At 33.9% G+C, this 54,015-nt stretch carries 34 protein-coding genes and 2 pseudogenes; 10 read left to right on the top strand and 26 right to left on the bottom strand.

Annotated elements, in window-relative coordinates:
• Nucleotides 1–404 precede the first annotated feature (404 nt).
• Entirely contained in the window at nt 405–7,751 is a 7,347-nt protein-coding gene (locus CN946_RS06200) for an Ig-like domain-containing protein (RefSeq protein WP_098860347.1), read from the bottom strand.
• 329 nt (nt 7,752–8,080) lie between these two features.
• Here CN946_RS06200 and CN946_RS06205 point away from each other — a divergent pair, with 329 nt between their 5' ends.
• The 6 genes from CN946_RS06205 to CN946_RS06230 all read left to right on the top strand — a co-directional run bounded on the left by CN946_RS06205 (nt 8,081) and on the right by CN946_RS06230 (nt 15,232).
• The gene (locus tag CN946_RS06205; RefSeq protein WP_098860348.1) at nt 8,081–9,301 is read left to right on the top strand and encodes a HupE/UreJ family protein; all 1,221 of its coding nucleotides are present in this window, start codon (nt 8,081–8,083) and stop codon (nt 9,299–9,301) included.
• Nucleotides 9,302–9,319: 18 nt separating this feature from the next.
• A complete protein-coding gene (locus CN946_RS06210) occupies nt 9,320–10,351 on the top strand; it encodes a permease (RefSeq protein WP_286133839.1) in 1,032 nt (343 codons plus the stop codon).
• A 16-nt stretch (nt 10,352–10,367) separates the two neighbouring features.
• Nucleotides 10,368–11,300, top strand: a complete 933-nt coding sequence (locus tag CN946_RS06215; RefSeq protein WP_098860349.1) for a TIGR03943 family putative permease subunit — start codon at nt 10,368–10,370, stop codon at nt 11,298–11,300.
• A gap of 27 nt (nt 11,301–11,327) precedes the next feature.
• Complete coding sequence (locus tag CN946_RS06220; protein WP_098860350.1) at nt 11,328–12,179, top strand: hypothetical protein; 852 nt, start codon at nt 11,328–11,330, stop codon at nt 12,177–12,179.
• A gap of 758 nt (nt 12,180–12,937) precedes the next feature.
• Nucleotides 12,938–14,578: a copper resistance protein CopC gene (locus tag CN946_RS06225; RefSeq protein ID WP_098860351.1), complete on the top strand. Its 1,641-nt coding sequence runs from the start codon at nt 12,938–12,940 to the stop codon at nt 14,576–14,578.
• Between the two features lie 30 nt (nt 14,579–14,608).
• Complete coding sequence (locus CN946_RS06230; RefSeq protein ID WP_098860352.1) at nt 14,609–15,232, top strand: YcnI family copper-binding membrane protein; 624 nt, start codon at nt 14,609–14,611, stop codon at nt 15,230–15,232.
• A gap of 533 nt (nt 15,233–15,765) precedes the next feature.
• Here the strand turns inward: CN946_RS06230 and CN946_RS06235 are convergent.
• The 20 genes from CN946_RS06235 to CN946_RS06330 form a co-directional block, all read right to left on the bottom strand.
• Nucleotides 15,766–16,335 carry a manganese catalase family protein gene (locus tag CN946_RS06235; RefSeq protein ID WP_098860353.1) on the bottom strand — a complete coding sequence of 190 codons (570 nt, stop codon included), beginning with the start codon at nt 16,333–16,335 and terminating at the stop codon, nt 15,766–15,768.
• Between the two features lie 15 nt (nt 16,336–16,350).
• Nucleotides 16,351–16,614 (bottom strand): spore coat protein CotJB, encoded by a 264-nt coding sequence (locus CN946_RS06240; protein ID WP_025569246.1) that lies wholly within the window; start codon nt 16,612–16,614, stop codon nt 16,351–16,353.
• Between the two features lie 2 nt (nt 16,615–16,616).
• A complete protein-coding gene (locus CN946_RS06245; RefSeq protein ID WP_098428670.1) occupies nt 16,617–16,823 on the bottom strand; it encodes a spore coat associated protein CotJA in 207 nt (68 codons plus the stop codon).
• Nucleotides 16,824–16,931: 108 nt separating this feature from the next.
• A complete protein-coding gene (locus CN946_RS06250; protein ID WP_098860355.1) occupies nt 16,932–18,413 on the bottom strand; it encodes a flavin monoamine oxidase family protein in 1,482 nt (493 codons plus the stop codon).
• 836 nt (nt 18,414–19,249) lie between these two features.
• Nucleotides 19,250–20,227, bottom strand: coding sequence for a ring-cleaving dioxygenase (locus CN946_RS06255; protein ID WP_098860356.1), 978 nt, complete (start codon nt 20,225–20,227; stop codon nt 19,250–19,252).
• A gap of 213 nt (nt 20,228–20,440) precedes the next feature.
• Nucleotides 20,441–22,174 (bottom strand): thiol reductant ABC exporter subunit CydC, encoded by a 1,734-nt coding sequence (cydC, locus tag CN946_RS06260; RefSeq protein WP_286133842.1) that lies wholly within the window; start codon nt 22,172–22,174, stop codon nt 20,441–20,443.
• A gap of 14 nt (nt 22,175–22,188) precedes the next feature.
• A complete protein-coding gene (gene cydD / locus CN946_RS06265; protein ID WP_098860358.1) occupies nt 22,189–23,892 on the bottom strand; it encodes a thiol reductant ABC exporter subunit CydD in 1,704 nt (567 codons plus the stop codon).
• Complete coding sequence (gene cydB, locus CN946_RS06270) at nt 23,892–24,905, bottom strand: cytochrome d ubiquinol oxidase subunit II (protein WP_098860359.1); 1,014 nt, start codon at nt 24,903–24,905, stop codon at nt 23,892–23,894. Before cydB (CN946_RS06270) ends, cydD begins: the two co-directional genes overlap by 1 nt.
• Nucleotides 24,902–26,296, bottom strand: a complete 1,395-nt coding sequence (locus CN946_RS06275) for a cytochrome ubiquinol oxidase subunit I (protein WP_098860360.1) — start codon at nt 26,294–26,296, stop codon at nt 24,902–24,904. Before CN946_RS06275 ends, cydB (CN946_RS06270) begins: the two co-directional genes overlap by 4 nt.
• A 373-nt stretch (nt 26,297–26,669) precedes the next feature.
• On the bottom strand, nt 26,670–27,200 hold the full coding sequence (locus CN946_RS06280) for a chromate transporter (protein ID WP_069034898.1): 531 nt from the start codon (nt 27,198–27,200) through the stop codon (nt 26,670–26,672).
• The gene (locus CN946_RS06285) at nt 27,197–27,760 is read right to left on the bottom strand and encodes a chromate transporter (RefSeq protein WP_098860376.1); all 564 of its coding nucleotides are present in this window, start codon (nt 27,758–27,760) and stop codon (nt 27,197–27,199) included. Before CN946_RS06285 ends, CN946_RS06280 begins: the two co-directional genes overlap by 4 nt.
• 15 nt (nt 27,761–27,775) lie before the next feature.
• On the bottom strand, nt 27,776–29,386 hold the full coding sequence (gene ggt, locus CN946_RS06290; RefSeq protein ID WP_098860361.1) for a gamma-glutamyltransferase: 1,611 nt from the start codon (nt 29,384–29,386) through the stop codon (nt 27,776–27,778).
• Between the two features lie 14 nt (nt 29,387–29,400).
• Nucleotides 29,401–30,387, bottom strand: a complete 987-nt coding sequence (locus CN946_RS06295) for an ABC transporter ATP-binding protein (protein WP_098860362.1) — start codon at nt 30,385–30,387, stop codon at nt 29,401–29,403.
• On the bottom strand, nt 30,384–31,361 hold the full coding sequence (locus CN946_RS06300) for an ABC transporter ATP-binding protein (RefSeq protein ID WP_098860363.1): 978 nt from the start codon (nt 31,359–31,361) through the stop codon (nt 30,384–30,386). The genes CN946_RS06295 and CN946_RS06300 overlap by 4 nt, the downstream gene beginning before the upstream one ends.
• Nucleotides 31,362–31,369: 8 nt before the next feature.
• Complete coding sequence (locus CN946_RS06305) at nt 31,370–32,890, bottom strand: glutathione ABC transporter substrate-binding protein (protein WP_098860364.1); 1,521 nt, start codon at nt 32,888–32,890, stop codon at nt 31,370–31,372.
• Between the two features lie 12 nt (nt 32,891–32,902).
• The gene (locus CN946_RS06310; protein WP_098860377.1) at nt 32,903–33,790 is read right to left on the bottom strand and encodes an ABC transporter permease; all 888 of its coding nucleotides are present in this window, start codon (nt 33,788–33,790) and stop codon (nt 32,903–32,905) included.
• A gap of 41 nt (nt 33,791–33,831) precedes the next feature.
• Nucleotides 33,832–34,773 (bottom strand): nickel ABC transporter permease, encoded by a 942-nt coding sequence (gene nikB, locus CN946_RS06315; protein ID WP_098860365.1) that lies wholly within the window; start codon nt 34,771–34,773, stop codon nt 33,832–33,834.
• A gap of 198 nt (nt 34,774–34,971) precedes the next feature.
• The gene (locus CN946_RS06320; RefSeq protein ID WP_056468974.1) at nt 34,972–35,421 is read right to left on the bottom strand and encodes an Lrp/AsnC family transcriptional regulator; all 450 of its coding nucleotides are present in this window, start codon (nt 35,419–35,421) and stop codon (nt 34,972–34,974) included.
• 301 nt (nt 35,422–35,722) lie between these two features.
• Entirely contained in the window at nt 35,723–37,903 is a 2,181-nt protein-coding gene (locus CN946_RS06325) for a YhgE/Pip domain-containing protein (protein ID WP_098860366.1), read from the bottom strand.
• A gap of 138 nt (nt 37,904–38,041) precedes the next feature.
• A complete protein-coding gene (locus tag CN946_RS06330) occupies nt 38,042–38,632 on the bottom strand; it encodes a TetR/AcrR family transcriptional regulator (protein ID WP_098860367.1) in 591 nt (196 codons plus the stop codon).
• Nucleotides 38,633–38,920: 288 nt separating this feature from the next.
• Between CN946_RS06330 and CN946_RS06335 the strand changes: the two genes are divergently transcribed.
• Nucleotides 38,921–40,351: an alanine/glycine:cation symporter family protein gene (locus CN946_RS06335; protein WP_098860368.1), complete on the top strand. Its 1,431-nt coding sequence runs from the start codon at nt 38,921–38,923 to the stop codon at nt 40,349–40,351.
• 133 nt (nt 40,352–40,484) lie between these two features.
• On the opposite strand, the gene CN946_RS06340 is transcribed toward CN946_RS06335, so the two are convergent.
• Both CN946_RS06340 and CN946_RS06345 read right to left on the bottom strand, forming a co-directional pair.
• A complete protein-coding gene (locus tag CN946_RS06340; protein WP_098860369.1) occupies nt 40,485–41,126 on the bottom strand; it encodes a VanZ family protein in 642 nt (213 codons plus the stop codon).
• A gap of 554 nt (nt 41,127–41,680) precedes the next feature.
• Nucleotides 41,681–42,136: pseudogene (locus CN946_RS06345) on the bottom strand (SDR family oxidoreductase); the annotation flags it as partial.
• Nucleotides 42,137–42,207: 71 nt separating this feature from the next.
• Between CN946_RS06345 and CN946_RS06350 the strand changes: the two are divergent.
• Both CN946_RS06350 and CN946_RS06355 read left to right on the top strand, forming a co-directional pair.
• Nucleotides 42,208–42,357: pseudogene (locus CN946_RS06350) on the top strand (TetR-like C-terminal domain-containing protein); the annotation flags it as partial.
• Nucleotides 42,358–42,719: 362 nt separating this feature from the next.
• On the top strand, nt 42,720–43,940 hold the full coding sequence (locus tag CN946_RS06355; RefSeq protein WP_098860370.1) for a helix-turn-helix domain-containing protein: 1,221 nt from the start codon (nt 42,720–42,722) through the stop codon (nt 43,938–43,940).
• 1,185 nt (nt 43,941–45,125) lie between these two features.
• Here the strand turns inward: CN946_RS06355 and cydB (CN946_RS06360) are convergent.
• The 3 genes from cydB (CN946_RS06360) to CN946_RS06370 form a co-directional block, all read right to left on the bottom strand.
• On the bottom strand, nt 45,126–46,136 hold the full coding sequence (gene cydB, locus CN946_RS06360; protein ID WP_098860371.1) for a cytochrome d ubiquinol oxidase subunit II: 1,011 nt from the start codon (nt 46,134–46,136) through the stop codon (nt 45,126–45,128).
• A 33-nt stretch (nt 46,137–46,169) separates the two neighbouring features.
• Nucleotides 46,170–47,546, bottom strand: coding sequence for a cytochrome ubiquinol oxidase subunit I (locus CN946_RS06365; protein ID WP_098860372.1), 1,377 nt, complete (start codon nt 47,544–47,546; stop codon nt 46,170–46,172).
• A 1,090-nt stretch (nt 47,547–48,636) separates the two neighbouring features.
• Nucleotides 48,637–52,746 (bottom strand): S8 family serine peptidase, encoded by a 4,110-nt coding sequence (locus CN946_RS06370; RefSeq protein ID WP_176547230.1) that lies wholly within the window; start codon nt 52,744–52,746, stop codon nt 48,637–48,639.
• Between the two features lie 620 nt (nt 52,747–53,366).
• Between CN946_RS06370 and CN946_RS06375 the strand changes: the two genes are divergently transcribed.
• Nucleotides 53,367–53,552, top strand: a complete 186-nt coding sequence (locus tag CN946_RS06375; RefSeq protein ID WP_098860374.1) for a DUF7660 family protein — start codon at nt 53,367–53,369, stop codon at nt 53,550–53,552.
• Nucleotides 53,553–54,015 lie beyond the last annotated feature (463 nt).

Here is a 54,015-nt window from a genome sequence, read left to right on the forward strand (position 1 = left end):
ATGGGCACAACCTTAAAATTGTCAAAACTGCAATTAAAATTAGAGAATCGCAATTAAAAACACCGAAACTTCAATTAAATTCCAAAGAAACGCAATTAAAATGAAATATTACCCATACCAGTTAAGGTATAAGAGCTAAAAATGATAAAATGGTAGCTAATTTTAAATGGAAAACTTGCTAATATGTTCCAACTCTTACTAAATCGAAAAAAAGTCTGTTATTTTCCAATAAAAAGGGCAATCATTTTAACTACAATTGATCATCTCAGCTGGATACCTCCCACTAACCGAGGCATCCACATTATTTTTTGAATTAAAAAGGGGGCCGCCCTCATGTCAGTTATCCTGACTTATGAGACAGCCCCAATCTATTCCAGTACATTTTACCGATGAATATTATCTTTTTAAACTTTATTGAATTTGACAACAGTTATAGTAGTCGTAGGACTCACATTTCCACTCTTATCCGTAGATGTTATTGTTAAAATCGTTCCAGCTTTTAAGTTAGAATTAATTGTAATCGTAAATTTACCACTACTACTAGCAGTAGTAGTTACTTCCCCAAATTTAGTAGAATCACTCTTAACAACTACTACAGATCCTGGTTCAGCTGTTCCTGTAATAACCTCAGTTTTATTCGTTACCGTATTAACAGTTGGTGCTGCTGGAGGTGTTTTGTCTATTACTGTTACTTCAACTTTTGCACTACTATTTCCTGCCGAATCAGTAGAAACAATTGTTAATACTGTTCCAGCTAATTGTTTTGGAATTAATACGTCAAAACTTCCATTACTATTTGTCTTTGCTGAACCAATAGCTTTATTTCCTACAGAAACGATAATTGTCGATCCTGCTTCGGCCGCCCCAGTTACATGTATGTCAGAATCACCCACTACATTAACAACTGGTTTGATAGGAGCTGTTTTATCTACTACAATTACTTCAGTTATTGAACTATTATTACCTGCGTTGTCTGTTGAAAAAACTGATAATATTGTTCCTGCACTTTGTTTTGAAGATAATAAAACAGTGAAGTCACCATCTTGATTTGTTACTGCTTGACCTAGAATGACAATCCCTTTTGAAACTGTGATTGTTGTTCCCGGCTCTGCTTTTCCTGTTACATAAGTACTATTGTCTTGTACTTCATTTACGACAGGAGCATTCGGTGCTGTTTTATCTACTACAATTACTTCAGTTATTGAACTATTATTACCTGCGTTGTCTGTTGAAACAACTGATAATATTGTTCCTGCACTTTGTTTTGTATCTAATAAAACGCTGAAGTTACCATCTTGATTTGTCACTGTTTGACCTAGAATTACGATGCCCTTTGAAACTGTGATTGTTGATCCCGGCTCTGCTTTCCCTGTTACATACGTACTATTATCTTGTACTTCATTTACAACAGGTGCGTTTGGCGCAGTCTTATCACTTACAATTACTTCTACTCCATCACTTTCATTATTTGCTGAGCCAAGTGCTGTTACTACAATTTTCGTACCAGCTGCTTGTTTTGTAATTTTCATTTCAAAGTTTCCAGTTTGATCCGCCATTGCATTAGCAATTTCATTACCATTTACTTTTGCAATTACTTTTGCACCTGCTTCAGATGTACCGGTAATTTTCTCATCTTGATCAGAAATAGCATTCACTACAGGAGCTTTTGGAGCAGCAGTTTGAGTTCCTACTAATTCTTTCGTATCCCTTACTCGTATACGATTTCCTTCTGAGAATTTACCTGCTAGACCTGTTGCTTCTAATGTATCCCCAATATTCAGGTTTGGTACAGGTCCACTTTGGTTCACTACGTATCCATCTGTAAATACTAATGTTGGTCCTGAACCATCATCAATTATATAAGAGTTATCGTCATACTTAGAAACAACTTTACCAGTTACTTTAATTAATTGGCCTTGATTCTCTTCATTAGTTGAATCCTTTGTACTAACAACCTTCGCTTCGATTGGCGTTCCTTTACCTAGATTTACAACACTCTCTGTAAAACTACCAAACTCTAATTCGAAGTTATTTTCAAATATTTTTATATGGCCATATATGCGTACCTTATCGCCAACTTGTAAACTTCCTGCTGGCACATCATTAAAGGCCATAATTCCACCAGTTTCATCTTGAATGTAAGCAGCATCAAAGAATGAAGTAGCTGTTACAGTTCCCTCAACAACAGTGTTCGTTCCTTCTGCAAGCTTACGGGCATCACCAATCGACTTTACTTCGGGATCAAGATGAGACAACCAGTTCACAACGTTTACTGCAAAAGGGTCATTACCTTTTGGATTATATGTTTGATCCATTTGTTTATCATTAAAGATATTCATACCTGAAACGAATACTCTACCATTTCCAACTTGTTCAGAAGCAATGATCGGAATACTAGAGCCTCCAGTGACTTGCTCTAATGCTGGACCATTTTTTCCATTCGAAGTTTGAACATTGTATTTTACAGTATCCGATTTAATAGTAGTTGTATCTTGGAATGTTGATTCATTTCCTTGAACTAGAACTTTTACAGTATGACTGTCTGTTAATGGAACTTTATTCCCTGAACCATCATTTTTAGCAAGACTTGATCCACTATAAAACTCAATCGGTTGAATGAAATCCGTTAACGTTGTTTTTTGATTCGGCGTTGGGTGTAATCTAACCGCATAATTAGCAGTCAGTGGTGTTCCCCAGAAGTTACCGTCATGTGTTTCATCAAAAATCCCATCATTGTTCACTAAAATACTTGAACCTACACCTGATAAAATACTATTTATATTTTGATTTGTAGCACCAAAGTTACTCTTTTCTGTCAGTAATAAAGAACCACCATTTTTCACGAAATTATTAATCTCTGAAATTTCACTAGCAGAATATGCTGTAGCCGGGTGTGTAACGACTAATACATTAACATTCTTTAATACTTGTTCTGTAAGTGGTGAAGAATTTTCTGCTACAGTATAACCTTGTTGCTTCATTAACGTTGTAAATAATTTAAAGTTATCTTTATATGTGCCAGTGTCTTGTTTCGAATTCTCATTATTGTGAGATCCATCAATCATTACAACTTTGTTTAATGGAGCTTTAATTGTAAATGATTGCTCGTATTTATTATTACCGAGATCGTGCCCATCAGCTGCTGATAAAACAACAATGATTTTATGTGTACCTGGAACTGGATCCGTCCATGTAACACTAGCACTTGCTGATGAATTAGATGGAAGCGAATCGATTGAAGCATCTGCAATAAAATGATTAGCATCTATACTATCATAATAGAAATGAGCAGTTACTTGTTTAACATCTAAAGATCCTTGGTTACTTATTCCCGCTGTTAAATTAGCTGAAAGTCCACCAATAATCGCGCCATCCTTCGTCGTAACATCACTAACTTTTACTGCTAAGTCTTTTTGTTGTGACCAAATTGGTGCAGAGTAAATTTGGTCTCCATCCTTTTGTGTAACTTTAACAACGAACCATTGTTGTCCGCCAACTACAGTAAAGCTTGGCTTCCAATTAAATGAAGTCGCATCACTTGTCGGAACATACTTGTCTACCACTGTTCCATGATTTGTAATTAATTCTACTTTTGCGATTGCATCGTTAGAAGCAGTTTTAATATAGCTATAATCAGGATCACTAGCTTGCTCTAAAACTGGGTCTTTACCTGAAATATTAAAATCTAACGTATCAGTATCTACTGTTGATCCCATATAAAAACCACTTGCGGATACATCTAATGAAAAGTTTGGATCCTCTGACATATAAACACGTCTATTTTTCATTGCATCAAGAAGAGCATCTTGACTTAAATCTTTTGCTACGATTACAGTACGCTTTTTCGTTTGACCCCATGTTGCATCATGGTTATCTTCACCATAAGTTGGAGCAACGTGCCAGCCGATATCAAGAGCACCATAGTAGCTATCTTCTGTATTCGCATATGAATACTTACCTGATCCATTCCCTACTTCAAGCATTGTGAATAGCTTGTCTAAATTTTTGTTATAAGGGATGAAGTTATCAAATGCATTTGCAGACATTTTTGGATGGTTGAATTGTGCTACGATATTGTCATATGTTAGTACCCATCCATAATACTTTTGTAAATTTTGATAAGCGCCACCATCGACAACACGATCAATGAAATTTTCAGTTCCGAATACATTTGAGTGACCCCATGTAGTTGATGTCATTTCAAACGCAGGGAAAACTACGAATTGACCATCCTTCGTATATTGTTTTGCTAAATCTTTTGTTAACTGCCAATCAGTCCCACCTGTTCTCTCTTTAAAACCTTTATGATCAACAGTATCTTTATTAACAAGATCTGCATCGATATCGTGAGAGTGGTCTGAGAAGGCAAAGAAATCATAATGATACTTTTCAGCAGCTTTTAATGCTTCTTCAGGACTACCTGCAGCATCATGTGAAATATTCGTATGGTTATGTGTCGTTCCACGGTAATGATTTCCACCAGTAAATCTTTCTGTAACTGTGAATTTCCATGTAAAGGTAGAAGGATTATTTAATTTATCCTTTGCAGATACCGTTATTGTATGGTCACCTTCAGTTAATTCATTAGCAATTGTAAGATTTAATTTAATTTCTGTATCATTAATTGTTGCGTTTGAAGTTTTATCTTGACCATCGATTGAAATAGTCGCTGATGAAAGATTGATTCCACTTGGATCATCCATTTTTACAACGAGTTCAGGATGTCTTGAATCAGTTTTATCACCATTTGCAGGTAACTCATTAAAAAATTTAGGACCATCTTGATCATCTACTACATTCACTTCAAATGGTTTTGAAGAACTACCTACAGCTTGTTTGCCTTCTGCATTTTCCGCTTCAATATAATAGTAGAATTTTACTTTTGGAACATCCGCTTCTAAAATTTTCCCATTGTAATTAATATGGTCTGCAGTGTCCATGATCACTGAATGATAAGAAGTCTCGTTTTCTCCTTTATAATAAAGCGTAACTGAATCTGCGTTCTTTGCAATCGCATTAAACGAAGCATCCATTCCTGTATAAGCTTTTGTAATCGGAGTATGAGTTAAAACTAATTGACCTTTTACATCACTTGCATTTCTAGGTATAAGTAGATATCCACTAGTAAAAGGTGCAGCTTTTTTATATTGATTGACAATACCTGTAAAAGTGTAAGTTTGACCTTGTTCAATATTCCCTAAGGGTCCTTGAATACGTACGATCGCTAAATTATCGCCTGATTCGTCGCTTACTGTAATATCATAATTTGGACCATCTGATGGAATATTTGTTACCTTTCCAGTAAATGATACTAATTTGCCTTCAGTTGCCTCATTTAACCCACCAACAGAAATATTTGTAGTTGCCGGTAAATGATCATTTCCAACGAAACGAATGGCTGTTGGAATAAATTGAGTCATCCCCGCCGTAAATACTACTCGTCCTTCAATGCTATATTTGTTTCCTGCTTGAATCGTTGTAGAAGGATTCAAATGATTAATAACATTGATTGCACCTGTTGAATCTTGAATAAAGAAATTTGTATTCACATCGCCATTAGGCAGATTATCTGTAGTCGCTACTCCCTCAATTGTAGTTGAATAACCATTATTGATTGGGAATCCTTTTTCATCATTTTTTCTTAAATCACCAATTGAAGTAACTGTTTTTGAATTACCAGCTGCATCTACTCTCGTATAGTAGCTTTCCTTTGGAGTAGGTTGTGAAGAATCAGTTTCCGTTAAGTAGATGGATGTCTGATCACTAGAGTCTTCAAAACTTAATGTAAAAGAACCATCTGCCGCTACTGTTACTTGTTGCTGACTTGTTAATTTACCGCCATTCTCAATGTAAGCCTTTACAGCAGATGAAGCAGGTACTGATTCAACTTGCCCTGTAACAGTTGCTGTACCACCAGATTTTGTATAAGTTATTTTAGAACCATCTGGAGAAGACATAAATTTCGAGTTATGAACAGCCATCTCATCAGAATAGTTCGCACTTGATGGTTTATTCAGAACGAAATCTTTTGAAGGATCTTTTGTAAACCAGCCGTTTCCAATCCCATATGCTGAACGTGGGTCTGTCCCAATATTTGTTTTACGTTGAATTGTTCCTCCACCAATTGTAGAGTCTGAAATTGGACTTCCCCAATATAAAGGATTTTTATAAACTGCTGTACCATTCGTAAATGCTAATAAATCAATTGCATCTTGATCATCAACACCTGTTACAGCTGTCGTTTTCTTTGCAAGTACTAAAGCGCCACCAGTTGAACCACTTGGATTTAACGTAGTTGTAATATCTGGAGTCACAGGAAGTGCTTGTCCTGTCGTACCTGTACTACCTGCTATTAAGAAGTAACTATGTGCTTTAATAACACCGGATAGTGGTTGCCCTGCACCAAAGCTCATTGATGATGCCGAAGTATAAGCAATTGACCAGCCCGTTAAATTAATATCTTTATCTGTATTATTATAAAGTTCGAAAAATTTTGTTTTGTAGAATGCTCCCCCATTACCACCATTTACATAGATTTGACTAAATACTACGTCACCTGGTGAAATACCTTTTGGATTTTCAGTTTGACCAGTATAGTTTACAGCAGTTCGATCACTAGGACTCTTTTCTGCTTCTTGAGCAACTAGATTAACCACTGGTTTCGACCCGGGATTTGCAAATGTTACATTAAATGAACCATCTGCTGCAGCTGTTGTAGTTGCTACTATTGAATTGTCATCAAAATAGATATTTACGATTGCATTACCAGTAACTGCTCCTGCAGTACCTGATACATTTGTATACGAATTATAAGTAATTTTTGTAGCTATTGGAGCGGCTGTTTTCTGAACGACAGAACCTGAGAAATTTACTGAAACTTTATCACTTTCAGCTTTTCCATTTTCTTGTGCAGTAACATATACAACCGATTGTGAATTGGTAACTGTAGCGGTAAATGCACCATCCGCTGAAGCCGTGGTTGTACCAGCTAGTATATTATTATCATTATAAATCTTTACAATGGAATTACTTGCGACTGCCCCAGCATTTCCAGATACTGTTGAATTTGTAGAATAATTGATTTTTGTTGCGTCAGGTGTAGCTGTTTTTTCTAAAGCTGGTGATCCGTTTGTCTCACCATTAATAACAATATCAGCAATACGACTTGTACCAGTTGTCGTACTGAAATTACTACCGTCATTTTTTGCTGCTAGTGGTGAATTGACAATCCATCTTAAATAAACTAAATTTTTGTCATTTACCTCAGTTGGCAACGCTACATTATTTAATTGTCCCCCACTTGACCATGTAGCACTTCCCGTTGAAACAGAACCACCCGGTACATCAACCCATGAATTTTCATCCAAACTATATTGAAGTTTGAAATCTTTTGGCCCCGTTGAAGAACTATATTGTTTAGATGAAAGAGTTATATTTTCATAGTTCTTTGTTGATAATGAAACTTCCCAATATGAACTATTATTTGACCATGTATTTGCGTTAATAACTGTATTCCCAGAAGGGCCGGCATTATAACCAGTAACCTTAGAACCAGTTGTTGTTATATTCCTATTCATATTTTCAGTTATTCCAGCAGATGGTGTTGTCACTTGTCCATTACTAAAATCCCATTTTGCTAAAGTAGTTGAAGTGGCTGCCTTAGCCATTTGTGGACTAATTGTTGATAATAGCAATAGTATCGTTGCAAAAAGACCAAAATACCTTTTGTACTTATGCATTATTTTGTGCATGAAAATTTCCCCACTTTAATTTATTATTTCTAATTAACCAAAACCTTCTTTCAAAAACACAAGACTATTTTACCATTAGGTTATTTCTAAATAACCAAAACCTTCTCTCGAAAACAAAGGACTATTTTACTACTGGGAAATAATTACAGGATTCGCTCCTCTCCTCACTTGAATTTAGTTAACGCCAGTTAACTATATAATGTATATCATAGAAAATTCTACAATACTAGTCTAAATTTACGAACTCTTTACAATTCAAAGACAATTCTGTAACATTTAATTTGTACGATAACTATGTCTTTCTTACTTTTATTTCCCGGAGGAAACAAATGAATAATAGTATTTTTTACTTACCAAAAAATAGATTCAGTCGTGCTTTTCCCCTAGTTTTCTGCTTTCTCATTTTTTTTAGTACATCTTTTCGAACTGTAGAAGCTCATTCATTAAGTGCTAGTTACACTACACTAAATCTCTTAAAATCAAAAACTACAATGAGCTTTGCTTTAGATGAAGTTTCTGTCATGGAATTAACAGGCGGGGATGTTAATAAAAACGGAATGTTAGACCCAGATGAATTTGAGGCAATAAAGAAGAAAATAGAATCCACGATTCAGAGTAATCTTATTCTGAAAATGAATGGAGAAAAACAAAATTGGAAAAAGGTAAATAAATTAGAACTTAACCGAAAAGGTGATGCTACCCAACTCATCCTTGAGGTTGATTACCCTGCAATCCAACCTTCTCAATCTATTAGTCTTGCTGATCATTTGTATGAAAAAGATGCAAATACAAGTACAACCTATGTTGATTTGTTGAAAGTGAACTACGGAAATGAAAGTAGTACTGCCGCTCTTTCGGATCAAGGTCGTATGTGGTCTATGATTCTTAGTGAAAGTGCCTATGAGGGATTAAGCAATAATCCGGACACAATCCAACCTGCAAAACAACAGCAACAGGCCGTAATAAAAAAAGAATCCTATTCGGACTCTACTACAAATACATCATCTAACGGATGGGTTACGTTTTTAAAGCTTGGTATGAACCATATACTTACCGGTTATGATCATTTGCTATTTTTACTTTCACTACTGATTGCAAGACAAAGCTTTAAGCAGTTTGCTAAAGTAATTACAGCTTTTACAGTCGCACATAGTTTGACTTTGACACTAACTGTTTTAGGATTCATTTCAATTCCTTCTTATATAGTTGAACCCGCAATTGCGATTAGTATATGTTATGTAGCGATTGAAAATATCTTCCGTAAAAACATAGGCCATCGTTGGGTATTAACTTTTATTTTTGGATTAATTCACGGAATGGGCTTTGCAGATTTATTAACAGCAATGCATCTTTCAAAAAGTGAATTAGCAGCCGATTTAGTTAGCTTTAACCTTGGAATTGAAGTGGTTCAGCTTTCGATTGTACTTTTATTACTACCACTATTAACACAATTACATCGCTCGAAGTATTCGAGGAATGCCATTATTTCTACCTCTACGATTGCCTTTATATTAGGTGGAATTTGGTTATTTGAACGTATCATATCTTAAACAGAAAGAGTGAAACCTTTGCGAAGTATTGCTACCGAGAAAAGAACGCCAGTCAATTCAAATCGACATTTTCTAATCATTATTTGCTTACTATTTGTATTTTTATTATATATTTCATCTACAACAGGACTAAGCTCAGTTTTTTCGATTACTAAACTACAAGTTTTTAAGATGATCTTTATTAGTATTATTATCGAAGCTTTGCCTTTTATTTTAATCGGTGTATTCGTTTCAGCGATCCTTCAGGTTTTCGTTACAGATCAAATGGTCAGTCGTTTTATACCGAAAAATCCTTTATTAGGTATAATCGCAGCAAGTGTTTTAGGCATCATCTTTCCGATTTGTGAGTGTGGAATGGTACCTGCTATTCGTAAATTGATAAAAAAAGGAATGCCATTATATGTCGCTGTCACTTTTATATTAGTTGGACCGATTTTAAATCCAATTGTCTTTTTATCAACAATCACAGCTTTTCGTAATCAACCAACTGTTGCATATTATCGGATGGGACTTGCTTTTGTAGTTGCACTAGTCGTGGGACTGATTGTTTTTCAATTTGTTAAGTCAAATCAATTACGGGAACAAGTCGATCAAACGAAGCAAGATCACCACCATCATGACAATAAACACAATACTGCGCCTAATAATAAATTCATTGCAATCGTAGGCCATGCAGTAAATGAATTTTTTGATATGGGGAAATACTTAGTTTTCGGTTCGATCATTGTTGCTCTACTTCAAATTATCATTTCTCAAAGCAGTTTAATTGAATTAGGAAAAAGTGGTCCATCGGCAAACTTCCTTATGATGGGATTAGGCTTTATTTTATCTCTTTGTTCAACATCAGACGCCTTTGTAGCTCAATCACTTCAAACGATTTTTACAAAAAGCTCTTTAGTTGGATTCATGGTTTTTGGGCCAATGATCAATATTAAAGGGATCCTGATGATGCTAGCTGTTTTCCGATCTCGATTTGTTTTATTACTTAGCACGCTAGTTTTCATTTTTGTTTTTATTGGAACGCTTGTTTTACAGTCTATTAATTTATAAAAGGCAGTGATCTACTTTGAAAAATAAAATCAATTCCACATCGATTCATCATTTTATAAAAGCTGCTATTCTCTTAGGACTTGCTATCTATATTTTTCAATTAACACTTACAGACGAGATCCTGCAATTTATCGTACCGGAGCTTGTCATTTATGTAAAAATCGCAACTATTATTCTATTGAGTGTAGCAATCGTTCAAATCTATATAGCCGTTCTCTCATTAAAAAGACATGTCATTATTTGTGATTGTGGTCATGATCATAGTCACGACCAAGTTTTTAGTCATGAGCATCATCATCTTTTAAAAAAGTCAGTCGTAAAAGACGTTTTTATTTACAGCCTATTTTTATTCCCTCTATTACTCGGATATATTTTGCCAAACCATGCGAGTTCTAGTTCGCTTGCTAATAACAAAGAAATGAATTTTAAAGGACTAGCTGTTCAGGCTTCTTCGAATGGTCAGGCTGTTGAAGTGAAAGGTCATGAAGACCCTGCTTTAAAAAAAATGTTCAAAACAAATGTGTATGATCAAGATTACGCTAAACTTGGAATGCTACTGTACAAACAGAGCACAATCGAGATGAAGGACAAGTGGTTTATTGAAAAGCTACAATCAATGAATACGTTTGTCGACAATTTCCAAAATAAACAAATTAAAATTAAGGGATTTATCTATAGAGACCCTAAGCTATCAGGTAATCAATTTATTATCGCACGAATGGGTATGACTCATTGTATTGCCGATATTTCACCATTTGGTATTATTGCAGAATCAGCCAGTTCACAGCAATTTACTAATGATTCTTGGGTAACAATTACAGGAACAATCGGAAAAACAAACTTTAATGGGCAAACAGTCATTAAAATAAACGTTCAACAATCAGAGCCAGCTAAATCTCCAAGTGTTCAATACGTGTATCCAGATTGGAACTTTGGATCAAAGCTGTAGCTTTAAAATTAATTTAGAGGTGTTTATATGGTATTGAAGTATGGAAGTCTTTTCTTAGTACTCCTTCTTACGTATTATAGCTTTAATCATTTTTATCGAAATAATGAGAGATTTCCTAGTACTTTAAAATCAATTATCTCTTTATTGGTGGGTGTATCTTCAGCTACAATTAGTTTCTTAATCATGTTAACTACAAATTATAATGTACTAATATCGATCATTCTCAATCTATTACTAGTCATATTATTTTTGGTTTTATCGAAGAAACTATTTAATAATGGCATTACTGGAATGTTAGCGTCCTTGCTCGGTGCATTTGTAGGGACTTTCATCGGATATATGACATTCAGTTCAAGCATAAGCGTCGTTATTGTGGATATTCTGTTTATAGTTTTCATTTACCTATTATTATTTTTCGTTGATCGAAAGCTAGTTTCAAATTCAAATCAAAAAAATAAGAAGATGAGAGATCATGCCAAATCATCAAACAGTACTGTAGTATTAACTTCAATCCTACTTATACTTGTCATCATATTTACTGCTAATTTGAATAAAGTAAAAGTTGGTATGATTGGGCAACCACAAAAGCAAGCTGCAAAACAAGATGATCAAAATGACCTTCAATACGCAACAATTCATGTAACGCCATCAGGTTTTAGTCCGAAAAATACAATCTTTAAACCTGCGACAATGACAAAAATTATTGTTGATGTTGATCAAGATGCCGGGGGCAATGCAAGATTAGCCTCTACTGACTTAGGTATTAACATTCCATTAAAAACCGGAAAAAATATTCTCTTATTAAATAATCCATTAAAAGGAGAATATGACATCTCTTTGGAGCCATCTAACTCTGTTGGTAAGTTGCTTGTTAAATAAATAATGAATGAAGAAAAATCCACAAGTAATTGGTTTTACTTGTGGATTTTCATGCTGGTGAATAAGAACTTTGTCAATTAATTTTATCACTGATAAATAAGTTGTGTGGTATGATTTCCACTACAGGGTGCTCGCTTTCCATGGGGCGAGACCTGAGCCTCCTCGGCTCGGCCTGTGGGGTCTCAGCCTTCCCGCTAATCCCATAGGAGTCGAGCACCCTTTCGTTCCAATCAACTTCTTAATAAAAAAAGAATAATCTTAAATACAATAGAATAGTCTATTAAACGAATAAATTTCCCTTTATTAATCTAATTGTTTGATAGATAATCCACGACTTACAAATCATTATAAATAGTGATCCTCAAAAAAGATATTTGTAATAATAATGACGTTAATTATGTTGAATTTTTGTAAGTTGGTTAAAAAAATATATTATCAATCAATTGTCTTTCTGGTAAGAGACGCTAGATAGATCATATTTAAAAATATTGTAATTTCATCGAATATCATTTATTGTTCATATTTTTTATATCGACCACAATATATTTCAACACTCTGAGAGTCCACAAGTAATTGGTTTTACTTGTGGATTCTTTTTTTGTATAAAGAATAATACACAGTTGAATAATCTTACTATCTAATCACTAATCCTAATAAAATTTTAAAGTTTATCACATTTCTATCACAATTTTACTTTAGAATTTAGAAGTTGTTTTATTTTCTAATTTACTCCAATAGATATGAGGTGACGTAAAAAAGTGAAAATCCGAATTATGGGGTTTTCTTTCTTAATATTATTGATTGCTGCCGCTGTTTTTCCGTCCTTAGCTTCAGCACATGCCTATATCATCAAATCTACACCTAAAGAGAATGAAGTTTTTATAAAATCTCCTCAACGTATTCAAATACAATTTGATGAATCAGTACAGTCTGCATTTCATTCTTTACAAGTTTTAGATGAATCAGGTAATCGAGTTGATTTGCAAAATGGCAATATAAATAAGCAAAATCATTCAATTTTAGAAGGAAGCTTAAAACCTAATTTACCAGATGGAAATTATCATATTGTATGGAAAGTGATTTCCAGTGACGGACATTCAGTAAACGGTGTAATTCCATTCAGAGTAGGAAAAGTTGATGGTTCATCATCGATTTCCAATAAAGCAAGTCAATCCTTACCCAACACAGACGTAATGGGAACCTACTGGATTGAATATATGAGTTTACTTTTATTTGTTGGACTTTTATTTTTTTGTTTATTTATTTACAAAAGCGATCAGAAAAATAGAACGATTGCTTTTAAAAATTCTAAAGCTTTACTGTTAATCTTCTATTTTGGAATTTTATTTAGTGTTCTTTTAAGCCTTTTAGTTGAAACAGAAAACTATTCAAATGGTTCATGGCAAAGTATTTTTCACAAAGGTTTACTGTTGGAAACAATAAACAGTACAAAATTCGGAAGTGTATGGGTAATCCAAGTTCTTCTACTTATTATTCTTGCTAATTCAATGTATATGGCTTGGAGAAGTGAACAAAAAAGTTCTTTCTATTGGTGGTTAAGTGCTTTATTAATCGGCATTTTCTTACTAATCTCAAAAGCTTTTATTGGGCATGCATCTATGCAAAATGAATTTTTACCCGTTTTCTTTGATTTTATTCATTTACTTTCTGTTTCGATTTGGCTAGGAGGATTAATAGGCATAAGCTATATACTTCCTAAAACGCATAAGAAACATGACGCGAATGAGGTTTACTGGAAAACGCTCCAACGATATTCTAGTTGGGCAACATTATCAGTCGTTTTACTAATGGCAACTGGTATTTACGCAAGCTTAAAGTATATACCTAACTTTTACTCTTTATTACATACAACCTATGGCAAGGTTTTATGCGGAAAAGTTATTTTATTTCTAGTCATGCTACTTTTAGGAGCGATTCATTTTATCAAAGGTAAACGCAGAAAAAACAAATTAGGAAAGTCTGTTTGGTTTGAAATAAGTATAGGAGTAATCGTACTAATCCTATCATCCTTATTAACAAACCTGCCAACTGCAATGGAATCACCTGGTCCTTTTAGTAACACAAAGCTAAATAAAGGTTATTCAGTTACATTACACGCTACACCGAACATAGTCGGTAAAAACAAATTTAAAATTAATATACGAGATAAAAATAATAAGCCTTTGTCTACTATTCAACAAGTTACACTTACCTTTAAAAACACTGACATGAATATGGGAACTAACACAACTCAAGTTAAAAAAACTTCGTCAGGTGTTTATGAAACGCAAGGATATTTTACAGATATGGCAGGTCATTGGAATGTAAAAGTCCATATTCTAACTAACTCTCTCGATTCGGTAGATGCAGATTTTAAATATATAGTAGGAAGTAAATAGTTAATTACATTCAAAGGAGACTAATAAAAAATGAAAAAATTCTTTTCAAAAACGACTAAAATTATCGCTTCAGCGTTCGCTATGACAATGTTCTTTACTGGAATTGCAAGTGCGCATGTTGTAGTAAATCCTAAAATTTCAACCCCTGGTGCTTGGGAAACATACACAATGAAAGTACCATCTGAAAAAGAAATAGCTACAACAAAAGTTACACTTAAAATCCCTTCAAAATTTGAATTTGTTTCATATCAACCTATCCCAGGATGGAAGTTTAGCGAAACAAAAGATGCAAACGGTGTTGTTACATCCGTAACTTGGAGTGCACAAAACGAAGGTATTTTAGCAGGACAATTTCAACAATTCGTATTTATGGCCAAAAACCCAGACGCTGAAGTAAATGGAGCTTGGGATGCATACCAATATTATAAAGATGGCAGTATTGTTGAGTGGACTGGTGACGAAAAATCTGAAGCACCACACTCTATTACGAATATTGTAAAAGATACAACTGTAAAAGGTGACACTGTTAAAACTACGGAAGTTAAGAAAAATACTGAAAAATCAAATTCAAGTAATACTTCTTTGGTTATGTCAATTGTGGCAGCTGTTCTTTCATTAATTGCTTTATTGGTTGCGATTCTTAAGAAGAAATAAGATAAAATGAGGGTGTCCCAGAGACCCCTCATTTTTTTAATGCTTATGATGTAGCGAGTTGAGGCTCAGCTGCAATTAAACAGTGTACTGCAAATAAAATCTGAAAATCGCAATTAAAATTGACAAAAGTGCAATTAAATTTTGAGAATCGCAAATAAATTTAGCAAAACTGCAATTAAATTCTAAAAAATTCAATTAAAATTAATAAATACCCTTACCAGTTAAGTTATTATGACCTAAAAACTTATAAAAGTAGCTTATTTCTAAATGGATAACCCAAATATGATCGTCAGAATAAAAACTTGATAATAATCATCTAATTATCTATGAAAAAGAACAATTTAATCAACGTAAAACAAAAAGCACTGTTAAAATACCTTGCGCTTTAGCTATATTACAATAAAAAGATCGCTTATGTGGTAGTAAACTGACTTATGAGACCTCCCTTTCAACCTTTCCAAAATTCTTATAAAAAATTTAAACCTGTTCCCGATAAGGATCAGGAACAGGTTTTGTATTATATATTAACCAATTTAAAAAATCTTCCGCTGTTGTCGATCATCCTTCAAAATTTCCACAGCTTCTCTAAATCTCTGTGAATGAATAATCTCACGTTCTCTTAAAAATCTTAAACTATCATTTAAATCCGGGTCATCTGAAAGATCAATGATCCATTGATACGTTGCCCTAGCCTTTTCTTCAGCTGCAATATCTTCATATAAATCCGCAATTGGATCACCTTTTGCTTGAATATAAGCAGTAGTGAATGGAACACCGTCTGAATTATGGTAGAACAGTGCACTATCATGAGATGCATAATGAGTATCTAGTCCAGCAGCCTTCATCTGGTCTGGTGTTGCGTCTTTTGTTAACTTATAGATCATCGTAGCGATCATTTCCAAATGTGCAAATTCCTCAGTTCCGATATCTGTTAAAAGTCCAATAACTTTATCTGGAATAGAATATCGTTGATTTAAGTATCTTAAGGCAGCAGCTAACTCACCGTCTGCTCCTCCATATTGTTCAACTAAAAATTTGGCAAGCATAGGGTTACAAGTACTTACTTTAACTGGATATTGTAATTTTTTTTGATAAATCCACATTTATACTCCCTCCTTCTAAACCTGCCATGGCCATGGGCCTTTATGCCAGTTCCAGTTTTGATCTGAATAACTGCCACCAAACTGATATAATGGTCCATATTTTGACTCGAAATTAGCTTCAATTTGTTTTTTATATTGAACATATTGATTAAATTGGTTAATTGCATTTTGATCACCTGGATGAGTGTCTAAATATAAAGTTAGTTCTACAAGTACGAAATCAACAGCTTGCAGTTCCTCTAAATCCTGATAATACTCTGGAGGAAGTTGCTCAGTCATTGTTAATCCCTCCTTGCTTTATATGGATTTTCGTAAAAGTCATAAAACACTTTCCATAAAGTACCTTTTTTCAATGCCTCTTTGTAAGAAAATTGCTCTAGTCCTGGTGGTTGAAATCCTAAATATAAGTGTGGAGGTGTAGAGTAATATTTTGTACCAATTGGAGGACACGGGTCATTCGGGCCATGAAAAACATTCCATGATTTAATAGGGGTAAATTGTAGTCCTTGGTTATTTTCGTTCAAACTGATCACTCCCTCAAATAAAAAAGACATCCACTATTTTCACTATATTCAACGGAAATATAAAAAATGAATTTATCGTTCAACGAAAGTTCGGCTATTTACTTCAAATGCTGACCGAATGCCAGATTCAACTGCACCTTCAATCCATGCAGGCGCAGAAGATGTATGTTCACCAGCAAAATGGACTCGCCCCTCAGGAGTGGAAATATAAGGCGTCAGCTCTCTGTTTTGTTCTGGTTTGAACATAGAAAACGCTCCTCCAGAGTATGGATATAGAGCCCAACTATGAGTGTAACCTGTAATAAATTCTGTATAGACTTGATTACCATGGATAGTGGCCAAATTACTTAAAGCATTCATTATCCGATCATTTTCAGACATACTATCCCAAATCAATGCATCATCTTCCCAAGTATAACTAGCTAAAACAATTCCCGATCCATTTTTACCATTATGATTACTTGGATAATATGCAAATCGGATTGGTAAATCTGTGGTTAATTTCCCACCTAATGTCCCATCTTTTTCCCAAAATCTACTTTTAAATTGAAGTCCAATTTTAGTAGAGGGAACATAGTGTAATTCGCGTATTGCCTTCCATTTATCATACGAAAATGAATTTCTTGGAACCACTTCGATGAAATTTAATAACGAAAAGGGGATAGTAATAATGGCATAGTCAGCAGTAGTTTGATAAGGCAGATGGCTTGTATAATGATCTGAGTGAATCGTTACTTGATTATTTTCCTGCACGATTTTATTCATTTTTTGTCCAAAGAATAGATTATCCTTCAATTGTGTTAAAAACTTTTTAGGCAGTTGATCATTTCCACCCGTAATCTCATAAAACTTAATATCCTTTGAAAATAACACAATGAACTCTCTTAAAATAGCAGTAAAGGCAAGCTCAGGAAATCCTTCCATCCCTTGAAGTACTTTTACTTTCTCTAAAGCACCAGGCGATAAAGGCGTTCCGATTGGGTTATATCTTAAAAAAGATTCCATCGAATGATGATCATAATTTTCAATAATGGTTTTCCAATTCTCATCAGGGTTTTGATGAATAAAATCCATTACCGATTTTAGCGATCTTTCAATAAACTGATCAACATTTATCCCTTTTTCATTAGCCGCTACACGATAATCTAAAATATCCGGATTTTGTTCATATTGCTTCTGAGTTGTTTTTATCCCGTTAACATAGATAATATCCTCTGACTTTCCATTTACAAATTCATTTACTTTTAAGTTAAATTTATTTATATATTCAAGTACAAGTTTGTGATCAGAAGCAATACGCATTGCACCCAATTCCAAGTATTGATCATTAATAAAAGGCGCTCTTTTCGTAAAAATCCGTCCACCTACTCGACCATTTGCTTCTAAAATCGTCACTTCATGCCCTGCTTCCTTTAATAAAGAACCTGATACTAAACCTGAAATTCCCGCTCCTACTATAACAATCTTTTTCGGATTATTTGTCCTCTCTAGTCCATTTTGTATTAAAGTAACCATTTCATCCTTGGATAAACGCCTACCTGATGTACTATTCATGTTCCCTCTCCTAAAAAATTATTTTAGTTCATAAGATTTTTATTCGTTGAGATATTTCATTAGAATAACAAATCGTTTTATGCATGAATTTTTTTAGGGAATTTTTTACATTTAAAATAAGAGTTATTTAATAATACTTATTAATAAATTAGTAAGTATCGCTGTTGAACAATTAAATTGTCAATTAATTAAAATGATTTATTCGTAGTTAAGTAAGTAGTGTCATGTTGATTTCCACTACAGGGTGCTCGCTTTCCGCGGGGCGAGACCTGAGCCTCCTCGTCACGTTCGTTCCTGCGGGGTCTCAGCCTTCCCGCATATCCCACAGGAGTCGAGCACCCTTTCGTTCCAATCAACTTATTCATCTAAAAAAGTTTATCTTTAAAAACTTTAGAATTAGCTTTTTGAGGAAGTACACATAAAAAGTCATAACTTAAATAAAAATCATGAAAGCTACAAAAAGGCCATGAATCATGAAGAAAAATATAAGAATAAATTACATTAAAAATTAAAAAACAAGAAATTAAATCTTCTCAATTCATGTTCAAAATAGCGGTTTAAACTTTTTATCAAAAATCTTAACGATACATAAACATACATAACTCTATACCAACGAAGGATCATAACTTTATCAATAAATCTTAGTAGTGATTCATTTTTTAATATTGACTATGGTTTATTTCAACACTCTAACTTAATAATAAAACTAGTAAGTGTTTAATTAAATTTTCCGGTTAGAGTAATAGAAGAGTTTAAATTAGAACTCGGACAATTTCTTGATTTATAAACAGAAATAATAAAAAAACACTCACTTCAAAAGTGAGTGCTTTCTGACATTATTCTTTAACAAATTCCTTCGTACTTCTTACAGTATCAATCTGACGAACCATTCCTTCAATTTCATCGCGTTTAGGTTCTAAGAAAGGTGGTAATGATAACTTTTCACCAAGTGTCTCATAAGGTTCGTCACCCATAAATCCAGGGCCATCTGTTGCAAATTCGAATAAGATTTGTGGAGCAACTCTTGCGTATAATGACTCGAAGAAGTGACGATCTACATAGCCAGAGTTTGGTAATCTAAATGAATCCAGGCGTTTAATCCACTCTTTTAATACAGATGTATCTTCTACACGGAATGCTACATGATGAACAGTACCGAAGCCTTGGATGCTTTGAGGTAATATTTCATTATGCTCCGCAATAATTTGAGCTCCATTTCCTCCTTCACCGACTTCGAACAAATGGAATGAAGCTTCTTTATCAATTTCTTTAAATAAAAGTACTTTTTCAACTACTTCTTTAAAAAATGCGAAATTAGCTACACGAATAAATATTGGTCCTAGTCCTGTAATCGCAAATTCTAATGGAATTGGTCCTTTTTGCCATGGTGTGCCTGAAGCAATTCCTTTATTATGTTCATCTGATATTAATTGATATTGCTGGTCGTCGAAATCAACAAAAGATAAAGTTTTTTTACCGAACTGTGTTTTTATCCCAAAGTGTTTCACTTCTAATCGATCAAATCTCTTTACCCAATAGTCTAATGCTGCATCAGTTGGTACTCGGAAGGATGTTTTTGAAATTTCATTTGTTCCATGTACCCCTTTTTGAATTCCAGGGAAATCGAAAAATGTCATGTCCGTTCCAGCACTTCCCTTATCGTCTGCAAAGAATAAATGGTATGTTTGGATATCATCTTGATTGACAGTTTTCTTTACTAAACGCATACCTAAAACATAAGTGAAAAATTCATAGTTCTTTTCTGCACTACTAGTTATAGCTGTTACGTGATGAATCCCTTTTAAGCCGTTCATACTAATTCCTCCATATAAATTATTTATATATATAAGCTTTTTTATTTTGTGAATCTATTGCTGTAGAATACTGAAAAAATTTATTAAAATTTATTTTGAATTCAAGATATCTCGAATTCGAGATAAATATATCATGTAATACATTTTCCGTCAAATTGTATTTAATATATAAAAAAGACTCTGGTAAATTTGCCAGAGTCTCCGGTTTAACATCTATTCAATTACTCTAAATGGTCGGTCTAGCTCAAAAAGTTTGCGATATCGGTCCTCTGATTTGAGCAGTTCTTCATGTGAGCCATTCATAGCGATTTTGCCTTTGTCTAAGAAGAGAATGTGATCCGCCATTTCTGCACCGATTAAATGGTGAGTAATCCATAATACTGTCTTTCCTTCTAATACTTTAAAGATCGTATGAAGTAGTTTTCGTTCTGTTATTGAATCTAATCCGACAGTTGGTTCATCTAAAATAACAATTGGTGTATTTTGAAGAAGTATTCTGGCTAAGGCTATTCTTTGTCGTTCCCCACCAGAGAATCTTACACCCGTTTCTTGCATAGGTGTATTATAACCTTCTGGAAGTGATGCTATATAATCATGCAGTTCAACCATTTTCGTAACTTCGATTACTTCTTCATCACTTGCTGCTGGATTTCCTAAACGAATATTATTTATAACTGTAGTATCAAATAAATATGGCTTTTGATTAAGTACAGACACAACTTTCGAAATTTGGTCTCCTAGAGCTATACTTTCGATCTCATTTATTTTAACGCTTCCTTCAATAGGGTTCTCTACTCCTTCAATTAGCTTAAGAATAGTTGATTTTCCTGAACCACTCGGACCTAATAAAGCAGTTTTTTTGTTTTCCTCAATTGTAAAAGAAACATTATTTAAGATAGTTTCGTTTTTCGAGTAATGAAAAGATACATTTTCGAATTCGATTTTTCGATAGTCTTCAATATCTCCTTCAATAGTAAGTGATTCCTGATCACGACTCACTTCTTTAATCTCTTCTAAACGATTGATTGAATCACTATATAAAGGGACACTTCCAAGAGAATTTGATAGTGGAATAAAAGCTTCTGTTAAAGGAAATAAAACTAAAACAAAAGCAGCGATAAAAGTTCTTGGAATTTCTCCAACTAAACTTTCATTCCCCGCCCAATATAGCATCATTAAAACTAAAACCGCTACAATACATTGGGCAATTAGATCGCGCCGTCTTCTAAATCTTTTTTCCTTGTTTTGGATGTTTCTTAGTGATTCATCCATTTCTCTATAATTTTTAATAAAGCTACTTTGTTTACCACTAAAAAGCCAATCACTAATGCCCATAACTGCATCAGTTAAATTTTCATATAAATGACTCTTTTCCTTTTTTATTTGATAAGTTCGCGCTTTTTCAACTAATAATGAAAAATACGGTAGGACACCTACTAAAATAAAGGAAATGACTGCTGTTAGTATTGCAAATGGAACAGAGAAGAATCCAAGTGCTACCACCGATATAAAATAGATAAACAATGAAGCAATTCCAGGGAAAATAGTTTTTAAATAAATATCCTGTAAATATTCAATGTCATTAGCTAAAAGACCTAAAATATCACCTGTTTTAAACTTCGAATTGATCGTAAGTGCATATGGTTCCAGATTACTAAATAATCTTGTTCTCATTCTAGATAAGATTTTTAAAATTGTATTGTGTCCGACTAATCTTTCAACATACTTAGAAGCCGACCTTAAAATACCAAAAGTACGTACAGCTACGATTGGTACATAAATCATTAATATATTTTCAGGTCTTGTTGCTGCTTTAGAGATTAAATAGCCGGAAGTGTACATAAGAGAAGCCGCTGCAAATATAGTCAGTGAACTTAAGAAAATCACAACTATAAATAAACGACGATTTTCTTTTATATATGGTAAAATCCATCCATTTTTATTTATCATATGTTTACCTTCTAACTATGAATTAATCGATAATAATGACCTTTTTTCATTAATAGTTCTTCATGGGTACCAACTTCAATAATGCAACCTTCATTCATCACAATAATTTGATCCATTTCTTTCATCCAATGTAAGCGATGTGTAGCCAAAAATACTAATTTACCAGAAAATAATTGAAGCATTGTTTGTTTTAATTCAAACTCAGTTTCAATATCAAGATGACTAGTAGGTTCGTCTAACAAAAGAATCGGACGATTTTCTAGATATGCTCTAGCAAGCGCAACTCGTTGACTTTGCCCGCCACTTAAAGCTCTTCCACCTTCGCCAATTTTTTCTTCTAATCCTTTTGGTAATTCTTCTATTAAAGAAGTTAACCCAGCTTGAACAGCTGCATTTTCAATTTCTTCTGTAGTAGCATTAGGTTTATAGAAGCTTATATTATCGTTTAATGATTTTGAGAAAATATAAGGACTTTGTGGAATATAGATTAACTGTTTATGCCAATCTTGTATTTGCAGATGTGATACCTCTTCACCAGAAATTTGAATAGTACCATTTGCTGGCTCTAAAAATCCACCTATTAAATCAATAAGCGTTGACTTACCAGAACCACTTTCTCCAACAATCCCAATTTTTTGAAACCCTTTAATACTCATATTTATATTTGATAATATCGTTTGACCTTCTTTTTCGGGTCTTACTGATATATCTTTTAAATTAATTTCGCTAGCATGATTCCAGTCTGATAGAGGAGCAATTTCTTGAACCTTAAATTCTTGCTCATCTAAAATATCTTGCATTGCTTTCCCAGCTTCTTGACCATTTAAAGTTGCATGATAATCAGCTCCAACCTCACGAACTGGTAAAAAATATTCAGGAGCTAAAATTAAAATTGTTAGTGCAGGGCCTAATAAAATTACTCCGTCAATCAAACGAAGTCCTAAAAAGACAGCAACTGTAGCGATTGACAGCATTGTGAATAAATCTAGTGCAAATGATGATAAAAAAGCTACTTTTAACGTGCCCATCGTTGCTTCTCTGTATCTTTCACTTACACTTTCTATTTTTTTATTATGTTTTCTACTTAATCCGAGAAATTTTAGTGTTTCTAAACCACGTAATGAATCAGTAAAATGGTTCGATAATATACGATAAACCTTCCATTGATTATTTGATTTCTTTTTAGCAGCCAAACCGAGTAAAATCATAAAAATAATAATGATTGGAAATGTTACGATTAGTATAAGTGCAGAAACTTTATCAACAAAGAAAATATAGATCACGATTACTGGCGAGACAATTGCTAAGTTAATCATTTTCAACGGAACGATTTCTAGGTAATTTCTTAGTTGTGTAGTTCCTTCCATAATAAGCGTTACGATATTACCTGTTCCTGATTTTCTTGCAAATCTAGGTCCAAGTTTAAAAAGCTTTTCTAAAACTTTCATTTGCATTTCGGATGAAGCAATGTCTGCAAAATGCTCTGAACATTTCTGCTTAATAGTAGAAATAATATAACGACAGATAAATGCAAGGATGAAGAAAATAGTAGCGTATACTATATCGCTACTATTTTTTCCATTGAACAATTTGACAATAGCTTGTGAAAGCATATATGCCTGAATAATAATTGCCGTTACTTGTATAATTGTTAAAAAAGATAGGATTATTAATAAACGATTAATCCCTTTATATTTAATAAGATCTTTTCCCATTAATAAGTCAAATCCTTCTCATCCACTCTTTTTCTAAACACATAATAACTCCAAATTTGGTAACCTAGTACGAATGGTAATAATGTACATGCAACTATTGTCATTACTTTTAACGAATAAGGACCAGATGAAGCATTATAAACAGTTAAGTCATACGTACTTTTGATCGAACTAATCATGACTCTTGGGAACAGAGAAGTAAACATTGTCCCGACTGTTAATACAATTCCAAGGCCTGTCATAGTAAATGACCAGCCATCTCTTTTCTTAAAAATGAATATTGTAGCAAGAATATAACTTACTACGATTAATAAAATTAGTGGAACTGTTATTTGTGCTTTTACTTTAAACATATCCGTTTCAAAAAATGCCATGCCAGTAAATGCAACTAAGAAAAGAAATACTGGTATGATTACCATACGTGCTAGAGAACGTGCACGGTTTCTTAATTCTCCAACCGTTTTTAATGTTAAAAACATTAATCCGTGTAAGAGGCATAGTAATGTCACCGTTACTCCGCCAACTACTGTGAATAAATTTACGTAATCTGTAAAACCAGCAGAGATATTCATATTTTGATCGATTGGCATTCCTCTAAGGATACTTGAGAATAATACACCGAATAAAAATGGTGGTAATAAACTTCCCAAGAAAATGACCCAATCCCAAGCTTTTGACCATTTAGAACTTTCAACTTTGCCTCTAAATTCAAAAGCAACACCACGTCCGATTAATGCCATTAGTACAAATACAAACGGAATATAGTAACCACTAAACATCGTTGCATACCAATTTGGAAATGCTGCAAAAATTGCTCCACCTGCAGTTAATAACCACACTTCATTTGCATCCCAAAACGGTCCAATTGTGTTTATTAAAATTCTTCTTTCAGTATCATTTTTGGCTAGTAGCTTTGTAGATATACCTACACCAAAATCGAAGCCTTCTAAGAAGAAGAACCCTATAAATAAAACTGCTACGAGTAAAAACCATAATTCATTTAACTCAATCATACAATTGTCACTTCCCTTTCAAACGGATCGACCGTAGGAACCTTTTCAGTTTCAACATGATGTGTTCCTTTTTTAATTTCTTTCACAAACAAGTAAACTAAAACAACTGCTAAAATTGCATACATAGTTGTAAAAGTTGCGATTGAGAAAATGAGTGATCCTTTTGAAACATTTGGTGATACTGATGCAGCAGTAGTCATTAAACCGAATACAGTCCATGGTTGGCGGCCTATTTCCGTCATAACCCATCCAGCTGTATTTGCAATAAACGGTAAAGAAATTAGTAAAATTGATGCCTTTAAGAATAGATTTTTTGATTCTAATTTTTTACGATAGCTAAAATATAAACCTAGCATCGACATTAAAATCATAACCATTCCTGCTCCTGCCATAATTCTAAAGCTCCAGAAGGTTGTATTAACTGGTGGAATATAATTTCCAGGACCATATAATTTCTCGTACTGCTTTTGTAACGTATTCATACCAGGTACTTTACCCTCAAACTTCTCATAAGCTAGATAACTTAATAAATATGGTACGTCTACCTCGTATTTATTTTCTTTCTTTTTCGAATCAATCAGACCAAAGACCATCCAGCTTGCAGGGTCTCCACTATCATCCCATAGTCCTTCACTTGCAGCCATTTTCATCGGCTGAGTTTTCATTAAATGCTTCGCTTGAGAATGTCCGCTAAATGCAACACCAATTCCTGCAATTAGCGCGAACACCATTGCAAGATTAAACGCTTTTTTAAATAATTCTGTTTCCTGCTTTTTTAAGATTTTATATGCACTTACACCAGCAACAAATAACGCTCCAGTTGCTAATGCTCCAGCAATTGTGTGAGGAAACTCAACTTTAAGTTGTGGATTTGTTATGATTGCTAAGAAGTCGGTCATTTCTGCACGACCATTTTTAATCGCAAAGCCTACTGGCTCCTGCATGAAAGAATTGGCTGCTAAAATCCAAAACGCAGACATTAACGTTCCGAAAGCAACTAACCATATACACATTAAATGAATTTTTTTATTAAGTTTTTCCCAACCAAATATCCAAATTCCTAAAAATGTCGATTCCATAAAAAATGCTAAAAGTGCCTCAATTGCAAGTGGTGCTCCAAAAACATCCCCAACAAAACGGGAATATTCAGACCAGTTCATACCGAATTGAAACTCTTGAATAATACCTGTCACAACACCAACTGCGAAATTAATTAAAAATAAGTGCCCAAAGAATTTTGTTAACTTTTTATATTCTTCGTTATTACGAAAAACATACAATGTTTCCATGATTGCCACCATAAATACTAAACCTATTGAAAGTGGTACAAATAAAAAATGGAAAATTGTAGTGGAACCAAATTGTATTCTTGCAAGCTCTAATACACTCACAGTACATCCCCCTTAGGATAAAAATCATTTCAAAAAAATTCCCATTAAGCTCGAGCGAAACTTTGAACATTTTTTCACAAATAATTCATTAAGTAATTTTTAGAGAACCACTCAATGGTACTCTTGTTACTTATAGTTTACTTTTCTAAAGGGGTTTTGACTTAATCTTATTTGTCTAAATCGTGTCTATAAATTGTCTATTTTGTGACATAATTCACATTTACTGTTTAAGTTACTTTTTTATGATAAAATAGTCGCCACTTTTTTATTCCTTAGCTTTGAAGTGATTAATTGAAAAAACATTATTGAAAGCAACCCAAAATTGGCATTGCTTCAATAATGTTCCGATTAAACAAAAAAGCTGTTCATTAATTTAAGATAAAAATACTGCACCATAAACAAGAGCTCCACCAATTACATATGCAGGGTGAATTTTCCAACGTTCTAAAAATAATAAGGAAAGTACGCTAATAATAATTGTTTGCGTAACACCTACCCCATTGTATGAATCGTTAAAAAAGTCAAAGGCCATAATGCCAAGTAAAACGGCGATTAAAGGCCTAACTAATGAAGTCATCTTTTTGACTTTAGGTGAGTTTTTATGCTTCATTAATATGCTTAATAAAGCAATCATCAAGATTAGAGAGGGTGCGATTGATGCGAATAGTCCTACAAAGGAACCAAATACGCCTCCCTCAACATATCCGATATATCCAGCCATCTTTGTAGCAATCGGACCTGGGAGCGCATTACCTAGCGCAAGTACGTTACTAAATTCAACTGAAGTTAACCATCCGTACTTATCAACAACTTCATTCTCAATAAGAGGAATCGAAGCTGGCCCTCCTCCGTATCCGAAAATGCCTGGTAAGAAAAATGCTAAAAATATTTTCCAATAAATCATGATGCCTTCACCTTCTTCTTCTTTTCATTTTTACTTTTAGAGAAAAAGGCATATCCAACTAAACATCCAATTAAGATAGCCGGATGTACATTTAAAAAATATAAAAGGATAAAACTAGCTCCCACGATCAAACTAGTGATTTTCCACCCAAGAGATTCTTTCGATTTCTCGATAAATTCCCATGTTAAAGTAGCTAACATAACTCCCACAACTGGAACAACTGCATTCGACATGCCTTGTACCCAGGCAACACCTTTAAAGCGATTTAGTGTTGATAATAGTAACATAAGTAGGAAAACCGTCGGTAGTGTTGTTGCGATAATGGCATTTAACATACCTACTACGCCACCTGTTCTCCAACCTACATATCCTGCAAGCTTTGTTGCGATTGGTCCTGGAAGAGCATTTGCGATTGCTAGTACATCTGAAAAGTCATCCTTATTTAACCATTTATACTTGTCAACAACCTCAGTGTGGATTAGTGGTATTGAAGAAGGACCTCCTCCGTAACCTAGCATTCCTACTCTAAAAAAAGCTAAAAAAAGTTTCCATTGATTTATCATTGAATCATTCCTTTACCAAACTGCAATTGCGCCATCTGTTCTAGATTCAGTTCCTCCCATTAGCACCCCGGTCTTAGGATCGCGCCAAATAATTTGCCCCCTACCGAAACTACTACAATCAGTAGCCACTTGAATTTGATGGCCTTTTCTTGCTAGTGCTTGGGCAAGGTGGTTTGGAAAATGAGGTTCTACGACGACTTTTTTTCCTTCCATCCACTGCCATCTAGGTGCATCCAATGCACTTTGGGGATTTAGGTGGAAATCGACAGTATTCATGACAACTTGTGCATGACCTTGTGGCTGCATATATCCTCCCATTACGCCAAATGGTCCGACTGCTTCACCATCTTTTGTTAAAAATCCTGGAATTATTGTGTGATATGTTCTTTTACCGGGCTTAAGTGCATTAGAATGCTCCGGATTTAAAGTAAAATCATGTCCTCTATTTTGAAGAGCAATTCCGGTACCAGGAATTACGATCCCTGAACCAAATCCCATATAGTTACTTTGAATAAATGAAACCATATTTCCCTCACCATCGGCAGTCGCTAAATAAACTGTGCCACCTTTTGGCGGGGTATAGTTTTCTGGCTCTATCGCTTTTTCACAAATTAATTCTCGACGTGACCCGGCATATTCTTCTGATAGTAGCTCATCTACATTAATATCCATATGCTCAGAATCTGTAATAAACGCTTTTCCATCTGTAAAAGCTAGTTTCATAGCCTCTATTTGTTTGTGATATGTATCTACATCGTCTTTTGTAGAAAAATTAAAACCTTTAGCAATGTTTAGTGCCATTAACGCTACCAAACCTTGCCCATTCGGTGGAATTTCCCAAACATCGTATCCACGATAATTTGTCGAGATTGGGTTAACCCATTCTACTTTATATTCACTTAAGTCCTCTGAACTAAGGTATCCGTTATGTTCTTTCATAAAGGAAACGATTTTTTCTGCCAAGTTACCACGATAAAAACTCTCAGCATTCGTTGCACCAATTTCACGTAATGTTTCTGCTTGTGCTTTTGATGACCATAGTTCGCCAATCTCTGGTGCACGATCATTTGGAGCGAATGTTTTGAACCACTCTGCAAATTCTGGTGAAGAAAATTGTTTTTTAAACTTTTCGTATGCTATATTCCAAAATTTCCCTAAAATCGGCGAGAGTGGGTAGCCTTCTTCTGCAAGCGTAATAGCCGGTTCTAAAACCTCTTCTAATGGTAATTTACCAAAACGTTTTGATAATGCAGCCCATGCAGCAGGTACTCCGGGTACTGTAACTGGAATAACCCCATGGGTTGGCATCTTCTCAAGTCCTTGTTCTTTTAGCTTTTCAATCGAAATTGATTTTGGGGCAGGACCACTGCCGTTTAACCCATGTAGTTCCCCATTTACCCAAACTAGTGCAAAGGCGTCTCCACCAATTCCGTTTGAAGTTGGTTCAACTACCGTTAAAGCAGCAGCTGTGGCAATTGCAGCATCGATTGCATTACCACCTTTTTTTAATATATCTAACCCCGCTTGTGCTGCCAGAGGTTGTGAAGTAGCTACCATCCCATTTTTTCCAAATGTCGTATGGCGTTGTGCTGAATATGGATTATTTAAATGATCAAACTGCATTTGTATCTTCTCCTTTAAGCATCTACATGGTGACATGCAACAAAATGATTTTCTTCAATTTCCTTCCACTCTGGTTTTTCTTGCCCACAAAGATCTGTTGCTAGTGGACAACGAGTACGGAATGTACAACCTGAAGGTGGGTTAGCTGGATTTGGAATTTCACCTGTTAAACGAATTTTCTCAGGTCTTTTTCCTACCTTTGGACGAGGAATCGCAGATAGTAACGCCTTTGTATAAGGATGTAGTGGGTTATTATATAGTTTGTCAGCAGGAGCTAACTCAACTGTATTACCTAAATACATTACTAAAACTCGATCGCAGAAATATCGGACGACTCCTAAATCATGAGAGATAAATAAATAAGTTAAGTTATATTTTGCTTGTAATGATTTTAATAGTTTTAATACTTGTGCTTGTACAGACACATCAAGTGCTGACACTGCTTCGTCACAAATAATTAGCGATGGGTTAAGGGCAATCGCTCGAGCAATTCCAATCCGTTGACGTTGTCCACCACTAAATTCATGGGGATATCGATCATAATGATCTTCATTTAAGCCTACCTCACGAAGCAAACCGATTACTTTCTCTTTTCGCTCTTGTTTTGATAGATTCGTATGGATAACAAATACTTCTTCCAATGCATCTCCAATTCGTTGTCTTGGATTTAATGAAGCATATGGGTCTTGAAAAATCATTTGCATTTGTTTCTTAAAATCATTTCGACTCTTATTTGATAAATGTTGGATTTCCGTATTTTTAAAAAATACTTTTCCGTCAGTAATATCTTCAAGGCCTAAAATCGTTTTTCCCAATGTAGATTTACCACAACCTGATTCACCTACAACTCCTAAGCTTTCACCTTCTAATAATGTAAGACTCACTTCTTCAACTGCCTTGACATGACCTTGAACTTTTTTTAGTAAGCCTCCACGAATCGGATAATATTTTTTAACATTTCGCAGCTCTAATAATGTAGATTTACTTTTTGTTAGAGTCATATCGCATCCTCCTCACTCAGCCAACATTTAACTGTGTGTCCATCCTTTATTGTAAATTCCTTAGGGACTTCAACTTTGCAGCGTGCCAATGCATGTTCACAACGCGGATGAAAACGGCAGCCAGTTATTTGCTCGTTTAAGCTCGGTGTCGAGCCTGGGATTGCTTCTAATTCAAATTCAGGATCATCTACATTTGGTACAGAACTTAGTAACCCTCTAGTATATGGATGACTTGGATGATTAAAAATCTCTTCAACTGGGCCTTCTTCTATTTTTTCTCCTGCATACATAACCATCACTTTATCAGCAATTTCAGCTACGACTCCCATATCATGGGTAACCATGATGACACCCATTCCGAGTTGTTCTTGTAACTCATGGATTAAATCTAATATTTGAGATTGAATCGTAACATCAAGTGCAGTCGTTGGCTCATCTGCAATTAAGAGTCCAGGTGTACAGGCTAATGAAATAGCAATCATAACCCTTTGCCTCATTCCACCGCTTAACTCATGAGGATATTGATTCATTCTTTTTTCAGGATATGGTATTCCTACTTGCTTTAAGAGTTCAATTCCTTTTTGATTTGCTTCTTTTTTAGAAAGCTTTTGGTGGATCATAAGTGGCTCGCGTAGCTGGTAACCAATTGTGATTACAGGGTTTAACGCAGTCATCGGCTCTTGAAAAATCATCGATATTTTATTGCCTCTTATTTTTCTTAATTCATCAGTTGTTAATTTAGTTAAATCAGTTCCTTCTAATTGAATTGAACCGCTTTTTATTGATCCATTACTTGGCAATAATCCCATAATAGACAATGAAGTAATACTTTTTCCGCAACCTGATTCGCCAACTATACATAAAGTTTCACTTTTATTAACTGAAAAGGATACATTCCGAACAGCTGGGATTTCTCCATGAGCTGTTCGAAACGTTGTGACTAAATTATTTACAGATAAAAGCTCTGTTGACATACTATTACCTACTCTCTGTGTACGTTGTATAATGACCATTGGCCAGTAGGATCAATTTCAATGCCTTTAACCGATTGATCAACTGCAGATGTTACTACACCTTGATTCATAACGATTACAGGAGCATCTTTTACTAATAATTCATTTGCTTCTTTTAGTTTTTCTTTTCGAGTATTTTGGTCAATCGTTTGACGAGATTCATTTACTAACTGATCAAATTGCTTATTACTATATGAAATGCGGTTTGATGATCCAACGTTGTCAGAGTGGAAGTTTGGATACAATAATTCACTACCATCAGCTGTACTATTTGCCCATCCTAAGAACGTCACATCGTATTGACCTTTCGTTGCTGCATCTAAGAATGTTCCCCATTCCATCGTTTCAAGCTTAACCTTCAAGCCAATTTCCGTCATTTGAGATTGAGCAATTTCAGCCATTTTCATGTACATATCTCGATTTGGTACTAGCATCTTTACTTCTTTTCCTTCAAATCCATTATCTTTAATCAGTTTTTTAGCTTTTTCTAAATCATAAGAATAGCCAACTTTTTCTTCAGATGGATCATATCCGAAAACTTTTGGTCCAATTACACTATTACCTTCAATACCCAATCCGTTTAGCTGATTAATATATGCATTACGATCTAAACCATAAGCAACTGCTTGACGGAATGCTAAGTTATTCATTGGCGCTTTTTTCATGTTAAACCCTAAATAATAAACAGGTGTTCCTTCTGCTTTTGTCACTTTTACATTTTTGATTGATTCTAGACGCTTAATTTGTTCAGCTGGAAGAGCATCAATAAACTGTACTTTTCCTGTCTGTAACATTGAAATAGCTGTGGAAACTTCAGGTACTACTTTAAAAGTAACTTTTTTCAATTTGGGTGCACCATTCCAATAATCTTTGTTTGCCTCAAGTACAATTTGGTCACCAGGTGTCCAGCTAACAAATTTAAATGGCCCAGTTCCTACAGGTGTTTTCATTAAATCACTATTTTTATCTGCTTCAGGGCTTACGATTGAAGCAGCAGTATGAGCAAGTGCGGCTAAAAGTGGTCCATATGGATATTTCGTTTTGATTTCTACTTTGTAATCATCAATTACATTAACTGATTGAATTGGTTCTAATAATGAAGCACGCGGAGCAGCAGTTTTTGGATCACGGAATTTATCAAATGTGTATTTTACAGCTTCTGCGTTAAAATCTGTTCCGTCTTGAAATTTTATTCCTTTTTTCAATGTAATTTCCCAAGTTTTATCATCTGGATTAGTATAAGATTCTGCTAATAAAGGTTCGATTTCCATTGTTTTAGGATTTCTTTTAAATAAAGTTTCATAAACTTGCATGATGACATTAGCTGATACAGAATCATTTGTTAAAATTGGTGATAAACCTACTACATCCGAAGTTGAAGCATATGTAAGTTCTTGTGAAACATTAGTGCTATTTGATCCAGTTGTTTTACTAGAGCATCCAGCAAGAAGAAGAATTGCACTAATTACGATAACCATCCATTTTTTCATTTACCCATCTCCTCAATCTTTAATATTCATATTTGGATCTAAAGCATCTCTTAATCCATCACCTACGACATTAAAAGAGAAAACGATCAGCATTATTGCGATCCCTGGTACGATTGTCATATGTGGGGAAGAAAACATATAATCTTGCCCTTGGGAAATCATTGATCCCCATTCTGCTGTTGGAGGTTGTGCACCAAGTCCTAAATAACTTAGTGATGCCGTTGATAAAATAGCAGTAGCCATTCTCATTGTGGCAAAAACTATGATTGGTGCCATACAGTTTGGTAAAATGTGCTTCGCCATAATTCGTAAATTACTTGCACCTAAAGTCTTCATTGCTTGTATGTATTCTTGCTTCTTAATAGATAAAACAGAACCACGAACAATTCTTGCACATGATGGAATGGACCAAATACTAATCGCAACTGCTACATTCACTAAACTTGTTCCAAGAATTGCGATAATTAGCATGGCAAGTAGAATTCCAGGAAAAGCAAATAATAAATCTACTATTCTCATAAGCAAGCCATCTAGTTTTGAAAAATAGCCAGCAAGCATGCCTATTGTAATACCACCAATTAAGCCAAGAATCACTGCACTGAAACCAACAACGAGTGATACTCTAGATCCGAATACAATTCGGCTCCACATATCCCGACCATAATTATCTGTACCTAACCAATGTCCACTTGAGAATATTGGCAATTCTGTTGATGCTAAATTTTGTTTAATCGGATCATGAATCGTAATAAGTGGTGCAAATACTGCCATTAAAATTTGTAAAACTATAATGATTAATCCAAAAACAGCTAATCTATTTTTGATTAAACGTTTAAACGTTTGGACAATAAATTTTTCCTTATTTTTTGCACTAGCTTGCTTTGCACTTATGTTATTAATGACAACTTCTGTAGACAAATTTCTTCCTCCCTTCTAGTCAATTAATCGTAGCTAATTCTTGGATCGATAAAGACATATAAAATATCAACAAGTAAATTCACGATTACAAACATAGATGCTACAAGTAACACTGCCCCTTGAACCATCGGAAAATCTCTAGCTGCAATTGCATCGATCATTAATCTGCCGACACCGTTAATCGCAAATACTTGTTCTGTAATGATTGTGCCTCCAAGAAGAAATCCGAAGTTTAAACCAATAACAGTAATAACTGGAATCATCGAGTTTTTTAAAGCATGAATCCAAACAATCGATTTTTCTTTTACACCTTTCGCTCTTGCAGTTCGTATGTAATCAGCTCGAATTACCTCTAACATAGATGAACGACTCATTCTTGCAATCATTGCTGCTGAAGCTGTTCCCAATGCAACGGCCGGTAAAATGATTTGCTTAAATCCTTCTACTGTCCAAATTGGTGAATCAAGTCCCCCTACTGGTAGTATTTGTAGGTTAACTCCAAAAATAAGAATAAGGATGGCACCTAGCCAAAAATTAGGTACTGAAATACCTGCAAGGGCTATTATTGTACTTGATACATCCATCCACGAGTTTTGCTTTAGTGCAGAGACAATCCCTGTTATTACCCCGATTATTACTGCAATGATCATACTCGCGATTGCTAAACTTAAAGTATTAGGAAAACGGATTGAAATTGCCTCTGCAACCGACTGTTTCGTTTGAAAGGAATATCCTAAATCCCCATGTAATACGCCTGATAAATAATGCCAATATTGAACAAAAAACGAGTCGTTCAGTCCCAAACTTTCTCGAATGGCATTTAAATCAGCTTTTGTTGCTGTAGGTCCGCCTATGATTGCAGCTGGGTCACCAGGTGCTAAATGCATAGAAGCAAAGACTAAAAAGGAGATACCTAGCAATAATAAAAACAATTGAAACAACCTTCTTAATATGAGTGACGCCATCTTTCCACCTACTCCATTTGTAAGTATATTAACTAAAATCACATACATTTGTTAACCTTAATTACCGTATAACCTAACAATGTAAATTTTAATTATTTTCGATTATACTCCCTGTAGACAGAATATTCTATAATTTTATGAATTTTTACAAAAAATAGTAAAAAAAGACGAGGGATTACCAATCCCTCGCCATGACAACTATAATTTTAAGCCATTTCTACTCTTAAATCTTCGTAATAAAATATGACTTTCTACCCTTGTTATTCCTTCTAAAGCATATAATTCATTATTTATAAATTGTTCTAATCTGACAAAATCATCAACTAATACATGCATATGTAAAGTGCTTGGACCTGTCATTTGATAACAACTCGCTACAACAGGATTATCTGCAAGTGCTTCGGCTACGACTACTAAATAAGCTGGTTCACAATCTACTTCAAAGAATGCAGATACGCCTTTGCCTACTTTTTCTGAATTAATGACTACAGAGAACCTCTCAATAACCCCGTTTTTTATTAACTGATTCACACGTTCACGGATTGAAACCCTTGATAAATTAAGTTCTTTTCCAATATCGGCGTATGACATCCGTCCATTTTTAGTGAGCATCTCTAGAATTTTTTTATCGATGTCAGTTAGTTTCATTTATTCACCACTTTTCTATTAAATGAAAACGTTTCCTCATTTTTTTATATCTTATAGTACAATATCAAGTTTTAAGTGCTCGAGATGTACAAAGATCAGATTAACCACGTTAAAATTTTAACGATAAGTCCTTTACAATGTAAAGGGATTCTATACTAATTCCTTCATTATTCCCATATTTCATTACTAATTTTACAATAAAAGATTGACCTAAAGATACTGGATTTTTATTTCACTATTAGTAAAAAAGGATTGAAATCTTTTTTTATAAGACTCCAATCCTTTATATTAATTTATCGTTTTAAGCTTCAATTTCACTTAATTGTTCTTTCTTTGAAAATTTAACACGAACTGCAAAAGTTACATTTGTTAAGATAATGAATAACGCTGCAAATCCACATAAATAGTAGACTTGATCCCATACAAAACCTTTGCTAACAGAACTAGAGATTAATTCTCTGAATCCTTTTATTGCATACGTCATAGGTAAATATGGATGAATCATTTGGAAAAATGTTGGAGTTAATGAAATTGGGAAAGTACCTGAAGTTCCACCAATTTGTAATAACATAATAACAAACACTAAATATTGCCCTATATTTCCTAATGTAACAGTTAAGAATTGTATTAATGAATAAAAGGTCAAGCTAGTGATAATTGTAAACACTACGAACAACCACACGTTTTTCACATCAAGACCCATACCATAAATTAACACCATATCTGCTACGATCGATTGCATGATCCCCACGAAAATAAGAACACTATATTTACTAAAGAACCAAGCTAGACCAGTAGTCGGAGCAATAGAGTTCTTTCTCATTGGATAAACTGAAGTGAACATTAACCCACCTGCAAATAGTCCAATAGATAATATATAAGGTGTTAATCCTACACCATATTCTTTTACATTATTTAATTTATGAGAAACTAGCTCCGTTGGTTCTGCAAAGAATTTATCAGTTTCATCACTTGTTTTAACTTTATTTACTTCATCTCCACCATCTTTCAGGGATTTATGAAGCTCAGTTGTTCCTTTTGTTAAATCTGTTGCTCCTTTTAATAAGTCTCCAGACCCACTATATAACTTATTCGTTCCATCAGATAGTTGTTTAGAACCATCATTTAATTGATTGATCCCTTGGACTAATTGGTCCCCACCTGTATTTAATTTACCTAGGCCAAATGAAAGTAACGAACTTCCTTCACTTAATTCCTTTGTACCATTGTATAAATCATTACTTCCATGTGCTAATTGATTTGCTCCATTAGATGCTTCTTGCAATTTACTATTAAATAAACTTAAATTTGTATTTAATTCTTTTTGTCCAGCAACTAGATTATTTGAACCTTCATATAATTGACCTTGTGCTGCAGCAATTTGATCAACACCAGTTTTAATTTGATTACTTCCTTTTGAAAGCTGATCTAAGCTATTTGAGATTGCTTGTAATTTCTGTAAATCTTCTTTACTTAATGAGCCATCCTGCAATCCATTAACAATTGATTTAAGAGCGTCATTAGTAGCACCAAGATTCTCATTAAATCCTGCTTCATTTTTTTGCAATTGGGTTGCGCCAGCATAAGATTGTTTTAGTCCAGCATTTAATTGGGAACTTCCAGCTTCTAGCTTAGAAGAACCAGTTTCGATTTTATTACCGCCTTCAGCTAGTTGCGATAGTCCATTATTTAAATCACTAGAACCAGCTTTTAATGTACCAGTTCCTTCTAGAAGAGCGTTTAAACCAGTATTTAATTTATTAGCACCATCTTTTGATTGTTTAATACCATCTGATAATTGTGTCGCACCACTTTTCAGTTTTGTACTTCCATTTTCAAATGTGATCATGCTGTCATTTAATTTTTTTAAATTTTTATTTAAAACATCTGTTCCATCTGTTATTTTTGATGCACCATCATTGATTTTACCTGCACCATCAGATGCTTTTGTCATGCCATCTCCAATATCCTTGAAATTATCAAAAACTGTTTTAGCATATTGTTCTGTAATTTCTTTTGAAATATTAGCATTTACTTCTTTGATCGCATTTGAACCAATTTGTGCGCCTACATAGTTTTTACCCGCATTCGTGTAATAATTTAATTTCATTTTCTTCGGTTTTTCGTCTAATAACGTAGCTGCATTTTTAGAGAAATTAGAAGGTAATTCGATGACTAAATAATATTTTTCATCATTTAAGCCTTCCATTGCTTGTTTTTTACTTGTAACTTTCCATTTGAATGACTTATTATCTTTCAATCCTTCTACAAAATCTTTCCCAACATTAAGCTTTTTATCATTAAACTCAGTACCCTTGTCATTGTTAACAATTGCGACAGATAGTTTTTCTGTTTTATTATAAGGATTCCAATAAGCTGATAAGAAAATTAATGAGTAAAGCATTGGTACAAGACCAATCGCAATGATTGTTGCAATTGTCATTGGTTTCTTTAAAATATTCTTCCATTCTTGTTTAAACATATTCTCACTCCCCTTTTAGACCAACTGACCAAATTTGTATTTCGGTCATTTCACTGCATTTAAATAGTTTAATACTCCCTTTTATAAAAAAATAAAAGGTAATACTAAACCATTCTCCCGTTAAACTCATTTTCATGTTTATTCAGGACTTTTATTTCCTATTAATCCAAATAAAATTAACTGCACCATTTTATTAATAGCGTCATCTGTAATATGCATTGGATCTTTATCCAGAACACTCTTTTGTAGATTAAGAATCGATATAATCGTCGTAATCATACTTAAACTTAGTATAGGAATTTCTAAATGGAAATTTGTTTCTTTTGCAAGCATTCTCGATTCTATTTCTTCTTCAATTGGTGTTTTACGATAGATCTGTTGGAAGAAAATTTCTGATAACTCAGGGTGTCGTAAAGTTTCACTGATCAAGATCTCAATTTGATTTCGATTCTTTTCCACCCATTTAATCCTTTTCTCAACATATAAACTAAGCAATTCTTCAATTGAAAGTTTACTAAAATCCTCTTCCACCCAAACGTCTTGAATATCTGGTTTCACACAAGTAATCAATACATCCAGTTTACTTTTAAAATACTTATAAATCGTCGCTTCGGAAATTTTACTTTCCTTTGCAATTTGATTAATCGTCGTACCATCATAACCATTTTTCGCAAAAAGTTGGATAGACTTCTCCAAGATGTGATGTTTTGTTCTTTCTCCCTTATTCACTTTTTACCTCCTTAAAAAACGTTGTTAAAAAGGCATTAAATCTTAGTATTTAGCGCGCTACAAAAAAAGTAAGTATTTATTCACTTTTCTAGTATATTAACCGAAACGGATTTCGTCAACAAAAAGTAAGTGAACACTTACTTTTTTAATCTTTTTTTAATGTTACCTTTTTTTAATCGACAATAACTAAAAAAGTGTTGCCTTTGTTAGCAGAATAATTTATTATTACACTTTGTAGTCAAAATTATCGGATAATTTTGCGAATATTCTTACAAAGGAGAGGTATTCATGACAGAATTGGTTACAGTACTCAACGACTATCTATGGGCTAAATTACTTGTTATTTTATTAGTAGCAATCGGCCTATTTTTAACGGTTTATTTAGGATTTATTCAGTTTAAATTCTTCCCTGAAATGATTCGATTATTATTACGTGATGGTCGAAACAGAGACAAAAGCAAAAAGACTGTTTCATCATTACAAGCATTTATGATCGGAATGGCTGCTCGTATAGGTACGGGGAATATTGCCGGTGTTGCAACAGCAGTGGCATTAGGAGGACCTGGTGCAGTTTTTTGGATGTGGTTAATGGCTTTAATTGGTTCAGCTTCAGCATTTGTAGAAAGTACATTAGCTCAGCTTTATAAAGTTAGAGATGGTTCTTCATGGCGTGGCGGACCTGCTTATTATATGGAAAAAGCTTTAGGTAATCGAAAGCTTGGAGTTATTTTTAGTATTTTAATTACTTTATCTTTTGGTCTTATTTTTAACGCAGTACAAGCAAACACGATTGCTGCTTCTATCAATAATGAATTTGGTGTAAATACAAAAACAACTGCGATTGTACTTGCTATTATTACAGCACTAATTATTTTTGGTGGCGTACATCGAGTTGCAAAGTTCTCAACTATTTTAGTACCGATTAAAGCTGGGGTTTATATTATTTTAGCTTTATGGGTTATGATTTCAAATTTCGATATCTTACCAAATGTATTTGGTGCAATTTTCTCTGAAGGTATTTTTACGTTTAAACAAATGTTTGGCGGTGTAATGGGTGCTGCAGTACTTCACGGTATTCGTCGTGGATTATTCTCTAACGAAGCTGGTATGGGTTCTGCTCCAAATGCAGCTGCAACAGCTGACGTAACTCACCCAGTAAAACAAGGTTTTATTCAAGCATTAGGTGTAATTGTTGATACATTTATCATCTGTTCGTCTACAGCAATGATCGTATTAGTTTCAGGCGTTTATAAAACATCTGAGCTATCTGGTATTCCTTTAACACAGGAATCTTTACGTGTAAGTGTTGGAGACTTCGCTGCAACATTCGTTGCAATTTCAGTATTCTTATTTGCATTAAGTACAATTATGGGTAACTATTACTACGGTGAATCAAATATTAGCTTCATGAAGCATTCGAAAAAATCAATTTATGTATACCGTTTTTCTGTAATTGGAATGGTGTTATTCGGAGCATTATATAGCGCTGAATTAATTTGGTCTTTAGCAGATATCTTTATGGGACTAATGGTATTAGTTAATCTTTACGCAATTACGCGCTTAGTTAAAGTTGTAAAAGCTTTATTAAAAGATTATGTTTCTCAAAAGAAACAAGGTTTGGATCCAGTTTTCTCTGCTGATAAAATCGATAACTTACCTGGTCGTGATCAGTTAGAGGCTTGGGTTGATGAGAAGGACGTTAAGAAAAACGTTGGATAATGATTTCTGAGTAACCACCCTTCATCTTTTAAGATGAGGGGGTATTTTTTTATAACTCTTCCAAAAAAAGAAAAAAGCCACCAACTAATTATTGGTGGAGTTAGTTCATCTACACTTAATTTTATATATTGTCCTAATCTGATTTTTCAAGAAGGTTTTTAGATATTTTGTTACCTTCTCCTACTAATATTTTTATACCTAAATAAATCCCAAGTGAATTTAATAGCATAACATCAATATCGAAACTTCCTACAACATACTTTTTTTGTAAAAATTCTATAAATATTACTAATAAGATTGAAACAAAAATACAAATAGAAACTTTCATCTTTCTATAAAAGTAATAATAAACTATACATCCTAGGGGAATAAAAATTATAATATTCCCAACTATATTCGATATGATATAAATTAAATCAGCTTTACTGCCTATATACCCTAATATAGTTTTAAAAGGTATATAATTGTCTCTATAATGATTTCCCAGTGAGTTTCTTGAAAAAAGAACAGAAACCAAAAATACTTTATAAGTAAGTGTAAATGCTCCGAAACCAAATTTACTAATATAGAATTCCCTATTTTTTGTATAGTACAAAATCATATTTATGATCGTATTAACAATTAATACTAAACATAAAAATAGACTATATCCAAAAAAGGCATTTACATAGGGAATAAGCCTTGAAAGAAATTCTCCAAGAAATGCTCTCATTACAAAAAATACAAATAATGTAGATAGTAGTAATGTAAATAGATTATTTAGTTTTATTTTCATAATAGCTAATTTCCCTTACCAAAATTGGCCTTTAACACCTACATACGATTTAGCCTCGCCTTTAATAACTTCAAATGAAAGTTTATACTGACCATTGCCTACCCCTTCTTGATATGTTACTGAAGTATTTCCACGAAATGTTTGTGAAGCACTATATACGGGGATGTATAACCCTACTATACTTTTCTTTAATGGTGTTATTTTAATTGATTTTCCCCCTGCACTATATTGTTCGTGTTTTAAATGTAACCACCCTTTAGAAATATTAAATGCATTTTTGGATTCTAAATATCCAGTTAGTTTCCCATCATACTTCTGAGTCGCTGAAGCTGATTAATATATTAATGTATCATTTCATACTTGACCATTACCCGAAATAATCCGAAAACTTTATGTACTTTCCATATTTTTCATTATTATGTCACAATGAAGGAGTATGCCCTGCACTTCTAACTCTCTCCCTGATCAAATTCTAAAAAGTATTTCAAAAAAATAAAAAAACCGTCTGAAAAATATCAGACGGTCTTACATTTTTTAATATAAAATTCCCTATCCTAATAAGCAGTCCAACCTGCATCACCAGTAATTACAGTACCATTAACAAAACTTGATTCATCTGAAGCAAGGAATAAAGCTATTTCTGCAATTTCTTCTGGTTTACCTACTCGTGGATTAACTCCTAATCCTGCTTGTATACGTCCCATTCCAAAATGATTGATATTTGTCATTGAAGAACCAATATTTGTTTCAACTCCACCTGGGGCAATTGCGTTACAACGGATGCCATTCGTTGCGTACATGAACCCAGTATTCTTAGTGAATCCAACAACTGCATGCTTAGACGCTGTATAAGCCGCTCCTGCTCTAGCCCCTTGAAGTCCACCTGCCGAAGCTACATTAATAATAACTCCTTGCTCTTTTTCTAAAAAGATTGGTAAGACTTTTCTTGTTGAACGCATTACGCTCGTAGTGTTTACCTCAAAAACTCTTTCCCATTTTTCATCTTCAATAATGGGCTTCCTTATGCCGGTTACAGGTAGGTTATTCGATCGCGTTGGTGCAAAATGGCTAGCTATTTTCAGATATTCAAAAGGATATTATTATTTGGTACGGGTCATCAGCACTGATTGGTACAATTGTATCGTGGTTAAGAAATGACATGCCCTATACTCCCCAATATTTAGCTAAGCAATTATCTTTGCTTTTTAGAATTGGTAATAAGGTCGAATAAAAAACTGTAAGCCAATTTGCTTACAGTTTTTTTGTATGGACCATCCTTCTCCTACCTTTAACTCGAAAATCGACAAATTTCTTACTATTATAGAAATCTTTTGAAAAAAATACATTTTTTCACATATAACCTTCCTAATTAATGTAATTAATTGAAGAATATGTAAATTATTGATTAATCAGCTCTATTTCACTCTTCATTTTCTCTTAAATTTAACGTAATTTTATTTTTCCTTAACATATCTTTAAGTATTACTTCACATACTACACGGCTTTTCTAAATATACTATTTTTGTTGTTAAATGTAGAATTTTAGTATAAGGCGCTATTTTTAACATCCTGGAATGGGAGGAGGACTTAGTTATGTATGAAGGAAAAATCATTAAATTTTATCGAGAAAAGTACAAACTAACACAAGAACAATTAGGAAAAAACATTTGCTCCGTTACCCATATTAGTAAAATAGAATGTGCACAGACAAAGTACGCCCCTGAAATTATAAATTTATTATCCAAAAGACTTGGAATTGACATGGAATTAGAAGTAGCTAATTTTATGAATATTAAACAACGATTACTTCACTGGCATGATGTAATTATTATGCAATTATTTGAAGAGATGGATCAAATTTACTATGAATTTGAAATGGAAGAATTAATTCAAATCTCTGAGTATAATGATATGTATCAGTTACTAAGAGCAAAATATTTTCTTGCACATGCTAAATGCAATGAAGCATTTAAAATCATAAAAAAGTTACAAAAAAAAGAAGACAAATTAGCTTCATATGAGAGAAATTTATTAAAGCATATTTTAGGAATCTATAATTTGGCAAAGCAAGAATATGGTAAAGTAATCCAAATTTTAAAGTCAATCGATAATTCAGTATATAAAAACCCTGAATTTTATTACCATTTAGCATCCGCTTACCATACATTAAACGCTCCTGTGTTAGCCTATTATTATGCTGAAAAATCTCATCATTTTTTTAAACAAATCAATAACTATCTTAGAGTTATTGATGCTGAAATGTTAATGATTATTCAGGTCCAAGGTGACACTTTAGATGAAGAAATTATTAATCGTATCAAAAATTTGATTAGAAGCTGCGAACTATGTAATGCACCTGATCGAAAAGCAAAAGCTTTGCATAATTTAGCTTATGAATTTTACAGAGGTAAAAATTATAAGGAAGCAAGAAAGTATTATAAAGACTCTATGTTACTAAAAGATTCAGAATCTTTATCCTATTTATTATCATTAGAGGGCTATGTCCGAAGCTCTTTTGAAGACGGTTATTCGAACCTAGAAGAATTAATACATGATGCTGAAACTGGATTGTTTACTGCGAAAAAGAATAATTATATTTTATATATCCATTTATTTAAACTTTTACTTTATTTATTAAAATCCAAAGAAAAAGAGTACTATAATTATTTAAATAATAAAGCGTTACCAATGTTTATTAAAAATGGTTTTACTTTTTTAGTGGAGCGTTCTAAGAAGGAATTATTTAATTATTATAAAAAAATGAATTTAAATGAACAAGCAATGGAGATTGCGCAGTTAATTGTGAATGCATAAGAACTTATATATAATTTAATAGTGCTACTATTTACTGATAAATGCTGGACCCTCACCTTGAGAGCCAGCTTTTTATTTTTTCAAGAGTTTTGAGAGATTGAACTTTAAAGAAAAAGAAGACAAGAATACGAAGTCAGTGTTCCTGTCTTTTATTATGTTTAAGGAAAAGTTTAATTTGAAAAAACTGATCTAATCGTTTTACTTTTCCAAAAAGGGTGTTAATCGATGTTCTCAATTTCATAAGCACCCTTTTTGACTTTTTTTGCTTGGGAGTAATTTGTACTACTTGCTATTTCACTTTTTTATAGTTTGATAGACATTACGCTTGTCCAGTCACTATAGATTTTTTTCGATCCAATCAATTTGTAAGAACGGATTTTGTAATAGTATGTTTTGCCTTTACTTAATCCTTTATTTGTATAATATGTTGTTGTCACGTTACTTAAGTGTGAAAATGATCCTGTTTTTGAAGATGATTTAACAATTTCATATCTTGTTGCAACTGATACTTTTTATATGGATTCAACTTTTTTCTATCATTAAAAAATACTAATGGGAATAAAATTTCCTTTCAAATATAATATACGGCTTGTACAACAACCCATATATCATTAAATGAAATATCAATTAATTTGTATCAATAAATAGCCCATTAATAAAGATATAAGTTATATACATCTTTTATCTGAGATAGAAAAGATTTTTCTTACAAAGTAAAATCAAATTAGGTTGATTGTTCTTGTTCTACTAACGCGCTCGTTAGTTCAATAAAAAATTTGCTATTAAAACAACTAATGTTGATATAAAAGCAAATTTAATGAAAAAATATCCAATAAATCTAATACCTTTTGGAAGGTATCTAAATCTAAACTAGTTCGTTTTAAAGGACTAACGCCTTCTAATTTTTGCAAATCCTCTATAGGTGAATAAATGTTTCCATCCACATTTTTACTATTTGTTTACTGAGACTCATGTGTTATCCTCATCTTATTTCACTACTTTTTTTCAATTAAATAAATTAACTACTCATGTTTTTAACTATTATATTCCAAATTAATAATTGAAACCTTTTTCATTGTTCAACACAATAAAAGGCCTACGGAAGTAGACCTTTAGTGTTCAATTATTGCAATTGTTAGTTACTTAAGTTAAAAACTTTATGATATTTCTCTAATATCTAAAACTTCAGTATTCCAAGTGATCATCAGGGCCAATCCGTTTGCGGAAGACCCAATATGTCCATATTTGATAAGTCAGCACGAAGGGTATTGTAGTCAACGCGATGATTGTCATGATTTTCAGCGTGTACGGGCTCGATGCTGTATTGTAAATCGTTAAGTCATAAGCTGTATCAATTGAACTGATCATAACGCGTGGGAACAATGACATAAAAACTGTAATGGTAGACAACACGATCGTTAAACCTGTCATCGCAAAAGCCCATCCGTCATGCTTGCTTCTAATAAAATACCAGACTGAAAATAGTGATAATCCAGCTAATACCGGCACCGTTCCTGGTACAACACCATGTCTTGTAAACATATCAGTTTCAAAATAACTAAGTACAATAAATAGCATCATAACAGCCGTTGTCCAAGCTCCTAATCTTAAAGCAATCTTGCGGGAATTCTCTCTTAATTGACCGGTCGTTTTCAGTGATAAGTATAATGATCCGTGCAATAGAAATAGGAGTACCATACTTGCCCCTGCTGATATAGAATATAAATTGATTAGATCCCAGAAGCTGCCTACATAGTTCATGTTTCCATCAATTGGTACACCTCTCATGAGATTTGCGAGCGCCACGCCCCATAGTAATGGTGGAAGAAGGCTCCCAAAGAAAATGACCCAATCCCAAGTTGAACGCCATGTTTTACTTGGAAGCTTACTCCGAAACTCGAAGGCAACACCTCTTCCAATTAAAGAGATTAGTAGCAAAAAGAGCGCCATATAGAATCCACTAAACAAAGTGGCATACCAATTTGGAAAAGCTGCGAACATCGCGCCACCAGCCGTAATGAACCAGACTTCATTGCCGTCCCAAACCGGCCCAATCGTATTAATAATCACCCGCCGATTGATATCACTTTTGCCCAAAAACGGCAGTAACATCCCAACTCCGAAATCGAAACCTTCTAAAAAAAAGAATCCTATAAACAATACTGTAATCAGAACAAACCAAATCGTTTCTAACATAGCTGCACACGCCTTCTTTTTTATGATTTTCTATTAAATTTGCTCAAAGGGATCTTCCTGAACATGTTGCTTTTCTTCTTCCGGCCCTTTCTTTACATAACGTACGAACAAAAATACTAATACTGCGGCCAAAATAGCGTAAACAATCGTAAACCCAATAAACGAAGTCCATACCATTCCGGCTGACACAGTCGGAGAGACTCCATATTCCGTCTTGTGCAAACCAAAGACAGTCCAAGGCTGACGCCCTACCTCTGTCATAATCCATCCCGATGAGTGACCTATATATGGTAAAGCGAGAGCCGGTATCATCAGTTTGAAGTATAATCGTTGTTTATCCAGTTTCTTCCGCATGACCGCAACAACACCATATAAACTAAGCAGAATCATAAGGGTCCCTGCTAAAACCATAATTCGAAAGCTCCAGAAAGTTGTTTTGACCGGTGGGATATAATTGCCTTCCCCGTATTTTGCAGTGTATTCTTCTTGGAGTTGATGTATCCCCTTTACACTGCCCTCAAATTTATTATAAGCTAACAAACTAAGTAATCCGGGAACCGAAACTTCAAATGTATTTCTGTGATGTTCCGTGTCAATCCCTGAAATAATTGCCCAAGGTGCACTGTCACCGCTTGTCTCCCAGAGCGCCTCTGATGCTGCCATCTTCATCGGCTGACTCTCCATTAAATGTTGAGCTTGTTCATGACCGGTTATAGATACTGCTAAATTGGCTGCTAATGAAACAATGATTGCAATGATAAAGGACGGCTTGAACACACTTATTTGCTGCTTACGCAAGAGCTTGTAAGCACTTATACCTGCTACAAACATCGCACCAGTGGACAACGCGCCAAACACAACGTGAGGAAATTCAACCCATAATTGTGGATTAGTCATTAATGCAAAGAAACTTGTCATCTCAGCTCGCCCGTTTCGAACGGCAACACCTAAAGGCTCTTGCATGAACGAGTTTGCTAGCAGAATCCAGAATGCTGAAATTGTCGTTCCCACAGCAACCAACCAAATACAGGCCAAATGGATTTTTTTCGGTAAACGTTCCCAACCGAAAATCCATAAACCTAAGAATGTCGACTCTAGAAAGAATGCGATCAAAGCTTCCACGGCAAGCGGTCCTCCGAATACATCTCCTACAAAACGGGAATAGTCTGACCAGTTCATGCCAAACTGAAACTCCTGCATAATACCGGTTACAACGCCTACAGCGAAATTCAACAAGAATAGCTTGCCCCAAAAAATAGCCATCTTCTTGTAAAATTCGTCATTCTTCGCCACATAGACAGTTTGCATAAAGGCGATTAAATATGACAATCCAATCGTCAGTGGGACAAATAAGAAATGATAAATTGTCGTTACCGCAAACTGCCATCTAGCCAAATCTAAATTATTCATTTTCAGTAACCCCTTTCAAATTCTTCCTTATTAGGTAGATTTTGCTTTTCGAGGCATTATATACTATAAAATTCCTCATTATTAAAATTCCATTTCACATGCTTTTCTAAAGTAAATATAAGGAATTCCATTATGATATATTGTTATCACACTGATTCGCCTTAGCTGCACATAAAAGAAAAGCCAATCACTGTTTTAGCAGGATTGGCTTTTGCATAAATTAAGTCACTCTAAATAAAGAAAGAAAAACTACTTTAAATACAATGTTACTTATAATTTAATTCTTCATTATAATTCCATTCCCTTGTTCAACTAAACTGCCATTTAGTCACTCATGCAGCGCGAGCGCTGCACCACAGCGAATGAAAATTGATTGGAATTGTCTATACTAATACTGACTTTATCCAGTCAACTGTAATCACTAGACTTTTTAGTTAAGCTCTCCTCTTTTTTTTAACGATTGAGCAGGGTTTTCTTAAGTATTGTCATTTTGTTATATCAGAACTAACTAATTTTCATGGTAGTTGAACAAGATCCACTTCAGTTCTCCATAAAAATTTTAAATATATATCCTTATCAGCAATGAAAAAAGGAACTTCCAGGAAAGATCCTTTTTTGCTGCTTGTTGAATTAACACATACTTTAGTTATGTATCTACTAAAAATTCTTTTTTAAATTTACTTTTAATCTCTTGTAATTTCTTTTTGTCACTCATTATATATCTTCCTTCCTACTATCTTTAATTATTTTCCGTCCAATTGTATGTATTTGAACAATTATCATTTTCTTATCTTCTTCCTTTACATTTTTTGGTACAATATTCACTGTAGCTTTACCTATGTATGTTAAAACTATATCGAAATGGATAAATTTTATACTTTAACAATTAGAAAAAAGGTGTAACGAAAAAAGAGGATAATAGGGATTCATAATCCGGCATATCCTCTTCTATCTTTTAATTACTTTTTTCTTTGTTTACTTTCTTTATGTCCAAAAAAACGGTAGCGCTCTACCACCCTTAATCACTTTTGATAACTTACTACATTCTCTTACATAAACTCCATTTAAGCTTGTCTATAATTTTTTTAACTTAATTTATCCCTAGTGCCAGTTTTATGGATGTAATTGTTTTTCCATTGTACTCTTTTACACCAGTTGGTGTATCTAAGACATAATCGTTTTCTTTTAAATAATTAGCCTCCAGTAACTTGAAGTCCTTTGCATCAATGGTACCATCAAAGTTAATATCAGCGTTGCGATTATTTGTTCCCCAATATTGTTGAAGCAAAATCACGTCATTAATATCAATTACATTATCTTTATTAATATCTCCTGCACTTTCTCTTACTGTAGAGTAAGAAACGCTTTCACCTACATGAATATCCCCATCTTTTCGGCCAATTTCCAATGGTGTGTAAGTTGTAAAATGGCCAGGAACATCTATGATGACTGTATATAACTGTTCTGTAAGTGGTAGGTTATTAAAAACGCTGTCTCCATTTGTTTGAATATCCCCATTGTATACTTGACCATTTGAACCTTGAGCTGTAGTTTTTGCACCTATTTTCGTGTAGTCAATTGCATAATTAAATCCGCCGTTTGCATTTAATAATCCTTGTGCATTGATTTTTGCTGTAGCTGTTGAATAGGCAGAATAGCTTGATAATAAACCTATCTCTGTATACGGGCTTACTGTTTTACCACTTAGATCCTTATACGAACAAGAATTTGAATTGACGAAAAAGAATATACTATTTACATTTACATATACTTTTGAATTCGTCTCTACTTTCATATCAAATAATGGCAAATCACCAGTTAAACCATCTCCAGGTGCTTTTATATTAATCGTATTCGATATACTTGTAGTCCCAGTTGAGGTAGCTGTAAATAGTGTTTCGCTTGATAAATCTTGATTTTTATTAAATATGACTGAATTAAAATATCTTGATGTGTAATCAAACTTGATTGTTAAGTCTTTTGCATTTTGTAAACCATGAGCATAGAATGTATAGGTTAACTGATCCCCCATTTTAAAGGACTCTTTATTTGGTTTCGCGTAAATATACTGTGTCCCTGGTTTCATATAATAAATGACTTTAGCGTTTGTTGAGTTACCAGCTTTATCAGAACCCACAAATTGGAGCTTATTTACTGCATTATAACCAGGATCGACTGAAATTTCTTTATTAAACTTGCCATTTTTATCGGCCTGGATCCCTAAGGCTGGAGAGTTGGGTCCGTACCAAACATTATTATTTGCTTGTGTAACATTTATTCCACTATCTTCCATTGCCTTTCCTTCATTATCGATAACACTTCCAGATAATGTTACTGTTTTTTGGCCAGGGGCCAATTCTACGAATGGAAGATCTCCTTTAGGTATAGCATTAGTATCATCTAAAGTGAAAGTTGGATTACTATTATCAATGAATCCTTGATCAGTCTTTGTATACTGTTTACCATCTAAATTTGTACCAATGACTTTAATTTTGTATAATCCTTCCGGTGCTTGGATAGAAGTATATCCAATAGGTTTCTTCGCACTCCCCGTAAATGGAAAATACCTTCCTGCAAACGCACTTTGAGCATATAAATCGGTGTCCATAGTTGCGCTAGTAACATCAATTGTTTTGATTAAACCCAAATCTTTATTTGTTTTCGGATCAACTAAAATAAAATCTAATGTTTTCATTGGTGAATTTAGTCTGAAATCTAAATCAGTATTATGAACGGTGAAAGGGTTATTTACGCGATTTGTAGTGAAACTTGGTGAGTGAACTTTGAAATATTCGAAACCTTCTTCCGCTAGTCGGAAGCCAAATGGAATTTGATAATTATCATCTGGGTCTTTTTCATTTACTATATGAATATATCCCTCATACGTACCTTTTTTAGCAGTTGTTGGTATGAAAAGTGATGCAGGGATTGTTTCCTGACTATTCTTTTTCATTTTTACATCTTCAGGTAACACTAATGAAACCCCGTTTTCTTCAGCATCTAAAGACCCTCTGACTCCAACGTTATAATCTACCGAAATATTATACTTCTGCATTTTATCAGTATGGTTTGTGATTAGTAGATTCGTTGTTTTTGTGATGTCATTTTTATCGATTGGAATAAAACCATAGCTAAGACCACCGGTTTGTTCATCAATCATTTCTTTTACATTATTTTTAATAAACGGTGTTTTATCTTGAACTGCCAGCTCAGTACGTGAATGAATCGCTTTATAAGGGTCAACTCTTCCTGCCCCTACTTCAAATACACTATAATGACCTCTTAATGGATCTGCTGTATTCATTAAGACCGTTTTCACATCTGCAGGTGTATAATCTGGATGTGCTTGTAAAAGTAATGCCGCAATTCCAGCAACATGCGGAGTTGCCATCGATGTACCCGACATTCTCAAGTATGCAGAGGAATAATCAGTAACATCATTTTTATTATTTATATAAGAAGGTACTGTTGATAAGACAGATACACCTGGTGCTGTAACTTCTGGTTTGATGTCATATAATGTACCAGATGGTCCTCTTGAACTAAAGCTAGCTAGTTCATCACCTGAAATTTCACCTTCTCCAATATCTCCTAACGTAACGGTCGGTGTACCATTAGCGAATAAATCATTAGCAGCCAAGCCATCTTTATTTGTCATTGAGAATACTGGGATATTGTCATTACTTTCTCCCAAATAATAAGGGATTTGTCCTTCAGTAGCATTGTTGTTATAGATGATAACACCCGCAGCTCCGTTTTGTTTTGCGTAATTCATTTTATCAATAAGAGCATAAGTTCCACGTGCGACGAATGCAATTTTACCTTGAACGTTTTTTCCAGTATAATCGGTTGCTCCGCCTTCTCCTACATTGACAACATCAAATGTTTTTCCAGACAAGCCCGCAAAATCATCTGTCCATTTTTTGGTCATCAATTGTAACGTACTCGCAGTGTCTTTACCATTTTCCACAAATTTACTTACAAATGTCGTTACCTTAGTTGACGCGGAACTCGCACCAACTGTTAATGCAAGTGCTGCTGCACCTGGTGAGCCTAATGTGTACATACCATCCCCAGAGTTACCTGCTGCAACTACCGCAGTAACACCGCTTAATACTGCATTATCGATCGCTAAACTTGTTGCTTCTAATGGATTGTTGAGAGAAGTACCCAAAGATAGGTTTATCACATTCATTCCATCTGCCACTGATTTATCGATACCTGCAATAACTGCTGAATTCTGACCTGAACCGTATGGCCCCAATACGCGGTAAACATATAAATCAGAATCAGGCGCTATTCCCGTAACTTTATAATTAGAATTATTTTTTGCTTGACCGGCGATTGTTCCTGATACATGTGTACCGTGGTCAGTATAATACGAACTTCCATTTAAGAATTCTGATTTTTTGGAAGCTTTCCATTGAGCATATGTAGTTTCCATTGGGTCACTATCATTATCTACAAAATCATAACCACCTTTATATGCACCTTTTAAATCAGGGTGATTATAATCAATACCGGTGTCAATTACACCGATCTTTATATTTTTTCCGGTATAACCTTCCTTATGCAATTGATCAATCTTTAAAAATGGTATACTATCAACCTTTGTCTGTGCTTCCTCATTTACAACTTCAACTGGTGGTTTAACTTGAATTGTAGTATCACTATAGACGGCTTTAACCATATCAAAATCTAACAATTGCTTAATCTGATTTGCAGGAAGTGTAATTGTAACACCGTTAAATGCATTCTGATAAGAGTATGTAATTTGAAAATTCTCTTTTTCAGATTTCACTTTTGTTCCGATCTTATCTTGTAGCTCCTTTTTAAACTGAGCATGTGACTTAACTACGTTTTCTTTCGCTTGCTCTAACGAAATCGATTCCCCTTTTGTAGCTTTTTCTAATTGTGCTACTTTTGCAGGAAGTTCCTTGAATTCTACAATCACCGATACTTCATCATCACTAGATAAGTCAATATCATCAGATAATCGTAGTCCGGTCTTAAATTCTGTGGAAGCTAATTGTTGCAAAGCTACTCGTTGTTCATCTGTTAGCGCTCGAAGAATATTCTCTGCTTCACTTGAAATAGCATACGCGGGCTTTTGGGTAATTACGGAAAAACCTAAAATACTAGTACTAGCTAATGCGAGCACAGATGTAGCCTGAAAAACTTTCCCCATTATTTTTTTCATTTTTATTTCCTCCTGTTTCATTCTAATAAATAGATTGAAAAAAGTGACATAATATTTTTTAAATTTACAAAAAAATCACTTAATTATCATTATAGCTTGTCAATCTCTTGAAGAGTATTGGGGAAATTGCACAAGAAGTTTGTCTGCATTTTCCGTCATAAATCGTCAAAAAAATAATTAAAATGCCACATTACGTAAAATGAGCAGAAAAAGGATATAAAATAAGTTAATTTAATATAGATTTTTACACATTTTCGACATATGTTTTGGGGTAATATTAGAACTTTACTAGAACAAGCAATTAAGAGAAGTGCTCTTTATTGTATTTAAAGCAAATACAAGTTTCGCAACATTAGCATCAACTGGTGAAATAATATCTTAAATCCTAATTCAAGTGGTGAGATGGTCTCGATGAGGTAATAGGAAAGTGAGCGTGGACTTGACGTATAAAAATAACTTCTGATCTTAGTATTTGGAGAGATTGGTTGGTTCATTCTTTAATAAACTATCTTGAAAATAAATTTCCGCATTCCACAAAAAAGTCAAAACTAAATAAGACGCTACTCAATTTTAAAAAAAAAAGAGAACGTCAAACATATAGACTAATGGGATAAAGAGCGATGGATAACGAAGATGAATGGGAAAATATCACACTGGAGGCATATATAGAAGCTATGGAGGCCTGGAAGACCGATTCAAATAAGATTGAGATACCAGACACACCGAATTGGAAGGTTTTCGCTTTAATTCTATTATCAGGAAGGTTTTATGAATACAAAATCTTGATTCAACTATTAGCTATATAAAATGAGTAGCTATTAGCATTTTGTTGAGGAAAGATAAACAAATAGCTAAAATAAATGTAAAACCTATTGCACCAGACTTTGAGTTAGGTTTGATTTATACCTTCTAATAAATGGTAAAGTAAACTACTCCCCTTACTTAACAATTTGGTCCGATTGTGGAATTTAGCTTAAACAAATATAAAAATACAATTCAATTTGTGAAGTTTTTCACTTAAACTAAACTGCCATTTAGTTTAAGTGTAATAATTCACAAACTTTTCTAAATTTGAACATAAATAACAAGCTGTTTTAGTTAAATCATATTAAAATGTCATTAAAGGATAGCATAAAGTATTTTACAGCATAATTGCAACATTTGAGTAAACTTTTGGTTAAAATCACAGTCTTCTTCTTTGAGTTTAGGTAAAATACAGCATATAATTTCCTAAATTAAAATAAAGCATGGTCAAGCCACTATTATTGT

Source organism: Bacillus sp. AFS053548 (assembly GCF_002575105.1).
Taxonomy (GTDB): domain Bacteria; phylum Bacillota; class Bacilli; order Bacillales; family Bacillaceae_G; genus Gottfriedia.

What these genes read in the sequence shown, in the direction of transcription:
- CN946_RS06230 (WP_098860352.1), top strand. Translation starts at nt 14,609, where the DNA reads ATGAAAAAATTCTTTTCAAAAACGACTAAAATTATCGCTTCAGCGTTC.
- cydD (WP_098860358.1), bottom strand. Translation starts at nt 23,892, where the DNA reads ATGGGAAAAGATCTTATTAAATATAAAGGGATTAATCGTTTATTAATA.
- CN946_RS06340 (WP_098860369.1), bottom strand. Translation starts at nt 41,126, where the DNA reads ATGAAAATAAAACTAAATAATCTATTTACATTACTACTATCTACATTA.
- CN946_RS06220 (WP_098860350.1), top strand. Translation starts at nt 11,328, where the DNA reads ATGGTATTGAAGTATGGAAGTCTTTTCTTAGTACTCCTTCTTACGTAT.
- CN946_RS06375 (WP_098860374.1), top strand. Translation starts at nt 53,367, where the DNA reads ATGGATAACGAAGATGAATGGGAAAATATCACACTGGAGGCATATATA.
- ggt (WP_098860361.1), bottom strand. Translation starts at nt 29,386, where the DNA reads ATGCAGTTTGATCATTTAAATAATCCATATTCAGCACAACGCCATACG.
- nikB (WP_098860365.1), bottom strand. Translation starts at nt 34,773, where the DNA reads ATGGCGTCACTCATATTAAGAAGGTTGTTTCAATTGTTTTTATTATTG.
- CN946_RS06250 (WP_098860355.1), bottom strand. Translation starts at nt 18,413, where the DNA reads ATGAATAGTACATCAGGTAGGCGTTTATCCAAGGATGAAATGGTTACT.
- CN946_RS06300 (WP_098860363.1), bottom strand. Translation starts at nt 31,361, where the DNA reads ATGTCAACAGAGCTTTTATCTGTAAATAATTTAGTCACAACGTTTCGA.
- CN946_RS06255 (WP_098860356.1), bottom strand. Translation starts at nt 20,227, where the DNA reads ATGAACGGCTTAAAAGGGATTCATCACGTAACAGCTATAACTAGTAGT.
- CN946_RS06305 (WP_098860364.1), bottom strand. Translation starts at nt 32,890, where the DNA reads ATGAAAAAATGGATGGTTATCGTAATTAGTGCAATTCTTCTTCTTGCT.
- CN946_RS06355 (WP_098860370.1), top strand. Translation starts at nt 42,720, where the DNA reads ATGTATGAAGGAAAAATCATTAAATTTTATCGAGAAAAGTACAAACTA.
- CN946_RS06335 (WP_098860368.1), top strand. Translation starts at nt 38,921, where the DNA reads ATGACAGAATTGGTTACAGTACTCAACGACTATCTATGGGCTAAATTA.
- CN946_RS06235 (WP_098860353.1), bottom strand. Translation starts at nt 16,335, where the DNA reads ATGTGGATTTATCAAAAAAAATTACAATATCCAGTTAAAGTAAGTACT.
- CN946_RS06240 (WP_025569246.1), bottom strand. Translation starts at nt 16,614, where the DNA reads ATGACTGAGCAACTTCCTCCAGAGTATTATCAGGATTTAGAGGAACTG.
- CN946_RS06370 (WP_176547230.1), bottom strand. Translation starts at nt 52,746, where the DNA reads ATGAAAAAAATAATGGGGAAAGTTTTTCAGGCTACATCTGTGCTCGCA.
- CN946_RS06325 (WP_098860366.1), bottom strand. Translation starts at nt 37,903, where the DNA reads ATGTTTAAACAAGAATGGAAGAATATTTTAAAGAAACCAATGACAATT.
- CN946_RS06205 (WP_098860348.1), top strand. Translation starts at nt 8,081, where the DNA reads ATGAATAATAGTATTTTTTACTTACCAAAAAATAGATTCAGTCGTGCT.
- CN946_RS06200 (WP_098860347.1), bottom strand. Translation starts at nt 7,751, where the DNA reads ATGCACAAAATAATGCATAAGTACAAAAGGTATTTTGGTCTTTTTGCA.
- CN946_RS06365 (WP_098860372.1), bottom strand. Translation starts at nt 47,546, where the DNA reads ATGAATAATTTAGATTTGGCTAGATGGCAGTTTGCGGTAACGACAATT.
- CN946_RS06320 (WP_056468974.1), bottom strand. Translation starts at nt 35,421, where the DNA reads ATGAAACTAACTGACATCGATAAAAAAATTCTAGAGATGCTCACTAAA.
- CN946_RS06295 (WP_098860362.1), bottom strand. Translation starts at nt 30,387, where the DNA reads ATGACTCTAACAAAAAGTAAATCTACATTATTAGAGCTGCGAAATGTT.
- CN946_RS06280 (WP_069034898.1), bottom strand. Translation starts at nt 27,200, where the DNA reads ATGATTTATTGGAAAATATTTTTAGCATTTTTCTTACCAGGCATTTTC.
- cydB (WP_098860359.1), bottom strand. Translation starts at nt 24,905, where the DNA reads ATGATTGAGTTAAATGAATTATGGTTTTTACTCGTAGCAGTTTTATTT.
- cydB (WP_098860371.1), bottom strand. Translation starts at nt 46,136, where the DNA reads ATGTTAGAAACGATTTGGTTTGTTCTGATTACAGTATTGTTTATAGGA.